Annotated in this window: 42 protein-coding genes and 1 pseudogene (1 of these 43 running past the window's edge); 13 read left to right on the top strand and 30 right to left on the bottom strand. The window is 62.2% G+C overall.

Annotation, left to right across the window (positions count from 1 at the left end; genetic code table 11):
• The 7 genes and pseudogenes from KPG66_RS06780 to ppsA form a co-directional block, all read right to left on the bottom strand.
• Positions 1 to 7,217, bottom strand: the 5' portion of a protein-coding gene (locus KPG66_RS06780; protein ID WP_237070352.1) for a non-ribosomal peptide synthetase. It extends 9,388 nt beyond the left edge of the window; only the first 7,217 of its 16,605 coding nucleotides appear in the window; its start codon is at positions 7,215 to 7,217; its stop codon lies off the left edge, out of view.
• A gap of 821 nt (positions 7,218 to 8,038) precedes the next feature.
• A pseudogene (locus KPG66_RS06775) lies at positions 8,039 to 8,137 on the bottom strand (transposase); the annotation flags it as partial.
• A gap of 174 nt (positions 8,138 to 8,311) precedes the next feature.
• The gene (locus KPG66_RS06770) at positions 8,312 to 8,638 is read right to left on the bottom strand and encodes a type II toxin-antitoxin system RelE/ParE family toxin (protein WP_013435275.1); all 327 of its coding nucleotides are present in this window, start codon (positions 8,636 to 8,638) and stop codon (positions 8,312 to 8,314) included.
• On the bottom strand, positions 8,635 to 8,907 hold the full coding sequence (locus KPG66_RS06765; RefSeq protein WP_013435274.1) for a type II toxin-antitoxin system Phd/YefM family antitoxin: 273 nt from the start codon (positions 8,905 to 8,907) through the stop codon (positions 8,635 to 8,637). The genes KPG66_RS06770 and KPG66_RS06765 overlap by 4 nt, the downstream gene beginning before the upstream one ends.
• 672 nt (positions 8,908 to 9,579) lie before the next feature.
• A complete protein-coding gene (locus KPG66_RS06760; RefSeq protein ID WP_237070351.1) occupies positions 9,580 to 10,500 on the bottom strand; it encodes an SPFH domain-containing protein in 921 nt (306 codons plus the stop codon).
• Between the two features lie 14 nt (positions 10,501 to 10,514).
• The gene (locus tag KPG66_RS06755) at positions 10,515 to 10,976 is read right to left on the bottom strand and encodes an NfeD family protein (RefSeq protein ID WP_237070350.1); all 462 of its coding nucleotides are present in this window, start codon (positions 10,974 to 10,976) and stop codon (positions 10,515 to 10,517) included.
• A gap of 145 nt (positions 10,977 to 11,121) precedes the next feature.
• On the bottom strand, positions 11,122 to 13,527 hold the full coding sequence (gene ppsA, locus KPG66_RS06750; protein WP_237070349.1) for a phosphoenolpyruvate synthase: 2,406 nt from the start codon (positions 13,525 to 13,527) through the stop codon (positions 11,122 to 11,124).
• A gap of 389 nt (positions 13,528 to 13,916) precedes the next feature.
• On the opposite strand from ppsA, the gene ppsR reads away from it, so the two are divergent.
• Positions 13,917 to 14,735, top strand: a complete 819-nt coding sequence (gene ppsR, locus KPG66_RS06745) for a posphoenolpyruvate synthetase regulatory kinase/phosphorylase PpsR (protein WP_013435268.1) — start codon at positions 13,917 to 13,919, stop codon at positions 14,733 to 14,735.
• A gap of 10 nt (positions 14,736 to 14,745) precedes the next feature.
• Here ppsR and KPG66_RS06740 read toward each other — a convergent pair whose 3' ends face one another.
• From KPG66_RS06740 to KPG66_RS06660, 17 genes are all read right to left on the bottom strand, one after another.
• The gene (locus KPG66_RS06740; protein WP_237070348.1) at positions 14,746 to 15,525 is read right to left on the bottom strand and encodes a TrmH family RNA methyltransferase; all 780 of its coding nucleotides are present in this window, start codon (positions 15,523 to 15,525) and stop codon (positions 14,746 to 14,748) included.
• A 30-nt stretch (positions 15,526 to 15,555) separates the two neighbouring features.
• Positions 15,556 to 16,254 (bottom strand): ribonuclease HII, encoded by a 699-nt coding sequence (gene rnhB / locus KPG66_RS06735; protein ID WP_237070347.1) that lies wholly within the window; start codon positions 16,252 to 16,254, stop codon positions 15,556 to 15,558.
• A complete protein-coding gene (gene lpxB, locus KPG66_RS06730) occupies positions 16,251 to 17,429 on the bottom strand; it encodes a lipid-A-disaccharide synthase (protein ID WP_237070346.1) in 1,179 nt (392 codons plus the stop codon). Before lpxB ends, rnhB begins: the two co-directional genes overlap by 4 nt.
• 10 nt (positions 17,430 to 17,439) lie before the next feature.
• Positions 17,440 to 18,228: an acyl-ACP--UDP-N-acetylglucosamine O-acyltransferase gene (gene lpxA, locus KPG66_RS06725; protein ID WP_013435263.1), complete on the bottom strand. Its 789-nt coding sequence runs from the start codon at positions 18,226 to 18,228 to the stop codon at positions 17,440 to 17,442.
• Positions 18,229 to 18,271: 43 nt separating this feature from the next.
• Complete coding sequence (fabZ, locus tag KPG66_RS06720; RefSeq protein WP_013435262.1) at positions 18,272 to 18,736, bottom strand: 3-hydroxyacyl-ACP dehydratase FabZ; 465 nt, start codon at positions 18,734 to 18,736, stop codon at positions 18,272 to 18,274.
• A 41-nt stretch (positions 18,737 to 18,777) separates the two neighbouring features.
• Positions 18,778 to 19,893: a UDP-3-O-(3-hydroxymyristoyl)glucosamine N-acyltransferase gene (lpxD, locus tag KPG66_RS06715; protein WP_237070382.1), complete on the bottom strand. Its 1,116-nt coding sequence runs from the start codon at positions 19,891 to 19,893 to the stop codon at positions 18,778 to 18,780.
• Positions 19,894 to 19,910: 17 nt separating this feature from the next.
• On the bottom strand, positions 19,911 to 20,438 hold the full coding sequence (locus tag KPG66_RS06710; RefSeq protein WP_237070345.1) for an OmpH family outer membrane protein: 528 nt from the start codon (positions 20,436 to 20,438) through the stop codon (positions 19,911 to 19,913).
• Positions 20,439 to 20,466: 28 nt separating this feature from the next.
• A complete protein-coding gene (bamA, locus tag KPG66_RS06705; protein ID WP_041754255.1) occupies positions 20,467 to 22,770 on the bottom strand; it encodes an outer membrane protein assembly factor BamA in 2,304 nt (767 codons plus the stop codon).
• 66 nt (positions 22,771 to 22,836) lie between these two features.
• The gene (gene rseP / locus KPG66_RS06700) at positions 22,837 to 24,201 is read right to left on the bottom strand and encodes an RIP metalloprotease RseP (RefSeq protein ID WP_237070344.1); all 1,365 of its coding nucleotides are present in this window, start codon (positions 24,199 to 24,201) and stop codon (positions 22,837 to 22,839) included.
• A gap of 54 nt (positions 24,202 to 24,255) precedes the next feature.
• Positions 24,256 to 25,482, bottom strand: coding sequence for a 1-deoxy-D-xylulose-5-phosphate reductoisomerase (locus KPG66_RS06695; RefSeq protein WP_237070343.1), 1,227 nt, complete (start codon positions 25,480 to 25,482; stop codon positions 24,256 to 24,258).
• Between the two features lie 8 nt (positions 25,483 to 25,490).
• Entirely contained in the window at positions 25,491 to 26,306 is an 816-nt protein-coding gene (locus KPG66_RS06690; protein ID WP_237070342.1) for a phosphatidate cytidylyltransferase, read from the bottom strand.
• Entirely contained in the window at positions 26,300 to 27,082 is a 783-nt protein-coding gene (locus KPG66_RS06685; protein ID WP_237070341.1) for an isoprenyl transferase, read from the bottom strand. Before KPG66_RS06685 ends, KPG66_RS06690 begins: the two co-directional genes overlap by 7 nt.
• 70 nt (positions 27,083 to 27,152) lie before the next feature.
• Complete coding sequence (gene frr, locus KPG66_RS06680; RefSeq protein ID WP_013435254.1) at positions 27,153 to 27,713, bottom strand: ribosome recycling factor; 561 nt, start codon at positions 27,711 to 27,713, stop codon at positions 27,153 to 27,155.
• Positions 27,714 to 27,791: 78 nt separating this feature from the next.
• Positions 27,792 to 28,505: a UMP kinase gene (pyrH, locus tag KPG66_RS06675; protein ID WP_013435253.1), complete on the bottom strand. Its 714-nt coding sequence runs from the start codon at positions 28,503 to 28,505 to the stop codon at positions 27,792 to 27,794.
• Between the two features lie 243 nt (positions 28,506 to 28,748).
• The gene (tsf, locus tag KPG66_RS06670; RefSeq protein ID WP_237070340.1) at positions 28,749 to 29,630 is read right to left on the bottom strand and encodes a translation elongation factor Ts; all 882 of its coding nucleotides are present in this window, start codon (positions 29,628 to 29,630) and stop codon (positions 28,749 to 28,751) included.
• Positions 29,631 to 29,826: 196 nt separating this feature from the next.
• Positions 29,827 to 30,573: a 30S ribosomal protein S2 gene (gene rpsB / locus KPG66_RS06665; RefSeq protein WP_041753484.1), complete on the bottom strand. Its 747-nt coding sequence runs from the start codon at positions 30,571 to 30,573 to the stop codon at positions 29,827 to 29,829.
• Between the two features lie 229 nt (positions 30,574 to 30,802).
• Entirely contained in the window at positions 30,803 to 32,035 is a 1,233-nt protein-coding gene (locus tag KPG66_RS06660) for an F-box domain-containing protein (protein WP_237070339.1), read from the bottom strand.
• 451 nt (positions 32,036 to 32,486) lie between these two features.
• Between KPG66_RS06660 and map the strand changes: the two genes are divergently transcribed.
• The 3 genes from map (at position 32,487) to KPG66_RS06645 (ending at position 37,580) form a co-directional block, all read left to right on the top strand.
• The gene (gene map, locus KPG66_RS06655; protein ID WP_237070338.1) at positions 32,487 to 33,293 is read left to right on the top strand and encodes a type I methionyl aminopeptidase; all 807 of its coding nucleotides are present in this window, start codon (positions 32,487 to 32,489) and stop codon (positions 33,291 to 33,293) included.
• Positions 33,294 to 33,432: 139 nt separating this feature from the next.
• On the top strand, positions 33,433 to 36,006 hold the full coding sequence (locus KPG66_RS06650) for a [protein-PII] uridylyltransferase (RefSeq protein WP_237070337.1): 2,574 nt from the start codon (positions 33,433 to 33,435) through the stop codon (positions 36,004 to 36,006).
• A gap of 62 nt (positions 36,007 to 36,068) precedes the next feature.
• Positions 36,069 to 37,580, top strand: coding sequence for a pseudouridine synthase (locus tag KPG66_RS06645; protein ID WP_332414908.1), 1,512 nt, complete (start codon positions 36,069 to 36,071; stop codon positions 37,578 to 37,580).
• Positions 37,581 to 37,614: 34 nt separating this feature from the next.
• Here KPG66_RS06645 and def read toward each other — a convergent pair whose 3' ends face one another.
• From def to smc, 4 genes are all read right to left on the bottom strand, one after another.
• Positions 37,615 to 38,148 (bottom strand): peptide deformylase, encoded by a 534-nt coding sequence (gene def / locus KPG66_RS06640; protein WP_013435246.1) that lies wholly within the window; start codon positions 38,146 to 38,148, stop codon positions 37,615 to 37,617.
• Complete coding sequence (gene ligA, locus KPG66_RS06635; RefSeq protein WP_237070336.1) at positions 38,145 to 40,190, bottom strand: NAD-dependent DNA ligase LigA; 2,046 nt, start codon at positions 40,188 to 40,190, stop codon at positions 38,145 to 38,147. Before ligA ends, def begins: the two co-directional genes overlap by 4 nt.
• Before the next feature lie 192 nt (positions 40,191 to 40,382).
• Positions 40,383 to 41,606, bottom strand: coding sequence for a cell division protein ZipA C-terminal FtsZ-binding domain-containing protein (locus KPG66_RS06630; protein ID WP_237070335.1), 1,224 nt, complete (start codon positions 41,604 to 41,606; stop codon positions 40,383 to 40,385).
• A gap of 39 nt (positions 41,607 to 41,645) precedes the next feature.
• Complete coding sequence (gene smc / locus KPG66_RS06625) at positions 41,646 to 45,164, bottom strand: chromosome segregation protein SMC (protein ID WP_041753478.1); 3,519 nt, start codon at positions 45,162 to 45,164, stop codon at positions 41,646 to 41,648.
• A gap of 248 nt (positions 45,165 to 45,412) precedes the next feature.
• On the opposite strand from smc, the gene dapC reads away from it, so the two are divergent.
• From dapC to KPG66_RS06590, 7 genes are all read left to right on the top strand, one after another.
• The gene (gene dapC / locus KPG66_RS06620) at positions 45,413 to 46,672 is read left to right on the top strand and encodes a succinyldiaminopimelate transaminase (protein WP_157864364.1); all 1,260 of its coding nucleotides are present in this window, start codon (positions 45,413 to 45,415) and stop codon (positions 46,670 to 46,672) included.
• Positions 46,673 to 46,740: 68 nt separating this feature from the next.
• Positions 46,741 to 47,568: a 2,3,4,5-tetrahydropyridine-2,6-dicarboxylate N-succinyltransferase gene (gene dapD / locus KPG66_RS06615; protein ID WP_041753475.1), complete on the top strand. Its 828-nt coding sequence runs from the start codon at positions 46,741 to 46,743 to the stop codon at positions 47,566 to 47,568.
• Positions 47,569 to 47,943, top strand: coding sequence for an ArsC family reductase (locus KPG66_RS06610; protein WP_013435240.1), 375 nt, complete (start codon positions 47,569 to 47,571; stop codon positions 47,941 to 47,943).
• Positions 47,944 to 47,955: 12 nt separating this feature from the next.
• Positions 47,956 to 49,095: a succinyl-diaminopimelate desuccinylase gene (gene dapE, locus KPG66_RS06605; RefSeq protein ID WP_237070334.1), complete on the top strand. Its 1,140-nt coding sequence runs from the start codon at positions 47,956 to 47,958 to the stop codon at positions 49,093 to 49,095.
• A 152-nt stretch (positions 49,096 to 49,247) separates the two neighbouring features.
• Complete coding sequence (gene prmB / locus KPG66_RS06600; RefSeq protein ID WP_237070333.1) at positions 49,248 to 50,141, top strand: 50S ribosomal protein L3 N(5)-glutamine methyltransferase; 894 nt, start codon at positions 49,248 to 49,250, stop codon at positions 50,139 to 50,141.
• A 191-nt stretch (positions 50,142 to 50,332) separates the two neighbouring features.
• Positions 50,333 to 51,778: a cardiolipin synthase gene (gene cls, locus KPG66_RS06595; protein WP_237070332.1), complete on the top strand. Its 1,446-nt coding sequence runs from the start codon at positions 50,333 to 50,335 to the stop codon at positions 51,776 to 51,778.
• A 513-nt stretch (positions 51,779 to 52,291) separates the two neighbouring features.
• Complete coding sequence (locus KPG66_RS06590) at positions 52,292 to 53,503, top strand: porin (protein ID WP_013435235.1); 1,212 nt, start codon at positions 52,292 to 52,294, stop codon at positions 53,501 to 53,503.
• 256 nt (positions 53,504 to 53,759) lie between these two features.
• Here the strand turns inward: KPG66_RS06590 and KPG66_RS06585 are convergent, their stop codons facing one another.
• Positions 53,760 to 54,239 (bottom strand): glutathione peroxidase, encoded by a 480-nt coding sequence (locus tag KPG66_RS06585; RefSeq protein ID WP_041753471.1) that lies wholly within the window; start codon positions 54,237 to 54,239, stop codon positions 53,760 to 53,762.
• A 144-nt stretch (positions 54,240 to 54,383) separates the two neighbouring features.
• On the opposite strand from KPG66_RS06585, the gene KPG66_RS06580 reads away from it, so the two are divergent.
• Positions 54,384 to 56,372 (top strand): ATP-binding cassette domain-containing protein, encoded by a 1,989-nt coding sequence (locus KPG66_RS06580; protein WP_237070331.1) that lies wholly within the window; start codon positions 54,384 to 54,386, stop codon positions 56,370 to 56,372.
• A 12-nt stretch (positions 56,373 to 56,384) separates the two neighbouring features.
• Here KPG66_RS06580 and rpiA read toward each other — a convergent pair whose 3' ends face one another.
• Complete coding sequence (rpiA, locus tag KPG66_RS06575; protein WP_041753469.1) at positions 56,385 to 57,083, bottom strand: ribose-5-phosphate isomerase RpiA; 699 nt, start codon at positions 57,081 to 57,083, stop codon at positions 56,385 to 56,387.
• A 383-nt stretch (positions 57,084 to 57,466) separates the two neighbouring features.
• Here rpiA and KPG66_RS06570 point away from each other — a divergent pair.
• On the top strand, positions 57,467 to 57,671 hold a 205-nt coding region (locus KPG66_RS06570; RefSeq protein ID WP_237070330.1), incomplete at its 3' end, for an Rpn family recombination-promoting nuclease/putative transposase.

The raw sequence follows: 57,671 nt of genomic DNA, 5'->3' as shown, positions 1-57,671 counted from the left end.
AACTGCGTTGTCGTCGGCGCACCGGACAGATCCACACGCAACGCCAGCGTATTGACAAAGAAGCCAATTAGCGGCTCGATCGCTGGGTGTCCGCGGTTCGCGCTGGGCGTACCAATGACCAAGTCGTCTTGACCCGACAGGCGCGCGAGCACCACACTCCACGCCGCGAGCACCGTCATGAACAGCGTCGTGCCCTGTTCTTGGCTCAAGCGCTTCAGCGCCTGCGTGGTCGATGCATCAATGCGCACCGGCACCTGCGCACCCGCAAACGATGGCTGCACCGGACGCGGCCGATCGGTCGGTAGCGCCAGCAGCACCGGTGCGTCGGCCAGCCTCGTGCACCAATAGTCGCTTTGCGCCTGCAGTCGCTCGCCCGACAGCCATTGCCGCTGCCACGCCGCATAATCCGGATACTGAACGTTCAGCGCCGGCAACGGATTAGCCGGCTCACCGCAGGCCGCGCGGTACAGCGCATTCAATTCCCGCACCAGCACCCCGATCGACCAGCCATCCGACACAATATGATGTTGCGTCAGTATCAATACATGCTCGTCATCGGCCAGCCGAATGCCACGCGCTCGCAGCAGCGGCCCGTGCGCCAGATCAAATGGTGCGTGCACTGCCTCGTCGCTTAAGCGCGCCAGTTGCGCATCAGCGTCAGGCATACCGCGCAGGTCATGCCAAGTCATCGGCACGCCCGTCTTGGCGGGCAGCAGCTGCACCTGCGGCTGGCCCTCGACGCTGACGAACACCGAGCGCAGCGTCTCATGACGCGCAAACAGCGCATCCAGTGCCTGCTGCCATGCGGACCGATTCAGCGGCCCGTGCACACGCCACGCGAGCGGCATATGATAGGTGCGACTCACACCATCGAGCTGCGCGAGAAACCATAGCCGTTGCTGCGCAAACGACGGCGGCAAAGGGCCTTCTCGCGACACCGGCGTAATCTCAGGCAGCATATCGGTGCCGTGATGACGTCGCGCATCGATTGCCGCCGCGAATGCAGCGAGCGTCGGCGACGCAAATAGCGTAGCCAATGGCACCTCGGCACCCAATTCAACGATACGATTCAACAGCCGCACCGCGAGCAGCGAATGACCGCCAAGCGCAAAGAAGCTATCGTGCCGACCCACGCGCTCGACGCCCAACAGCTCCGCCCAGATCGTCGCGAGTGCGCTCTCCAGCTCGCCTTGCGGCACTTCATACGCTTGGTGCACGAGCGCATCGATAGCGGGCGCGGGCAGCGCCCGCCGATCCAGTTTGCCGTTCGGTGTCAGCGGGAAGGCATCGAGCCGCACAAACGCGGCCGGCACCATATAGTCAGGCAAGCGAGCGGCCACATGCGTACGCAGCGTGTTAGCCAACGCGTCATCCGGCTCGGCCCGCACATAAGCGACCAGGCGCTTATCGTCGCCGTCGCCGCGTGCAAGCACAAGCGCATCATTCGCCTGCGGATGTGAATTTAGGCACGCTTCGATTTCGCCCGGCTCAATGCGAAAGCCGCGGATCTTGACTTGATGGTCATTGCGTCCCAGAAACTCCAAGTTACCGTCCGGTAAATACCGTGCCAAATCCCCCGTCTTGTACATCCGCGCATCGGGCTGGCTCGAGAACGGATCGCGCACAAAACGCTCGGCCGTGAGCTCCGGGCGATTCAGGTAGCCACGCGCGACGCCTGCTCCTCCAATATACAGTTCACCGACCGCACCGAGCGGCACCGGCTGACAGTATATGTCGAGCAGATAAATCCGCGTGTTCGCAATCGGCCGACCAATCGGAACAGCTTTGCCGCCAAAATGACGGGGGCCGCGCCATATCGTGGCGCAAACCGTTGCCTCCGTCGGGCCATATGCATTAAAGACGGTGCCTTGCTTGGCCAAAGCTTGAATCAATGTCGAACTGGACGCCTCGCCTGCTAGGATCACCGTTAGGGGTAGGCTTAGGCTCGATAAATCCTCGCCATGTTGAAGCAGTGCAGGAGGTAAGGTTGCATGCGTAATCGTATGTTTTGCTAAATAATCACACAGCCTACGCCGGTCATGACGGACTGTTTTAGGTGGCAAATACAAGGTCGCCCCACTGCCAAAGGCCATCACCATTTCCGAACTGCTTGCATCAAAACTGAACGACGCAAACTGCAAAATTCGGCTGGAAGCGTCTACGCCAAAGCAGGCAATTTGCGCCTGCGCAAGGTTCACCACACCACGATGCAGCACCATGACGCCCTTCGGGGTGCCGGTGGAGCCTGACGTATAAATCACATAAGCAAGATGACGGGACGTCAGTGCCTGCACCGACGGATTCGTCTGCGCTCGCTCCGGCAATGTGTTGGGATCCAGCACCGTACGAGCGGCCAAAGACGCCTCACCCAGTGAAGAGCGGCCCACTGCATCCGCGAGCACAATACTCGGCGCCGCATCCGCGAGAATATGCGCGAGCCGCTCGCCCGGATACGCCGGATCGAGTGGCACATAGGCGCCGCCGGCTTTTAGGATCGCCAGCAGCCCCACCACCATCGCTGGCGAGCGCTCGACACAAATGGCCACCCGTGCATCGGGCTTGACGCCCAATTCGATCAACTGATGCGCTAAGCGATTCGCCCGCACATTCAGCTCAGCGTAGCTCAGCGCCTGCTCTTCAAACATCAACGCCGTGGCCTCAGGTGTGCGCTCGACTTGCGCTTCGAATAGCTGGTGAATGCATTGGTGCGCCGGATAGTCTTGTGCTGTCGCATTCCACGTCTCGAGCAACAACGTGCGCTCGGCCGGTGCAAGCAACTCAACGCGCGTCACAGGGTGCGCTGCGTCGGCAGCCATCGCCTGCAACATCGTCTGGAAATATCCGACGTGCCGCTGAATCGTCGCTTGGTCAAACAACGTGCTCGCATAGCATAGTGCGCCAACGGTTTCGTCGCCTGACTCCTGTAGCTCCAATTCCAGGTCGAACTTGACCGTGTTGGCCTCAAGCCCGGTCGGTGTGACCGTGAGATTGGGCAGGCACCAATTTTCTGTCTGCGTGCCCTGCCATGCAAGCATCACCTGAAACAATGGCGTGTGATTGAGCCGGCGCGGCGGCTGCACAATCTCCACGACCTGCTCAAACGGCAGATCCTGGTGCGCTTGGGCCTCCAACGTCGTGCGCCGCACGCGTTCAAGCAGCTGCGCCGTCGTCGGCGCACCGGACAGATCCACACGCAACACCAGCGTATTGACAAAGAAGCCAATTAGCGGCTCGATCGCTGGGTGTCCGCGGTTCGCGCTGGGCGTACCAATGACCAAATCGTCTTGGCCCGACAGGCGCGCGAGCACCGCGCTCCACGCCGCAAGCACCGTCATGAACAAGGTCGTGCCGTGCTCCCGGCTCAAGCGCTTCAGTGCCTGCGTGGTCGATGCATCGATGCACACCGGCACCTGCGCACCAGCCAATGATGGCTGCGCCGGACGCGGCCGATCGGTCGGTAGCGCCAGCAGCACCGGTGCGTCGGCCAGCCTCGTGCGCCAATAGTCGCTTTGCGCCTGCAGCCGCTTGCCCGACAACCATTGTCGCTGCCACGCCGCATAATCCGGATATTGAATGCTCAGCGCCGGCAACGGATCCGGTTGGCTTCTACAGGCGGCCGTGTATAGCGCGTTCAATTCACGCACCAGCACGCCGATCGACCAGCCGTCCGACACGATATGATGTTGCGTCAGTACCAGCACGTGCTCGTCGTCGGCCAGTTGAATGCCGCATGCGCGCATCAGCGGTCCGTGTGCCAAATCGAACGGTGCTTGTGCAGCCTCGGCGCTCAGTTGCACCAGTTGAGTCTGCACGTCGGGCACATCACGTAAGTCATGCCAGCTCATCGGCACGCCCGTCGCGGCGGGCAGCAGCTGCACCTGCAGCTGGCCCTCGACGCTGACGAACACCGAGCGCAGCGCCTCATGACGCGCAAACAGCGCATCCAGTGCTTGCTGCCATGCGGACCGATTCAGCGGCCCGTGCACACGCCACGCGCGCGACATATGATAGGTGCGACTTACACCGTCGAGCTGCGCGAGAAACCATAGACGCTGCTGCGCAAACGACAGCGGCAAATGGCCTTCTCGCGACACCGGCGGGATCGTGGACAGCGTATCGGTGCCGCGATGTAATTGCGCATTCACCGCGGCAGCGAATGCCGCGAGCGTCGGCGACGCAAATAGCGTGGCCAATGGCACCTCGGCACCCAATTCAACGATACGATTCAACAGCCGCACCGCGAGCAGCGAATGACCGCCAAGCGCAAAGAAGCTATCGTGCCGACCCACGCGCTCAACGCCCAGCAGCTCAGCCCAGATCGTCGCGAGTTCAGTCTCCAGCTCGCCTTGCGGCGCTTCATACGCTTGACGGACCCATGCTTCGTCATCCGGCTCCGGCAACGCCCGCCGATCCAGTTTGCCGTTCGGTGTCAGCGGGAAGGCATCAAGCCGCACAAACGCGGCCGGCACCATATAGTCAGGCAAGCGAGCGGCCACATGCTCATACAGCGTGCTCGCGAGTGACGCATCGGATTCAGCAATGACATACGCGACTAGTCGCGTGTGCTCGCCGTCCCCGCGTGCGAGCACCACCGCATCACGTACCTGCGCATATGAGTTTAGGCACGCCTCAATCTCGCCCGGCTCAATTCGTTGGCCGCGCAGCTTAATCTGATTGTCGATGCGGCCAACATAGTCAAGTTGACCGTTTGCCCGCCATCTGGCCAAGTCGCCCGTTCGGTACAGCCGCTCGCCGTGCCCGAACGGGTTTGCGATAAAGCGCTCAGCACTTAACGCGGGCTGGTTGAAGTAACCGCGTGCCAAGCCCGCGCCGGCGATATACAGCTCGCCGGTCACGTCCGGGGGCAACGGCTTGAGCTGCCGATCCAATACATACACACGCACGTTCGACAACGGCTGGCCAATCGGCACCGTCCCCTGGGTGTCAGGTACGGCCGCAAACCAGGTCGATGTCATCGTGCATTCAGTCGGGCCGTACTGATTGAACACCTGCACCTGCGCGCCGAGCGTTTGATGCACGCGCGCAACAAGTGGCGCGTCCAGCGCTTCGCCACTCACCAAAATCATGCGTAGTGCGCCACCCACGCCCCGGCGTTCAGCTGCCTGACAGACGCTACGCAGCAAGCTAGGCGTAATACTGAGCAATGCCGTGACACGCTGCTCGTGGAGCGCACCTACATAGCGGTGCGGCTCCTTGGCGTGCGCGGTCGAAATCAGCACCACGCGTGCGCCTGCAATCAGCGGGCCGATTAGGTCACGCACCGACGCGTCAAAGGCCAGGCTCGCGACATTGAGCACTACATCCTTTTCGGTGACACAATAATGGCGAACCAAGAAGTTCAAGTAATTGGCTGCACCGCGATGCCGGGTCATCACCCCTTTAGGCTCACCCGTTGAGCCCGACGTATAGGTCACGTACGCGAGATGATCAGGCAACACGCCGCTGGCCGGACGCGTGTCGGGCTCAGCCGCGATCTGCGCCCAGTCGGTATCCAGGCGCACGCACTGTGCAGCCGGGCGCGGCAACGCCGGCTGCAAGCGCGACTGCGTGACTAGGACCGGCACGCGGGCCTGCTGCATGAGGGACGCGAGGCGCTCGCGCGGGTAGCTCGGATCCAGCGGTAAATACGCGCCCCCGGCCTTCAAGATGCCCAGTACGCCAACCACCATCTCGATTGAGCGCTCTACGCATAGCCCCACCACAGCGTCGGGTCCAACGCCCAGTGTGCGCAAATGCCACGCCAGTTGATTGGCCCGGCGCTCTAATTGAGCGTACGTGATGGACTGCGCGCCCAACACGACGGCCACCGCCTGCGGCGTGCGCTCGACCTGCGCTTCAAACAGCTGATGCACGCCCAGGTTATCGGGATACGCTTGCTGGGTCGCATTCCAGTCAAGCAGCAGCCGCTGCCGCTCGCTCGCCTCGAGCAGGTCGATGTCACCCATCGGCTGTGTCGGCGCCGCGGCCAGCGTTTGCAAGAACCGCACGAACCGGTGTTGATGCCCGGCCAGCTCATCTGCGGTGTAACAGGCCGGATTCGCGTCAAAGTCGATCCGTAACGGACCGTCGTCTGCCCGCGGATAGACCGTGACCCTCAAATCGTCAACTGGACCATTGCGTAGCGGATGCGTCGTCGAGGTCAACTCCCCAAAGGTTAGGGCGTCGTCAAGCGGCATGACATGGACAGCGGTTCTAAACAGCGACTGGCCGGACGCCCGTCCAAGTGAGCGCAGCAACGTGTCACTCGAGTCACGTAAGCTCTGCCGCCCGCGTTGGATCTCGTGCTCAGCCTGCTGCGTCAACGAAGCCAGGCTCATGTCCGATTGCACCATCAATCGAAGCGGCATCGTGGCGTCGCTACCGAGCGGATACGGCTCAGTCGCCCCCCAAGCCGAGCAGCCCAACGCCACGTCGTGTATGCTGCTCAACCGAGACAGATACGCAGCCATCGCGGCTGTCATCAACGAGGTCAATTGCGCGGTATCGCCCGCAGGATCGCCGAACGCGTGGGACGGCAACGCCATGGTATGACGCAGTGCCGGCTGCAGCGCCGGCGCACACCGGCTGGCCAGCGTGGCCGGCTCCGGCCAATGCACATCCCGCTTGAACCGATACGCGTCATCCCGGCTCTCTTGGGCTGAAGCGGGGTGCTGCGCGTCGCGCGTCCACGCTGGCGCCCATTGCTCGGAAGGAGGCGACATGCCCGCACACAGCGTGCGATACCCGTGTGCGACGCGCTGCGCGATCAGGTGAGCGCCGAGCTCATCGATCACGCGCGCGTGGTAGCGCTGATACCATAGCACCCGATCCGGTGCCGTGTGTAACAACGCATAACGAAAGAGCGGCTCTTGTAAAACATTGCCCGGCTGCTCATAATCGGCACGCATCCATGCATGGGCAGCGGCGTATGGATCTGCTTGTCCACTCACATCGATTCGTGACAATGACCACAGGGGTGAGCCGATAAATTGGCTAAGGCCGTGCTCACTTTCGATAAATTGCAACCGCAGACTATCTACTTCGTCTACCACCTGCCGTAAGGCGGTTTCAAACTGCGCGATGTCAATGGCACCTTCGATCACCGTGTAGCGCGCCACACAATACACCGGACTTGCCAAGGGCGGCCGTTGGTCAGGTCCTTGATCGGTTTGAGCCGCACTGAGCGGATCAGCCTCTGGCATCATGCAAGCAGACATCTGTATTCTCCTATTCAGACACAAGGCTGGTTCACTGTTGACGACGCAAACCCATGGAACGACGGCAATGGCTAACTTGCCAGACAGAAGATCAAGCCCTAAGTGGGCAAAACTGCTGGCATGACGCTAGGCGTCACACTGCTACTCGTGCAGCCCCTTGAGGGCCATTGCGTTGAAAAACGACGGAGGCGACTACTTCAATGCCTTTCAGCATTACAAAGGACGCATTCGCTCTACCTGTGCGTGGTTACGCCAATTTGTGAAGGCAGCGGAGCCTTCATTTTTATCACTCAAGTCTTTATACCTTTAGTATGAGCAGCAGATTTGCTCAGTCCGTTAATAATGACCACACCTACTTTTTCATGATTCACCAATCGTTTGAGGAAGCACGTAAATCGCTCAAACAATCTCACGTCACGTGGACTTGATAAGGCGACACACCGCCTAATAGGCGATGCCATGGCCAAGAGCGTCGCAACTCGCAAAGTGGACTTCAGGGAAGCGGAGCAAAGAAAATTGCATGCTTTGCATAAGAACAACACGGGTCGGTTTAGGCCAAGGGTACTTCATCATTGCACTCCCTCCAAACATCGCTTTTATGCATCAAAGAACACGGCTAGCATGCGCTCGCCCCGTTGATAAATCACTTTACTGTCTATTATTTGCTCCCACGCAATGGTATCCTAGTCACTATATACAGTTATCAAGAAGAGCCCAAGCAACTTATCCTGCTATAAACCGACAAATTTTGAATTAAAATTACATCAAGACGCGACTGACGAATTGTTTTGTAACGCTGACGCCGTCGGCATGTGCCAAATAATGCCCAGCTCTCGGCACAGAGCCGGTACCGCCAGCCCTGCCTCCACGCGCTTGAGCGCCTCCATGATCTGGCTGTCCGTGAATCTCGACTTCTTCATTGCGTAGAACTCCCTTAACGAGAAAATTCTACTTCTGTTCCCACCGGTTTTTTGGGGGGATTACCAGTGGACGTCGTCCCCTATGGAAGCTCGCGCTATGGCGCAGTCGGTACGCGGGCGCGCATTTACCCTGGAGCCGATTTTGGCATTGCCGTCTGATTCTTAACGGCGCCACTATTTGATCACGCGTAGCAGCCGGCGGGAAAGAAGTGTTCTCATGTCGCGGCGAATGTCACAAATGATGTGGATGTAAATAATTGTGTCCCCAATCTCATAGAGAATGCGATTCATGCCAGAAATAACTTGGCGGTACTGTTGAGGATTACAGTCAACAAGCTCTTCAGGGATAACACCGCTTTGGGGGAAAACTAAAATGTCTCGAACAGAATACTTGATTGGTTGATAAGTCTCTTGCCAAGTTGATCGGCCAAAGTTTTTAATGATGTAGCGACGAAGCTCCTTTAAGTCCTCTTCGGCACCTTCAAGGAAAACAACTTTCACCCGCGGTCTTCCTTGTCCAAGTCGGCAAAGACGTCATCCGCATCGCGGAAGCGGCCTTGAGAAATTTCCTGATTACCCATGGCAAGAATTTTTAGAAGGGCAAGGGTATCTTCCTGCTGCTCGTAAGAGCGAACGTCCATGACCACAAGCTTGGCTTCCCCATTTTGGGTGATCAGCATTGGCTCCCGGGACTCAGAAATATTCTTAATGATGTCGGCTGCGTGGCTCTTAAGGTAGCTGATAGGCTTAATTTGAGTTGAGAATTTCACGACGCATTCCTAGCTTGCTAACTGGCGACAAGACCAAATATAGATCAAATTCGGTCCTTCGTACAGTTCGTTTGGGCAGCTGCCCCACAAAACAGCGGCGCGGCAGGCGTACTATGCGCGCTGCCGCTGGCAGACAACGCTTTTCTACCTGCAAAACCTGCACATTGCCGAGGTCACCAGCGGGACCATGGATGACTTCTCGCGGCGCCTGAGGGCGCAGGGGCGGGACCAATGGTGGCTCGAAATCGTCGGCAACGAAAAAACGCGCGCGGATCGTGCCGGCGTCGCCGGTGTTGATCGTCGAGCTGGCCCGCTATCAACAAGCGTGTGGCCTGCCCTCGCTGGCCGGCCGAGCCAGCACCACGCCGCTGGTCATGCCCTTTAAAGGCCCGCACCGCTGTCTGTCACGCTCGGTTTTGCGTGACGCAATCAAAAACATATTCAGCCGTACCGCGACATGGCTGCGTGCGCGCGGTCCAGTTCATCGAGCGCGCCGATGAACTGGACCGCGCGTCGGCGCACTAACTGAGACTGGCTGAGGCATACCGCCGGGTCACATCAGGCCGATGGCGGCCTCGGTCTGCGCACGGTGCGCAACAATCTGGGTCACGTGTCGCTGACCACTACGAGCCGACACGTGCGCCTGGCCGCTTGGCCGACACCCTACTTCGGCTACACGTCACGCTTGGCGTGTGCGATGCTCAGCGCGGAGGCGATCATCGTACTCATGTCGGCCAAATTGGCCGGGACAATCAGTGTATTGCCTTGCTTGGCCAGGTTGCCAAAAGCACTGACATATTGTTCGGCAACCTTCAGATTCACCGCATCCATGCCGCCACGCGACTGAATGGCATCGGCGATTTTCTGGATCGCTTGCGCATTCGCGTCGGCCACAGCGAGAATGGCGGCAGCCTGCCCCTGGGCCTGGTTGATCGCGGCCTGTTTCTCCCCTTCGGATTGCTGAATCGCCGCCTCGCGCGCGCCGGACGCCAGGTTGATCTGTTCTTGCTTACGGCCCTCGGACGCAGCGATCAGCGCCCGCTTCTCTCGCTCGGCCGTAATCTGCGCCTGCATCGCACGCAAGATTTCGTTAGGCGGCGTCAGATCCTTGATTTCGTAGCGCAGCACCTTCACGCCCCAATTCGCTGCTGCATCGTCAAGTGCCGATACGATGCTGTGGTTGATCAGGTCGCGCTCCTCGAACGTCTTGTCCAGTTCCATCTTGCCAATGACCGAGCGTAACGTCGTCTGCGCAAGCTGCGTAATCGCCATCACGTAGTTCGCCGAGCCGTACGAGGCCTTCATCGGATCGGTGACCTGAAAGTACAGTACGCCATCGACCTGCAGTTGCGTGTTGTCGCGCGTGATGCAGACCTGCGACGGCACGTCGAGCGGGATCTCCTTCAGCGAATGCTTGTACGCGACGCGATCGACGAATGGCAGCACGATGTTCAGGCCCGGCGTCAGCGTCGCATGATAACGGCCAAGCCTCTCGAGCACCCAGGCATGCTGCTGAGGCGTAATCTTCACGCATTGTGTCGCGATCACCACTACGACGACGAACAAGACTAGTGCAATAATCAAAAGATCCATGGCGTAGTATCCCATCAGGCTGTAGAAGAAGAGCGAGCGGCCGGTCGGGCGGCAACGATGAGCCGGTTGTCGCGCACCTGGCGAATCAAATACCAGTGCGCATGCTCGCTCTCGCCGGGCTGAAGCTCGACATCCCATTGCGCACCACGATAGTTGATGCGTGCCCGGCCGTTATCCCAGCGTTCAACGCACACCGTCTGGCCGATGTCTAGTAGCACATCGGCGTCCCGCGTGACGTCCCGCACGTCGCGGCGCTGCCGATGACCGTAGCGGGAACGCCGCAGCACCGTCACGGCGGCCAGCGCGACCAGTGCGGCCAGCGCAAGCTGCGCGGCCACCGGCATGCCGATTCCGTGCGCAATACCGCCCGCCGCGCAGCCCAGCGCAATCATCAATAGATAGAACGTGCCGCTCGTCAGCTCGACTACCAACAGCGCACCGGTCGCGATCCACCAAATAAGTCCCGAACCCACCATCGCGATCCCCTAAATAAAAAAACACCTCGGTGCCGTCACCGAGGTGTCTTATAGCACGAAGCCAGCTCGCGCCGCGAACCGGCCGCGCGTCAGCGCCCGGTTTCTGGCGGCCGGCGTATCGTCCGACCCGCCAACGGACGCGGTGTCATGCCGCCTTCGCGTCGTCTGCCTGCGCGAGCGCCTGCCAAGTGTCGATCACGGTATCCGGATTCAGCGAGATCGAGGCAATACCTTCCTTCGTCAGCCACGCAGCAAAATCCGGATGGTCCGACGGGCCCTGGCCGCAAATGCCGACATACTTGCCCAACCGCAGGCAGGTTTCGATCGCGCGCGACAGCATGAAGCACACTGCCGGATCGCGCTCGTCGAAGTCGTGGGCAAGCAATTCCATGCCCGAGTCCCGGTCCAAGCCTAGCGTCAACTGCGTCAAATCGTTCGAGCCAATCGAGAAGCCGTCGAAATACGCCAGGAACTGCTCGGCCAGAATCGCGTTGGACGGCACTTCGCACATCATGATCAGTCGCAAGCCGTTGTCGCCGCGCTTGAGCCCGAATTGGGCGAGCAGCTCGACTACCCGCTTGGCCTGCCCCAGCGTACGCACGAATGGCACCATAATCTCGACGTTGGTCAGGCCCATCTCGTCACGCACGCGCTTGAGCGCACGGCACTCCATTTCGAACGCGGCCGCGAAATCGTCGGCGATGTAGCGTGACGCACCCCGGAAGCCGAGCATCGGGTTTTCTTCGTCCGGCTCGTAACGCGAACCGCCGATCAGCTTCTTGTACTCGTTCGACTTGAAGTCCGACAGCCGCACGATCACCGGCTTCGGATAGAACGCCGCGGCAATCGTCGCGACGCCCTCGGTCAGCTTGTCGACGTAGAACGCACGAGGCGACGCGTGACCACGCGCCACGCTCTCGACGGCTTTTTTCAAATCCTGGTCAACATTCGGATACTCGAGAATCGCCTTCGGATGCACGCCGATGTTGTTATTGATGATGAATTCGAGCCGCGCTAGCCCGACGCCGGCGTTCGGCAACTGCGCGAAATCAAACGCGAGTTGCGGATTGCCCACATTCATCATGATCTTGACCGGGATCTTCGGCAACTCGCCGCGCTGCACTTCGGTCACCTCGGTCTCAAGCAGGCCGTCGTAGATCTTACCCTCGTCGCCTTCCGCGCACGATACCGTCACCAGCGCACCGTCCTTCAGCACGTCAGTCGCGTCACCGCAGCCGACTACGGCCGGCACGCCAAGCTCGCGCGCGATGATCGCCGCGTGGCAGGTACGGCCGCCCCGGTTTGTGACAATCGCCGACGCGCGTTTCATCACCGGCTCCCAGTTCGGATCAGTCATGTCCGCCACCAGCACATCGCCCGGCTGCACGCGCTCCATCTCGGAAGGATCGTAAATCACACGCACCGGACCGGCGCCAATTTTCTGACCGATCGCCCGGCCGGTCGCAAGCACCTGCGACTGGCCCTTCAGCTTAAAGCGCTGTTCGATCTTGCCAGCCGCCTGACTCTTTACCGTCTCGGGGCGCGCCTGCAGGATGAACAACGTACCATCGCGGCCGTCCTTGCCCCACTCGATGTCCATCGGACGTTGGTAGTGATTCTCGATGATCACCGCGTACTTAGCAAGTTGGATCACATCCTCGTCGGTGATCGAATAGCGGTTGCGCTGCTCCGCCGGCACATCGACCGTCTTCACGCGGCCCGACTCGCCCGGCTGCGTGAACTCCATCTTGATCAGCTTGGAGCCAATCGAGCGGCGGATGATCGGATACCGCCCCTGCGCGAGCGTCGTCTTGAACACATAGAACTCGTCCGGGTTCACCGCGCCCTGCACCACGGTCTCGCCCAGTCCGTAGCTGGAGGTGATGAACACGGCGTCGCGAAAACCCGATTCGGTATCCAGCGTGAACATCACGCCAGCCGCGCCGACGTCCGAGCGCACCATCCGCTGCACGCCGGCGGACAACGCCACCTCGGCGTGCGTGAAGCCCTTGTGCACGCGATATGAAATCGCGCGGTCGTTATACAGCGAGGCGAACACATGCTTGATGCGATCCAGCACGTCGTCGATGCCCACGACGTTCAGATACGATTCCTGCTGGCCGGCAAACGACGCGTCTGGCAAGTCCTCGGCCGTGGCCGACGAGCGCACTGCAAACGACAGCTCCTGGGGCGAGGATGCCTGCAGCTTGTCGAACTGCTCGCGAATCTCCGCATCCAGGCGCGGTTGCAACGGCGCGTCGATGATCCACTGGCGGATGTCCTTGCCGGCCTCGGCCAGCGCCTTCACGTCATCGACATCGAGCGTCTCAAGGCGTTTAGCGATCCGCCCGGTTAAGTCATTGTGCGCGAGGAATTCGCGGAACGCGTGCGCGGTCGTCGCGAAACCGGTCGGCACGCGAACGCCTGCCGCAGCCAGTTGGCTGATCATCTCGCCCAGCGATGCATTTTTTCCGCCGACCGAGTCGACATCTGTCATTCGTAATGCTTCGAACGGTAGGACGTATGCTCCGTTATGTGCTGCGTTAGACATGAAAGCCCCTAAGTGGTAGAAAATTTCCGGCATGCGCGAGTGGGGCCCGTGCGCGCGGCTCCATTGGAAGCCGCAACGCACCTCGCACAACCTGTTTGACAAGCCATCGCGGGCGCCGCGAAGATCGCCTCGCCCCGTGTCGCGGGGGGCCATGGGCTCACCGTGCGACACCCCACCCATCCGCCGCTGACCTGCAAAGCTCGCTGACCTGCAAAGCCTTATGGGACAAAGCTTGCCGCCGGTTCACGGACATCGCCTGCAATTGCTTGTCAAACAAGTTGCCGCTATTCTACCGTGCTACTCTGCAAAAAATCCCAGAATCCCCGCTCAGGTCCTTTGACCGACGGAAATCCGAGTCTGCCCGCGCGGCGCTCTACTAAACAAGCATCATGCCTGCACCGACTGTATTCATCGTCTCCGATGGCACCGGCATCACTGCGGAAACATTCGCGCATTCGATCCTGTCCCAGTTCGACCAAAAATTCCGCCTCGTGCGCGTGCCATTCATCGACTCGTCGGAGAAGGCTTACGCCACGGTCCAGAAAATCAATGAAGCGGCCACGCTGGACGGGCGCCGCCCGGTCGTCTTTACGACGCTCGTCGATAGCCAATCAAACGAGATCGTCAAGCGCTCGAAAGCGCTGGTCATGGACATGTTCCAGACCTTTATCGAGCCGCTAGAGCAGGAATTGCAAACCCAATCGACCCACGCGATCGGCCGTGGCCACCAGGCCGCCGATACCGAGGAGTACAAGAACCGGATCGAGGCGATCAATTTCTCGCTCGCGCATGATGATGGCCAGAGCAACCGCAATTTGCAGGACGCAGACGTGATCCTGGTCGGCGTGTCGCGCAGCGGCAAGACGCCTACCAGCCTCTATCTGGCGATGCAGTACGGTGTGAAAGCGGCCAATTACCCGTTAATCCCGGAAGACTTCGAGCGCGGCAAACTACCGACGCCGCTGCGTGCCCATCGCAACAAGATCTTTGGGCTGTCGATCGATCCGCAGCGGCTCGCTGAGATCCGCAACGAACGCCGCCCAGGCAGCAAGTACGCTGCGCCAGAAAACTGCCGCTACGAGGTCAACGAGGCCGAGGCGCTGATGCGCCGCGAAGGCATCAAATGGCTGTCGTCGACGCACAAGTCAATCGAGGAGATCGCGACGACGATCTTGCAGGAAATCAAGCTCGAGCGGCAATCATACTGAGCGCGCGCCGCTACGCGACACGCCGTTGCCGACATTGCTCGAAAAAGCACACGGCGGCGGCAGCAGCGACGTTCAACGACTCCATGCCGCCGGGCTGCGGAATGGTCACGCGCCGGCTCACCGCGGCACGCCACTCGGCCGACACGCCGGCGCCCTCGTTGCCGAACACCCATGCAAGCGGCCCGCTCAGGTCGACATCGTACAGCGCCTGTGCGTCATGCGAATCGGTGACAAACACCGGCACTGCGAGCCGTGCCAACAAGTCGGCGGCCTCCACCTGCTCGTGCACGCGCAGCAGAAATTGCGCGCCCATGCCGGCACGCAATACCTTGGGCGACCACGCGTGCGCCGTGCCAGGCGAGCAGAACACGTCGCCGATCCCAGCCGCAGCGGCACTGCGCAGGATCGAGCCGACATTGCCGGCGTCCTGCACGCCGTCGAGCACCACGCAAGTGGCCTCGACGCGTTCGGGCAGTGGCCGTGGCCGCACGTCCACCACGAATGCAATGCCAATCCCATTGACGAGCGTCGACAACTGCGAGAACAGCGCATCGCTGAACCGCACGACCCGGGATGGATCGAGCCGCGCGACGATCTGCGCGGTCTGCACCTGCGCCAGTGCCGACTCGGTCAGCACGCAATGCGCCGGCTGGCCGACCGAATCGAGATAGGCTTCGGCCAAGTGCAGGCCCTCGAGCAGTGCCTGGCCACGCTTTCTCTGCTGTGCAGGGACTGTCAGCGCCTTGAGGTGCTTGAATAGCGGATTGTCCCGCGATGTGATGGTTTTCATCGGCTCAGCCGGCGGGCAGTGTTGCACGGCTCAGCATGGCGACGCGTCCACCCCGCTCACAGGTATCGCGTCCAGCCCGAAGCTCAAATAGGCTTTGCGCACCGGCGCAAACGAGCGCCGGTGGTGTACGCACGGCCCATGGATACGCAGCGCAGCCAAGTGCCGCGGCGTGCCATAGCCCACATGGGCGTCAAACCCATAATGCGGAAACTCATCATGCAACGCATGCATCATCCGGTCCCGCGTGACCTTCGCCAGAATCGACGCGGCGGAGATCGACGGCACCAGTGCATCGCCCCCAATCACCGCCTCGGATCGCACCGACAGCACCGGGCAGCGGTTACCATCGACCTTGACCAACGCAGGCGTGAGCGCAAGGCCCTGCACCGCGCGCTGCATCGCCAGCATCGTCGCGTGCAGGATATTGAGCGTATCGATTTCCTCGACGCTAGCCGACGCGACGCAATAGGCCAGCGAGCGCTCAACAATCCGATCGAACAGCTTTTCGCGCGTCGCCGGACTCAGCGCCTTGGAGTCATCGAGCCCACGAATGCGAGGTGCGGCGGGATCGAGAATCACCGCGGCGGCCACCACCGGACCCGCCAGCGGCCCGCGCCCCGCTTCATCGACGCCGCAAACGAGGTCAGCCGGATCGTCGAAGTCCAGCCCGCGCTGTACAACGGCAGGCGTGCCACCGCAGCCGGGCGTGCGCATACGGCGCCCGGTCATCGAAACCTCCTGCCCGACGGGCCCGAGTCGATGACATCGACCACCACTTCCGCGGCACGCTCGGCGGTGTTGCAGCGCAAACGTTCGTGCATCTCGGTGAACAGTTCGACTAACATGCGACGGTTCGCCTCATCGTTCAGTTGCAGCAGCGTCGCATCGGCAAGCGCCTGTGGCGTCGCGAAGTGCTGCAGGATCTCGGGCACGACGAACCGGCCGGCCAGGATGTTCGGCAAACCAACGTACGGCAAATAGCCTTGCCGCTGCATAATCTGCCCGGTCAACCATGGCACCTTGTAAGAGATCACCATTGGCTTTTTCAGCAACGCGGCTTCCAGCGTAACGGTGCCGCTCTTGACCAGCACCGCGTCGGCTGCCGTCATTGCCAACTGGGCATTGCCCTCGGTCAGCGTCAGCGGCAATGCCGGGTAGCGGTCCGCGAGCGGCTGCAGCAGTGCGCGGATGGCCGCGTTCGGCGCGGGCACAACAAAGCGCAACGATGGCTCGCGCTGGTGCATCAGGTCCATCGCCGCAAAGAACGTCGGGCCGATCAACTCAATTTCGGAACGGCGGCTGCCCGGCAGCACCGCGACAACGGGCCCCTCATCCGGCAAGCCACTTGCGCGCCGCGCGCTCAGGCTATCCGGCTGCATCGCAATCGCGTCAGCCAGCGGATGTCCGACATACGTAGACGCCACGCCGGCCTTGTCCAGGATCGCCGTTTCAAACGGAAACACGCACAGCATGTGGTCCACCGCCTTGACGATCTTCTTGATACGCCCGCCCCGCCACGCCCAGATCGATGGGCAAACGAAGTGGATCGTCGGGATACCCGCATGCCGCAGCGTCTCCTCGAGCGAGAAGTTGAAATCCGGCGCATCGACGCCGATGAACACGCTTGGCGGCTCAGCCAACAGCTGCCGTTTCAATTCACCGCGGATGCGCAGGATTTCCGGAATATGGCGCAGTGCCTCGACATACCCGCGCACCGACAACTTGTCCATCGGCCAGTGCGCGTCGAACCCGTGGGCGGCCATCCGCGCACCGCCAATGCCATAGTACTGCGTGCCAGCCGGAAGACGCGCGGCGAGCCCGTCGAGCAACGACGCCGCCAACAGGTCGCCGGATGGCTCACCCGCCACCATCGCGAGCTTGACAGGACTCGAATGTAACGTCATCGTCGATGCATCAGCGAATAATGCCGCGCTTGGCGGTCTCGATGAACCGCAGGAACGTTGTGACCGGCTCATCGCCATCACCGCCCTGCGCCGCCAACTCACGCAACTGCGCTTTCGCCTCGTCTAGCGATAAACCATTTTTATAGACGGCCCGGTACGCGGCCCGCAACGCGGAAATCGCATCGGCAGTGAAGCCGCGACGGCGCAGCCCCTCGATGTTGATGCCGTGCGGCTGGGCCTTTTCACCGGCCGCAATCACATACGGCGGCAAGTCCTGCACTAACGCCGACGCGCCACCGAGAAACGCGTGTTCGCCGATGCGCACGAATTGGTGTACACCGGACATGCCGCCAAGGATCGCCCAGTCGCCGACGTCGACGTGCCCGGCAATCTGCGCATTGCTCGAAAATACCGTATGGTTGCCGACCCGGCAGTCGTGAGCAATGTGCACGTACGCCATGATCCAGTTGTCGTCGCCGATATGGGTGACGCCGTTGTCTTGCGCAGTACCGGTGTGAATCGTCGTGAATTCGCGAATCGTGTTGCGATCGCCGATCTCGAGCCGCGTCGGCTCGCCGGCGTATTTCATGTCCTGCGGCGCACCGCCGAGCGCCGCAAAATGACCGATCTGGTTGTCCTCACCGATCGTCGTATGGCCTTCGATGACCGTGTGCGAACCAACCGTCGTGCGCGCGCCGATGCGTACGTGCGCACCAATAACCGCATACGGGCCAATCTGGACGGTGTCGTCCAGGCTCGCGCCCGCTTCGATAATCGCGGTGGGATGGATACGAGTCATACCTTCGCCCTTGCTTCGTTTTGCGTTGCGAAAACGTCCGCACTTAGGCGGCGGAATCCGTCTGCTTGACCGTGCACATCAAGTCAGCTTCGACCGCCAGCGACCCTTCGACCTCCGCGCGCCCCTTAAATTTCCAGATGCCACGCATGTAGCGCTCGAACGAAATATTCAGAATCAGCTGATCGCCTGGTTCAACGACACGCTTGAAACGCGCGTTATCGATGCCGACAAAGTAATACAGCGTCGTGTCCGGATCGTGTGGCTCCTCGGAAAACGTGAGCAACCCAGCGGTCTGCGCAAGCGCCTCCAGGATCAGCACGCCTGGCATCACCGGCCGCGTCGGGAAATGGCCGATGAAATACGGTTCGTTGATCGTCACGTTCTTCAGTGCCTTGATGCGCTTATGCGGTTCAAGCTCCAGCACGCGGTCAACGAGCAGAATCGGATAGCGATGCGGCAACAGCGTGAAAATCTTGTGGATGTCCAGGTTTATTGTTTCAGTGCTCATGGTGTTTCGGCGCGACTGGGTCGCGCATTGCGTGCAGTGTGTTACGGCCGCTCGCCGGCATCGCCGCGCGGCGTATGCCCCGCGTCAAGCGCGGCTTCGAGCGTCTTAATGCGCTCGCGCAGCTTATCAATGTTGCGCAGCAGCGCTGCGCTCCTGTTCCAGTCACCGTGGGGCACGGCGGGAAACGCGCTCGTATAGATGCCCGGCTTGAGTAGCGATTTGGAGACCCCGGACTTCGCGGTCACGATCACACGATCGGCGAGCGTAACGTGGCCGGCAACGCCGACTGCGCCACCGATCATGCAGTGCCGACCGATCGTCGTGCTGCCAGCGATACCCGCGCAACCGGCGATCACCGTGTAGGCGCCGATCCGGCAGTTGTGCCCGATCTGCACTAGGTTGTCGATTTTCACGCCCTGTTCGATGACCGTGTCAGCCATCGCGCCGCGATCAATTGTCGTGTTCGCACCGATCTCGACGTCCGAGCCAACCGTCACCGCGCCGACCTGCGGTATCTTCACCCATTCGCCGGTCTGCTCGTCCTCTTCGCCGACGAAGTCCGGCGCAAAGCCGAAGCCATCCGCGCCGATCACCGCACCTGAATGCACGACCACACGCTCGCCAAGCTGACAGCCATGGTACACGGTCACGTTCGGGTACAAGCGCGAATCGTCACCGATCACCGCGCCATGGCCGACGAAAGCATGCGCGTCGATGCGCACGCGCTCGCCGATTACCGCGCCCGCCTCGATCGTCACGTGGGGGCCGATCGTCGCGCTGGCCGCCACCTTCGCGGCGGGGTCCACCACCGCACCCGGATGAATGCCGGCCAGCGCAGTCGGCAGCGCCTGCGCTGCGAACTGTTGTGCAACGCGCGCAAAATACGCGTACGGGTTCGGCGTCACGACGAAGGCCGGCCCAGGCGCGGCGCCGGTCCCCTCGTGCTCGGCTTGCAGCTTGGTCAGATCCGGCTGGCTGATCAATACCGCCGCCGCACGCGTCGAGCTGGCCTGCGATAAATACTTCGGATTGGCGACAAAGGCAAGCTGGCCGGGGCCCGCGCTGTCCAGCGGCGCGAGACCCGCGATCGTGCAGCCCGCGTCACCCACGACTGTGCCGCCGTAGCGTTGCGTCAACTGGGCTAGCGTCATCAACATGCGCGGCGATACCCTGGTCAATTCGACGTGCCGTTGGCGAGCGCCTTCAGCACCTGATCTGTGATGTTGATGCGCGGGCTCACGTAGACCGCCTCCTGCACCACCAGATCATAGTGCTGCTGCTCGGCGATCTGCCGGATCACCTTGTTGGCCCGATCCAGCACGCCAGCCAGTTCCTCGTTGCGACGCTGGTTCAGGTCCTCGCGAAACTCGCGCTGCTTGCGTTGGAAGTCCGTATCGAGCTGCGCGAGGTCGCGCTGCCGCTGCTGCCGCTCGGACGTGGACATCGACGCACCATTCTTATCTAGGTTGTCGGACATCGCCTTGAGCTTTTGGGCCATCCCCTGCAGGTCGCGGTCGCGCTTGGAGAACTCCTGCTCGAGCTTGGACTGCGCGGACTTGGCCGGCGCCGACTCGCGCAGGATGCGGTCTGAGTCGACTGCCGCGATGCGTGCCTCTTGCGCATAGGCGGTCACTGCGGCGGCGCCCGCGGACATTGCGAGCACGCCCATTGCGATATAGCGGGAAAATTTTCTAGTCAGCAAAGTCACCTCTTAAGCCGATGAATGTTCGTCAGAATGCCGTACCGATCTGGAACTGGAATTTCTGGTATTGATCGCCGTTATGCTTGACCAGCGGGAAGCCCAGGCTCAGCTTCAACGGTCCAATCGGCGAGATCCACGCCAAGCCCAAGCCGTAGCCGTAGCGCAAGCCGTTCGCGCCGATACTGTTGCCTTCGGTCCCCCATACGTTACCGCCGTCGAGAAACGTGAACACGCGCAAAGTTCGATCGTAGCCCGTCCCGGGCAGTGGGAACGTCAACTCGATGTTGCCCACGATCATCTTCGAGCCCCCGATCGGATCGGTTGTCGCCTTGTCGCGCGGACCCAGCGAACTCGGCTCGTAGCCACGCACCGACCCGATACCGCCGGCAAAGTAGTTCTTGAAAATCGGATACGGCTTGCCGCCGAGCCCATTGCCATAGCCGCCTTGCAGGTTCAAGCCCAGCACGAAGCCGCGGGCGAACGAGTAATAGTATTGCGCCTGCAAATCGGCCTTGTAGTATTGCGCCTTGCCGATCGGCGTACCGTATTCAGCGTTCGCCTGCGTGTAGTAGCCGCGGCTGGGCACCAGCGCGCTGTCGCGCGCGTCGCGCGACCAACCGACGGTGACCGGCACGTTGTTCGACACGCGGCCGAACTGGTTCACGTAATCGATGTAGCTCTGCGGCGTTGCCGAGTCGATGTCCAGACGATTCTGCTCGACGCCGGCACCGAAATACACGGTGTCAGCTTCCGAGAATGGAATACCGAATTTTAGATCGCCGCCCGCGGTGATGATCCGGAAGCTCGAATTGGTCGAGTAATACAGCGGCTGGTACGTGCGATAGTAGACGTCGGTGATCCGCTTGATGCCGTCGATCGTGAAGTACGGATCAACCTGCGTGACGGCCAGCGTGCGGTACGTACGAGCGGTGTTCACGTTCACCGACAGGCTCGTGCCGGAGCCGAACACGTTGTCCTGCGACACGCCGGCCGACAGCACGACCTTGTCGGTCGACGAGAAGCCTGCGCCAAGTGTAATCGCGCCGGTTGGCTTTTCGGTCACCTTCACGTCGACATCAACCTGGTCGTTCGTGCCCTCCACCGGTGTTGTCGTCACGTCCACGTCAGTGAAGTAGCCTAGCCGGTTAACCCGATCCTTCGACAACGTGAGCCGGCGGCTGTCGAACCACGAACTCTCGAATTGCCGCATCTCGCGGCGGATCACCTCGTCGCGCGTCTTGTTGTTGCCCGTGATGTTCACTCGGCGCACGTAGACGCGCTGGCTCGGATCAACCTGCAGAATCAGGTTGACCGTATGGTGCGCCTGATCGATGTCCGGCTGCGCGTTCACACTGGCGAACGCGTAGCCATACTCACCCAGCTTATCGACGATCGCCTTGGTCGACGCCTGCAACTTCTCTGCGGAAAACCGGTCGCCCGGCTTCAACTGCACGAGCTTCGCGAGTTCGGCCTCCTTGTCGAGCACGTTGCCGGCGAGCTTGATGCTCGATATCTTGTACGGCTCGCCCTCATGCAGCGTGACCGTCAGGTACATATCTTTTTTGTCCGGCGAGATCGACACCTGCGTCGAGTCGATATTGAACTCGAGATAGCCGCGGTTCAAGTAGTACGAGCGGATATTCTCCAGGTCGCCTGTCAGCTTTTCCTTTGAATACAGGTCGGCCTTTGTGTACCACGAGAACCAGTTCGGCGTGGACAACTGCATCTCGTCGCGCAATGTGCTGGTCGAGAACGTCTTGTTGCCAATGAAATTGATCTGGCGAATTTTCGCACTTGGCCCCTCGACGACCGAGAACAGGATCGACACGCGATTGCGGTCGATCGGCGTGACCGTCGTCTTTACCTGCGCTGCGTAGTAGCCGCGCGTCAGGTATTGCCGCTTCAGTTCCTGCTCAGCCTTGTCGACCAGCGCCTTGTCGTAATAGCGCCCATTGGACAGGCCGACCGCGCGCAGCGCCTTGGTCAGATTGTCCTTGTCGAACTCGTGGATGCCGGCGAAGTCGATCGAGCCAATGGCCGGACGCTCCTGCACGTTAACGACTACGACGTCGTTTTGCGCCAGGATCTTGACGTCACTAAAGAAGCCGGTCGCATACAATGCACGGATGGCTTCCGATCCCTTGTCGTCGATAAACGTATCGCCTTGCTTGATCGGCAAGTAGGCAAACACGGTGCCCGGCTCCACCCGCTGCAGTCCTTCGAGGCGGATGTCCTTGACGACAAACGGCACCGTAGCATGCGCAACTATCCCGTGTGCCGCGAGCATCGCAGCCGCAACCGTCTTAGGAACAAAGCGGTGATGTTTGAACAACTTGCTTCCCCAATGTTTTTGCTGTTGCGATGCATGCCGCGCCACCCGCGCGCACATGGCATCGACTTAGAAATGAATCAGACGTGACAAGTCGTTGAACAGCGCGATCGCGGACAATGCAACGATGCACACGAGACCTGCCCTTTGTAAAATCAGTTGCCAGCGTTCCGAAACAGCCTTGCCCGTCGCGGCTTCAACCAGATAATATAACAGATGCCCCCCGTCCAATACCGGAATCGGCAACAGATTCAGCACGCCGAGACTGATACTCACCAGCGCCAGAAACGACGCAAACGACGCAACGCCCAGTTGCGCGCTCTTGCCCGCGTAGTCGGCGATCGTGACCGGCCCGGACAGGTTCTTCAGCGAAGCCTGGCCGCTGAGCATCCGCCAGAACATGCGTACTGAATAGGTCGAAATATCCCACGTGCGCCGCGCCCCTAGCTGCAGGCTTTCCGTTAAACCGTATTTCACGTCCACAGTCTGCACCTGCGTGGCCATCGCCGCACCGATGCGGCCGACCGCCTGGCCGCCGGCCACATCAAGCCGTTCGTCGGGCACTACCTCGATGTTGCGACGCGCGCCGTCGCGCTCGACCGTGATCGTTAAATGCTTGAGCGCATGCGCCTGGATCGTCGCAATGAACGCCTGTGCGCCCTGCACTGCCTTGCCGTCGAGCGCGACGACCACATCGCCCGCAGCCAGCCCCGCGCGCTGCGCCGCGCTGTCCGGCTCCACACTGGCCACCCGCAACTTGCCGCCCGGCTCGAAACCCAGGCGCTCGATGACATCCTCGTCCTGTTCCGCGCGCGTTGCCCGCGACAAATCGACTGGGTAATCGAGCGTATCGTTACCCATCTTGGCCAGCAGCACGATGTTGCGCTGGTCGAACTGCGCATCGAGCAGCTTCCAGCGCAAATCGCTCCAGGAGCGCACCGACTCGGTGGTCCCATCCGGCGCCCGCACTGCCACCACGGTCTCGCCGCCGACGAAGCCGGCGCGCTGCGCGACCGAATCGACGGCAGGTACCGCCAGCGTGGCCACCGGCTCCTCGACACCGCCCGCGTAGACGCCCGCCAGCAGCATGATCGCCAGCAGGAAATTGGCGAGCGGTCCGCCGGCGACGATGGCAAAGCGCCAGCCGACGGGCTTGCGGTTGAATGCGTGCGGTAGATCCTGCGCAGCGATGCGCGTATCGGTATCGCGCTCGTCGAGCATCTTCACGTAGCCGCCCAGTGGCAGCGCGCAGAGTGTCCACTCGGTGCCGGTGATCGGGCTGGTCCGGCGCAGCAGCGGCCGGCCAAAGCCGACGGAAAAGCGCAACACCTTGACGCCAGCGGCGCGTGCGATCAGATAATGGCCGAATTCATGCACGACGACCAGGATGCCGATCGCGACAATGAACGAAACCAGTTGAATCAACAAACTCATGCGACCCTCGCTGCAATATGCCGCACGTGACGGCCCGCCGAATGAACGCGCGTCTCAGCCAAGCTGGCTAGCCGCCGCACCGCCACGCACGCTAGACCGGTCACGCGTACGGTGACGGGTCAGCGCCTCTTGTGCCGCACGGCGCGCCTGCGTATCGACGTCGAGCACCGCATCCAGCGTCGTGGCAACATCAGCCTGGACTTGCTCGAGCACGTCACTGACGACTGCCGCGATCGCGGTAAATCCGATGTGTCGCGCAAGAAACGCTTCGACCGCGACTTCGTTCGCTGCGTTCAATACCGTGCTCGCCGAGCCGCCGTCGCGCAATGCCTGCAGCGCGAGCGCCAGACACGGAAAGCGCTCGTAGTCGGGCGGCTCGAAGGTCAACGTCGCCACCTGCGCCAGATCCAGCGGCTCGACGCCCGACACGATCCGCGTCGGAAACGCCAGTGCATGAGCGATCGGCGTGCGCATATCGGGATGGCCCAGTTGCGCGAGTGTCGAGCCATCCGCATACGACACCAGCGAATGGATCACACTTTGCGGATGGATCAACACATCGATCTGCTCGGGCCGCAGATCGAACAGCCAGCGCGCCTCGATCACCTCAAGGCCCTTGTTCATCATCGTGGCCGAATCGACCGAGATCTTGCGCCCCATGACCCAGTTCGGATGCTTGCACGCCTGCTCCGGCGTCACGTGAACCAGCGTAGCCGGTTCACGCAGCCGGAATGGACCGCCGGACGCGGTCAGCTGGATCCGGGTCACGGCGCCGCGCAAACCAGGCTCGCGCGGAAAGCACTGGAAAATGGCGTTGTGCTCACTGTCAACGGGCAGCAGCGCGGCGCCACTGGCATAGACCGCGTCCATGAACAATGCGCCGGACATCACCAGCGCCTCCTTGTTCGCGAGCAAGATCCGCTTGCCGGCACGCGCCGCTGCCAGCGTCGGCTCCAGCCCGGCCGCACCCACAATAGCGGCGACCACCGTATTGCAAGCGACGTCCGACGCGGCGGCGGCCAGTGCGTCGCGGCCGTAGTCAACGCGCGTCGCACAGCCCGCCTCGCGCAGCCGCGCCTGCAACTGCATGGCCGTTCGCGCATCGCCGACCACCGCGACGTGTGGCGCGAAGCGCACGCATTGCTCAGCGAGTTTTTCCCAGTTGCGGTGTGCGGTCAACGCGTGGATCGAGAATCGATCCGGATGCCGGGCGATCACGTCCAGCGTGCTATCGCCGATCGAGCCCGTCGAGCCCAGCAGGGTCACACAATGTTGCGTCATCAATGATTTCAGCTCAAAAGCAGCATTGCCAGCGGCAGCACGGGCAGCAGCGCGTCGATCCGGTCCAGCACGCCGCCATGGCCGGGCAGCAACTGGCTCGAATCCTTCACGCCGGCCTGGCGCTTCAACAGCGACTCGAACAGGTCGCCGACAACGCTGCAGGCGACCAGCATGCTCAGCGCGAGCGCCGCACCCACCATGCCGAGGCGCCCAACCAGCACGCCAGCCACGGTTGGCTCGCCTAGATGCGCGGCAAGCGCAAGCGCCGCGACCACGATGACCGATAGCCATCCGCCGATCGCTCCTTCCCATGTCTTACCCGGACTGATCGCCGGCGCCAGCTTGTGCCGGCCAAAGCGCCTGCCCACGAAATATGCGCCGATATCGGCAAGCCAGACGATCAGCAGCAGCGACAGTACGAATACGACGCCGGTCGAGCGCGCGACTACCAACGCATGCCAGCACGCGACGAACAGCACTAGGCCGGCCGCCAGCAGGAAACCGCGCCACGCGCCACTGGCCAGCGCTGGTTTGCGCAGCAGCGCGAACGGCGCAGCGGCAACCCAGAACACCGCGGCCGCCCGCGATACCGCGTCACCGCGCGGCGCACCCGCGAACACATAGGCGAGCAGCACCACGCCGGCCAGCGCCGCATAGGCGAACGGCCAGACGCCCGGCAGCTTCAATAGCCTGGCCCATTCCCATGCGGCAAACACCAGCACAAAGCCGATCAGTGCGCCGAAAACGCCCAACGGCGCAAACAGCGTAATGGGCAGTAAAACGGCCAGCAGGACGATCGCCGTAACGACACGGGTTCTTAGCATGAAAGCGAATCGACGTTTTGCGACTGCCGGCTGAGTTGCGCGCTGGTGCGCCCGAAGCGCCGTTCGCGCTCGCGGTACGAAGCGATCGCCTTACTCAATTCCGCGTCATTAAAGTCCGGCCAGAACACGTCAGTGAAATATAATTCGGTATAAGCTAGTTGCCACAGTAGAAAATTGCTGACGCGCTGCTCCCCGCCGGTGCGAATGAACAAGTCCGGCTCCGGCGCATACGCCATCGCCAAATGTTGCGCGAAGCTCGCCTCGTCCACATTCTGCATCGCACCCGCATCCACGCATTGCTGCGCAATCTTGCGCGTGGCCTGTAAGATGTCCCACCGGCCGCCATAATTGGCGGCGATGGTCAGCGTCAAACCGGTATTGGCTGCCGTCTTGGCTTGCGCGCGACGCACGAGTTCCTGAATCCGGGGCTCGAACATCGACAAGTCACCAACCACATGCAGCCGGATGCCATTCGTATGCAAGCGTGCGATTTCACGCTCGAGCGCGCTGATGAACAGGCGCATCAGAAACGATACCTCGTCGACCGGCCGCCGCCAGTTCTCGGAACTGAACGCAAACAGCGTCAGGAACTTGACGCCACGCGCCGCGCACGCCTCGACGATCGTGCGCACCGCATCGAGCCCCTTCGTATGACCCGCAACGCGCGGCAGCCGCCTGCGCTGCGCCCAGCGGCCATTGCCATCCATGATGATCGCGATGTGCCGCGGCACGTCCGTGACGCTCGGGGTGCACACAGTGGAACTGGTATAGGTCATTGTCTCGTCGTTGCGCCTTGGCCAGCGACGATGCAAAGCAAGCGGCGGCGCCCAAGGCACCGCCGTCGCGTCACACCGTCATGATTTCCGTTTCTTTGGTCTGAACCAACTTCTCGATCTCAGCGACGAACTTGTCGGTCAGCTTCTGAACTTCGTCTTGCGCCCGACGTTCATCATCCTCGGAGATGTCCTTGTCCTTCAGCAGCTTTTTCAACTGATCGTTCGCGTCGCGGCGCAGGTTACGCACTGCCACCTTCGCGCTTTCGCCTTCCGACTTCACGACCTTGGTCAGCTCGCGGCGACGCTCTTCGGTCAGCGCCGGCATCGGCACACGGATCAAGTCGCCTTGCGTCGCCGGGTTCAGACCAAGATCCGACTCGCGAATCGCCTTCTCGACGACCGCGACCATCTTCTTCTCCCACGGCTGCACGCCAATCGTACGGGCATCGACCAGTGTCAGGTTTGCGACCTGCGAGATCGGTACATTCGAGCCGTAGTAGTCGACCTGGATATGGTCAAGCAAGCCGGTATGGGCGCGCCCCGTGCGGATCTTCGCCAGATCGCTCTTAAACGCCTCTAACGAGCGCTGCATCTTCTGCTCCGCGCCCTTCTTGATGTCTGCGACAGTCATTCAAACCTCCGAAACGATGTGGTCGGATGCCGGCCGTGTGCGAATTGGCCACGCCGGGCATTCGCCCACCCTGCAAGTTTACACGTGCACCAGCGTGCCCTCGTCATCGCCTTGCACGATGCGCTTCAGGGCGCCGGGCTTATTGATCGAGAACACCCGGATCGGCAACTTCTGGTCGCGGCACAGCGCGAACGCCGTCGCATCCATCACCTGCAGATTGCGGCTGATCGCCTCATCGAAGCTGATCATCGCATAACGCGTGGCCGTCGGGTCCTTCTTCGGGTCGGCGGAGTAGACGCCATCAACCTTGGTGGCCTTGAGCACGACTTCCGCGCCGATCTCCGCGCCGCGCAGCGCGGCGGCGGTGTCCGTGGTGAAAAATGGATTGCCAGTGCCAGCCGCAAAAATGACGACGCGTCCTTCCTCCAGCTGCCGAATCGCACGCGGCCGAATATAGGGCTCGACCACTTGATCCATCCGCAACGCGGACTGCACGCGCGCCTCGATGCCTGCATGGCGCATCGCATCCTGCAACGCTAATGCATTCATCATCGTCGCGAGCATCCCCATGTAGTCCGCCGTCGCGCGGTCCATGCCTGCCGCGCCACCCGCTACGCCCCGAAAGATATTGCCGCCGCCGATCACGACGGCGAGCTGGGCACCCAGATTCACCACGTCGACGATATCCGCGACGATTCGCTCGATCGTCATGCGATTGATGCCAAACGCATCATCGCCCATCAGGGCTTCGCCGGAGAGTTTGAGCAGCAGGCGTTTGTAGACAGTTGACATGAAAGGTATCCGTTCGCGCCGAAAAGGACTTCAGAACTGTATGAGGGAAATGCGTTGCGGATCAAGCACTGCAAAAACGCATCGCGCCGTCCGACGCTCACCCGGACGCATGCGATGCGCCGGCACGGCAGCGGATCGTCTCGCCGGCCGAAGGACACCCGCGTGGGCGGGGCCTCGGCAACACGGCCTCGCTGCGAGCACGGCGCCACGCCTGGATGGGCGCGCTACCGTTGCCGCAACGGCTTACTGCTTCTGCGCGGCGGCGACCTGCGCGGCCACTTCGGCCGCGAAGTCATCCTGGCGCTTTTCGATGCCTTCGCCGACGACGAACAGCGCGAAGCGCTGCACCGTCGTATTCGCGGCCTTGAGCATCTGCTCGACGGTCTGCTTATCGTTCTTCACGAACGGCTGGTTCAACAGCGACACCTCCTTCAGGTACTTTTGCACGCTGCCTTCGACCATCTTCGCGACGATCTCGGCCGGCTTGCCCGACTCGGCCGCCTTCTGTTCAGCGATGCTGCGCTCTTTCGCGATCAGCTCGGCTGGCACGTCGGCCGACGACAGCGACACCGGCTTCATCGCGGCGATGTGCATCGCAACGTCCTTGCCGACCTGCTCATCGGCGCCGTCGTATTCGACCAGCACACCGATGCGCGTGCCGTGTAGGTACGACGCCAGTTTACGCGCGGTCTCAAAGCGCGAAAAGCGGCGGATCGTCATGTTTTCGCCGATTTTGCCGACCAGTGCAGTCCGCACCGCATCCACCGTCGAGCCGTCCAGCGACAGCGCGGACAGCGCAGCGACGTCGGCCGGATTCTGCGTGGCGACTAGTTCCGCGACCTTTCTTGAGAAAGCGATAAAATCTTCGTTCTTTGCGACGAAGTCCGTTTCGCAGTTCAACTCGACCAACGCGCCGGCGCCATTGCCAATGAACGACACGATCACGCCTTCCGCGGTCACGCGCGCCGCAGCCTTGCTCGCCTTATTGCCGAGCTTTACACGCAGCAACTCCTCGGCGCGGGCCATGTCGCCGTCGGCCTCGGTCAACGCCTTCTTGCATTCCATCATCGGCGCATCGGTCTTCGCGCGCAGTTCTGCAACCATACTTGCGGTAATTGCCGCCATTGTTCGCTCCTGTCAATCTGTCGGACTATTCCGGTTGTCTACACGCCGCGCGGACACCGCGCGCGGCCACGATCCGTTGTCCCACTACGCCGCTCGCGCAAGCCGCGCGCCGCGGCGGCACCTGGGCCGGGAACCGCGCCAGCTAAAAAAAAGGGGCTCAGTGAAGCCCCTTGTCTGGCTGGTCGCTGATGCAGGGTTAGGCCTGCTCGTTGACCTCGACGAACTCGTCGTCGCCACGGGTCGACTGCACAACATCGTTCAACGCATTCGCGCGACCTTCGAGAATCGCATCGGCGACCCCCTGCGCGTACAACACGACCGCCTTGCTCGCGTCGTCGTTACCCGGAATCACATAGTCAACGCCATCTGGCGAGTGGTTTGTGTCGACGACCGCAATAACCGGCACGCCGAGCTTTTTCGCCTCAGTAACGGCGATCTTGTGGTAGCCGACGTCGATCACGAAGATCGCGTCCGGAATGCCGCCCATGTCCTTCACGCCACCAATCGACTTTTGCAGCTTTGCCATTTCGCGCTCGAACATCAGCGCTTCCTTCTTGCTCATCTTCTCGACTTCGCCGGATTCGATCGCCGCTTCCATGTCCTTGAGCTTCTTGATCGACGTCTTCAGCGTCTTGAAGTTCGTCAACATCCCGCCGAGCCAGCGGTTGTTCACGTACGGCATGCCAGCGCGTGCCGCTTCCTCTGCGATCGTGTCACGCGACTGACGCTTCGTGCCAACGAACAGGATCGTGCCCCGATTCGCCGCCAACTGACGCACGTACTTCAGCGCGTCGTTGTACATCGGCAACGTCTTTTCGAGGTTGATGATGTGGATCTTGTTGCGGTGACCGAAGATGAACGGTGCCATCTTCGGGTTCCAGAAGCGGGTCTGGTGACCGAAGTGCACACCCGCTTCCAACATCTGACGCATCGTAACTGCCATGAAATTCTCCACGAAGGGTTGAGTCTGAAACTGGTTGCCGCATCCGCGCCTATATCGCGCGAACACCCTTGGACGCACCGGTTTGTGATTTAGCCGATTACAAGCCGACTAGCCCGATATTGTAGCACGCGTACATGGCGCCCCTCAAGCACACTGGTTGCACGAGCACGGTAATCAGCGCATTCGGATCATGTGCGCGCTTTGCCGTAGCCCGCTACGCATGCCGATGTTATTCCTCCAGGTATTCCAGCAATTCGGCGCGAGCGTCCTCGCTGAGCGGATTGCGTTCAACGAATGCCAGGATCTCGTTTTTTGCGTTTTCCCATTGCTGCGCGGGCAAGAACGGGATAAACCGATCGTCCATTTCCTCGAGTACAAGCAGCACATCCGTTTCATCACCGCCGTCAAGCAGACGCAGTCCCCGCTGCCATAACTGGCTTGACAGCGCTTCATTCAACTTCGTCGTGCTCTCGAGCAGCCCGAGTGCCACCCATATGCGATGCTCGGGTAACGCGCGTTGAATGGCCGGCTCGAGTAGCGATAACTCATGCGCTTGTTGTTCTGTCGGCAATACCGCGAGCGCGGACGGCAGGTAGTGTAGTGCCTCGCCCAATTGGTGATCGGGCAGCGATAGCGTCAAGTGCCGCAGATCGGCATAGTGCACGGCTCTGTGCTCGGCGGGCAACGCCCATATCATGTTAGCTAGCATGCCGATCACTGCACCTCGGTGTGACGCGGGTAGGCGTTGCACCCATTGCTGCAATATTCGGTAATACTCGATGGTTTTCGTCTGCGCATGCGCATCGCGGCGGAGGCCAGGCAGTAGTTTCGTCAATTCCACGAGCAGCTCGGCCTGGCCAGCTGCGTCCAACGCGGGAAGCCGGCCCAGAAAAGCTTGATATTCGTTTTCGTACCGCGCCCCACCAATTGACCCGCATCTAAGCAACGATGCCACAGCGGCCCAAGTGCTTCCTTGTTCACGGCTGCGTCGTTCGGCGTCTGCATACGCAAATTCATATAAAGGACGCTGCAGCCGGTCGGAAAAATTGAGTATGGACCGGATCATGTCTTTTTGTATTGGTAAGCCTTGCCGCGGCACACGGCCTGCGGCCTCGAAAAATCGTTGAAACGCACCTAGCTGCTGCTCTTCCGGCAGATCCGATAACCGCGGCCACAATGCGTCAAGCGGCTCGGCGCGCAACATCGGCTCGGCGTGAATACGCTCGATTTCAGCGAGCAGTTGTTGCATCGACGCCAGATCCATTTCACGGGCATAGTGTGCCCGCCGACAGCAAAGCCAACTCAGCCGCCTTTCTTGCAATCCGCGGTATGTCCGCCTGTCCACCGTCGCCAAGTTGCCAATATCGTTGAAAGGCAGGTGGGCGGCCAACTGCTGAATGATCTCGGGCGGCAGGTCGTGGTACGTCGTCGGACGGCTTGTCCGGTTCGTCGCCCAATGCATCGTCGGACGGCTTGCCGAGCCAGCCGCCGCACCGGTCGTCGAGCTTGGCTGCCCACCTGCGCTCGCAGGTACCGTCAGGCCAGGCGGATGAGGCGGTGCGGCTGTGGTAGGACGACCGGCTTGCCGACTTTCCGTGGCATATAAAGCGGTTTGAACGCTGTTAATCGTGGAGTTCGAATCGTAATCCATTGGCAAGCTCACTCGGTTATGCATTGAGGACGGGCATGGAAAGGACTACCCAGGCGCTTCAGACCCACGTCATAGCCATCGCCCAAACATCACGCATACGCTAGCACATCCCTTGGCCGATCTTAGCGCTGCAGCATTTCTCGACATCCTGCCCCACTTTGCCGATGACGACGCTGCGCCGTGCGTGCGAGCCCCTGTGGGCGCGCAGCGAAAATGCGATAATGTGGCGCAACTTCATGCCATTTACCCAGCGTGGTCCCCTATGACCGTCACGATTAAAACCGAACACGACATCGCAAAGATGCGCGTCGCCTGCCGCCTTGCGAGTGAGGTACTTGATTACATCACGCCTTTCATCCAGCCCGGCATCACCACCGGCGAGCTCGACCGGCTCTGCCACGAGTACATGCTCAATGAGCAGCACACCGTGCCCGCGCCGCTGAACTACCAGCCGCCCGGCTATCCGCCGTATCCGAAAGCAACCTGCATCTCCGTGAACGATGTGATTTGCCACGGTATCCCCGGCGACAAGTCATTAAAGAGCGGCGACACGTTGAACATCGACATCACGGTGATCAAGGACGGTTACTTTGGTGACACGAGCCGTATGTTCATCGTCGGCGAAGGATCGATCTTGGCCAAGCGGCTTGTGCAGGTCACGTATGAATGCATGTGGCTCGGCATTGAACAGGTGCAGCCCGGCGTGCATCTGGGCGACATCGGGCACGCAATTCAGCGTCACGCCGAAGCGCATGGCTACAGCGTCGTGCGCGAATATTGCGGCCATGGCATCGGCACTGCGTTCCACGAGGATCCGCAGATCCTGCACTACGGTCGCCCCGGCACAGGCGTGCAAATCCAGCCGGGCATGATCTTTACGGTCGAGCCGATGATTAATGCGGGGCGCCGCGACGTCCGCACGATGCCGGACAAGTGGACCGTCAAGACGCGCGATCGCAGTTTGTCCGCTCAATGGGAGCACACGGTGCTGGTTACGCAAACCGGCTACGAAGTGCTAACCGTATCGGCCGGCACGCCAGCCAAGCCGACGATTGCCGTCACCGCGTGAGTTTAGCGTACCGACCCACACCGGCTGCCACACCGATGTGCCGTCACACGCTGCCTGCCTCGCGTCATCATACGGCGTCGGCATGCCGGCCACGCGCAGCGTCACCCGCCGCGCCCGATTTGATGAAACAGGCCTGCCCATGAGTGCCTACGCTATGGTCACCGAGCCCCCCTCGTCGCTGAAAAACGAATTTAAGGCAGCCAAGGCCCAATTGCTTAAACGGTTTGCGCATGCCGGCAACGTCGACACGCTGATGCGCTCGCTCGCGCGGCGGGTCGACGGCGTGCTCGTCGAGGCGTGGCAGGCGTGTGCGATGCCGCCAGCATTGACGCTGCTTGCTGTGGGCGGCTACGGGCGCGACGAGCTTGCGCCGCATTCCGACATCGACATCCTGGTACTGCTCAACGACGAGCCCGACGCAAACCTGCGGGCCAGTATTGAGCGCTTTATTCGGCTGGCGTGGGACCTGGGGCTTGAACTAGGCAGTAGCGTGCGCACCGTCGAGCAGTGCATCGACGAGGCGCGTCAGGACGTCACCGTGCAAACGTCGCTGCTCGAAGCTCGCTGGATCGTTGGCAACATCACGCTGCAGCAGGCGTTCCTCGCACGCTTTTACGAAACGCTCGATCCGCGCGCATTCTTTACTGCAAAAATGCTCGAGATGCGCCAGCGGCACGCGAAATTCCAAGATTCGCCATACAGTCTCGAGCCGAACTGCAAGGAAAGTCCCGGGGGGCTGCGTGACTTGCAGTTGATCCTATGGATCACGCGCGCCGCCGGCTTCGGTCACAGCTGGCAGGCGCTCGAGGCGCGCGGGCTGATCACCGTGCGCGAAAGCCGCGAGCTGCGGCGCAACGAACAATTTCTGAAAACGTTGCGCGCCCGGCTACACGTGCTCGCCGGACGACGCCAGGACGTTCTCGCGTTTGACCTGCAGACCGCGCTGGCCGAGGCATTCGGCTACCGGTGCACGCGCGAGAAGCGCGCCAGCGAGCAATTGATGCGGCGCTACTACTGGGCCGCCAAGGCAGTCACGCAACTGGCCACGATCCTGATTCAGAACATCGAGGCACAACTGTTCCCGCGGACCAGCGGTGTCACACGCCAATTGTCCGAGCACTTCGTCGAGAAACAGGGCATGCTGGAAATCGTCGATGACGACGTGTTCCAGCGCGCACCCAACGCGATCCTAGAGGCATTCCTACTGTACGAGCAGGTGCGAGGGGTCAAAGGTCTGTCCGCCCGGACACTGCGCGCGCTGTACCACGCGCGGGAGGTCATGGACCGGAACTGGCGCCGCGACCCGCAAAACCGCCGCTTGTTCATGGAGATTCTGAAACAGCCGGAAGGTATCACGCACGCACTACGGCTGATGAACCAGACGAGCGTGCTCGGGCGCTACCTGCTCAATTTCCGCCGCATCGTCGGCCAAATGCAGCATGATCTGTATCACGTGTACACGGTCGACCAGCACATCCTGATGGTGCTGCGCAATATCCGGCGCTTCTCAATTGCAGAGCATGCGCACGAGTACCCGTTCTGTAGCCAGCTGTTCGCCAACTTCGAGCGACCGTGGGTGCTGTATATCGCCGCGCTATTTCACGACATCGCGAAAGGCCGCGGCGGCGATCATTCGAAGCTGGGCATGGCCGACGCCCAACGCTTTTGCCGCGAGCACAGCGTTGACCCGCAAGATACCGCGCTGGTCGTATGGCTCGTCGAACATCATCTGACGATGAGCCAGGTTGCCCAGAAGCAAGACACGTCCGACCCGGCCGTAATCGGCCGTTTCGCCGCCCTCGTGCGTAACGAGCGCCGGCTCACCGCACTGTACCTGCTGACCGTGGCGGACATCCGCGGCACCAGCCCAAAGGTCTGGAACGCGTGGAAAGGCAAACTGCTCGAAGACCTGTACCGGGTCACGCTAAACGTGCTAGGGGGCGCCCGGCCGGACCAGCACGCCGAGCTGCGCACGCGCAAAGACGAAGCGCTCGCGCTGCTGAGGCTGCAAACGGTGCCGGACGGCGTGCATCAAGCGCTGTGGGACCAACTCGACGTCGGCTACTTTCTGCGTCATGATGCGGCCGACATCGCATGGCAGACCCGCGTGCTTTACCGGCACGTCCACTGCGCTACCCCGATTGTGCGGGCGCGCCCATCGCCGATCGGCGACGGATTACAGGTGCTCGTCTACTTGCAGGACCGGCCCGACCTGTTCGCCGGCATTTGCGCGTATTTCGAACGCAGCGGCCTGTCCGTGCTCGATGCGCGGGTGAACACCACGCGGCATGGCTACGCGCTAGACAACTTCCTGGTGGTCAGCACTAACGAAGGCGTGCACTACCGCGACATCGTCAACCTCGTCGAGCAACAACTCGCCGCATGGCTCACCTCGCCCGACTTGTTGCCGAAGCCCGCCAAGGGCCGCCTGTCACGCCTGTCGCGTACCTTCCCGATCACGCCGCGCGTCGATCTTCGCGCCGACGAACGGGGGCAGTACTATTTGTTATCGATCTCCGCCAACGACCGGCTTGGGCTGCTGTATGGGATCGCGCGCGTGCTAGCCGACCATCGCGTCGGTGTGCGGGCCGCCCGGATCAACACGCTCGGCGAGCGAGTCGAGGACGTTTTCCTGCTTGATGGCAATGGCTTGGCTGACAGCCGCAAGCAGATCCAACTTGAAACCGAACTACTGCGCGCGATCGCAGTTTAAATCTTATGCGCGTAAAGCTTACCGCGAAACATCCTCGACCAGACTCGCCGTCGCGACAGCCGGTGCGACCCGGCGCGAAGCGCGACGCAACCCGGCGCAGCGCCGCGCAGGCACCGCGGGAAGGCCGCGACGCCGACCAGCGTGCGCCGGCTGGACGTCGCCCCACCCCCCACCCGGCCACGCCCGCCGGCGGTAACACCACTACAGCCAGCAAGCGCCATGGGAGCGTGCGCGCCGACACGCCAGGCAACGCCGTCGTGCCGCGCCGAACGGCGGCCGGGGCGCCTGCCCGCGCGGACTCGGGCGACCGATCTGACGCGCGCGACGCAAGGCGCGCGCCTCGCCTGCCGGGCGCTGCGTCGATGCCCACGCCAACCTCCACGTCATCATCGACCTCGCCCTCACCGGATCGACGACGCACGTCAGCGCGCCGTCTCGCCACCGCACCGACGCAAGCGCGTCGCACCAAGCGGCAAGACGAGGTAGCCGCCGGTGAGCCGTTCCAAGGCACGGATCGCGGCGGTCGCGAGCGCGGCGCGAGTGCCGGCAAGCGTACGCAGGCACAAGCGCCGGCACGTCGCGACAAGCCCGACCATGCCGGTCGCAAGCCGCGCCAATCGCCGGCACAGGCCCTGGCCGAGCGCATCGGTGCGCGAAGCACTGCCGAGCGGAGTCCGGCACGCAGTCCCCGCGAGCGTGGCGGCGGCACACAACAGGTCAAGCGCGCGCCAATGGACTGGACGCGTGCGTCGCGTCCGCGCGCTGATGCGGGCCTGCCGCGCCACGACATCCACCGCGGGATCGAGGCCGATGTGCCCGGCCAGATGCGGTTGTCGAAGCGAATGTCCGAACTCGGCCTGTGCTCGCGCCGCGAAGCCGACGAATGGATTGAGAAGGGCTGGGTCCGCGTCGACGGGCAGATTGTCGACACGCTCGGCGCGAAGGTCACCGCCGCGCAGCACATCGACGTGCTACCCAACGCACGCGCAGCCCAAGCACGGCAAGTGACGATCGTGCTGAACAAGCCGGTCGGATACGTCTCCGGCCAGCCGGAAGGCGACTATCCTCCCGCCGTCGCGCTCATCACGCCGGCCAATCGCTGGAGCGACGATCCCGCGCCTACGCGCTTTTCCGCTACCCATCTGCGCTCACTAGCGCCTGCTGGCCGGCTCGACATCGATTCGACCGGCTTACTCGTGCTCACGCAGGACGGCCGTATCGCCAAGCAGTTGATTGGCGAACAGTCCGAGGTGGAAAAGGAATACTTGGTGCGCGTGCGCTACGGCACGCACACGCAGCAGGTGGAACGCTATTTCCCCATCGATAAGCTAGCGCAACTGCGCGAAGGATTGTCGCTGGACGGCGTGCGGCTCAAGCCGGCGCAGGTCGATTGGCAAAACGGCGAGCAGTTACGCTTTGTGCTGCGCGAGGGCCGCAAACGCCAGATCCGCCGCATGTGCGAATTAGTCGGCCTGGAGGTCGTCGGCCTGAAACGCGTCAGAATAGGCCAACTCGTGCTTGGCGCGCTGCCGTCCGGTAAATGGCGCTATTTGCGCGCGGACGAACACTTCTGAGGCAGCCGGTACCCGCCGGCGACGCGGGCCTGTGTCAATCGTCGGACAAAGGATCCAGGTCCGGGAACAGCACTTTGGTGAAACCGAAGTTCGAAAAATCGGTAATGCGCATCGGATACAGCCTGCCGATCAAATGATCGCACTCATGCTGCACTACCCGCGCATGAAACCCCTCGGCGATACGGTCGATCGGCTGGCCGTACTGGTCATGACCTTCATAGCGGATCATCGACAGGCGGCTGACAATGCCCCGCAGTCCCGGCACCGACAGGCAGCCCTCCCATCCTTCTTCCATGTCCAGCGAAACGGGGGTGATCATCGGGTTGATCAGCACGGTCTCCGGTACGGCCGGCGCATCCGGATAGCGCGCGTTCTGCCCGAAGCCAAAGATCACGACTTGCAGATCCACGCCGATCTGCGGCGCGGCCAATCCCGCGCCGTTGGCTGCGCGCATCGTCTCGAACATATCTTGGATCAGTTGATGCAATTCCGGCGTATTGAACCTGTCCACCGGTTTCGCCATGCGCAACAGACGCGGGTCGCCCATTTTGAGAATTTCGTGAATCATTGCTGTTCACCCTCTAAAAGCCTACGCATCCCTTCTTCGTCAACAATCGGAATGCCCAACTCCTCGGCCTTCGTCAGCTTGCTGCCCGCGTCGGCTCCGGCCACCACGTAATTCGTCTTCTTCGACACCGATCCCGCGACCTTCGCGCCAGCGGCCTCCAGCCTCTCCTTCGCTGCCTCGCGAGATAGGGTCGGCAACGTGCCGGTCAGCACCACCGTCATGCCGGCAAGCGGCCCGGCCGGTTTCCGGGGCGCCGGCGGCCCTTCGGGCCACTGCACGCCGGCTGCACGCAGTTGCTCGATCACCATCCGGTTATGCGGCTCCGAGAAGAAATGGCGGATCGCCTCCGCGACCACGGGGCCAACGTCGTTGACCTCGAGCAGCGCCTCCTCGCTGGCGTCCATCAACGCATTGAGCGAGCCGAAATGCCGGGCCAGGTCCCTTGCGGTCGCCTCGCCTACGTGTCGAATGCCCAGCGCATAGATGAACCGCGGCAACGTCGTATGGCGCGCGCGCTCCAACGAGTCGATCAGGTTCTGCGCAGACTTGTCCGCGAAACGGTCCAGTTGCGCCACCGTCGCAAAGCCGAGGCTGAACAGGTCGGCGGGCGTACGAATCAGGCTCTGCTCGACTAATTGATCGATGATCTTCTCGCCGAGCCCATCGATGTCGAGTGCGCGCCGCTGCGCGAAATGCCACAACGCCTGCTTGCGCTGCGCGGCGCAGACCAATCCGCCCGTGCATCGCGCGATCGCCTCGTCCGGCAGCCGTTCGATCGCGGAGCCACAGACCGGACAGTGGGTCGGCATCGTGAAAGGCCGCGCATCGACCGGCCGGCGCTCCTTGATAGCACCGACCACTTCCGGAATCACGTCGCCGGCGCGGCGCACGATAACGGTGTCCCCGATCAGGATATCTTTGCGACGTACCTCGTCCTCATTGTGCAGCGTTGCATTGGTCACCGTGGCGCCACCGACGAAGATCGGCTCGAGCCGCGCAACGGGCGTGATCGCGCCGGTACGGCCGACCTGCACCTCGATCGCCAGCAGCCGGGTCAGCGCTTCCTCGGCCGGAAACTTGTGCGCCAGCGCAAAGCGCGGCGCACGAGACACGAAACCGAGCCGGTCCTGCTCGTCACGCCGGTTGACTTTGTAGACGACGCCGTCGATGTCATATGGCAGCGACGCGCGGCGCGCGCCCACGCCGCGGAAGAACACGAGCAGGCCTGCTGCACCGCGGACCACCGCCCGTTCCTTGTTCACCGGCAAGCCCATGTTGACGTACCAGTCGAGCAGCGCCGAATGCGTGTCCGGCATCGGCACGCCGTCGAGTACGCCGATGCCGTACGCGAAAAACGACAATGGACGCTTCGCGGTGATTCTCGAATCAAGCTGCCGAAGACTGCCGGCTGCCGCGTTGCGTGGGTTCGCGAATTCACGCTGGCCCGCCTCGCGCTGCCGCGCGTTGAGTCGCTCAAAATCGCGCTTGAACATCAGCACTTCGCCGCGCACATCGATGACTTTCGGCACCGCGTTGCCGTTGAGTGTCAATGGCAGTGACCGAATGGTGCGCACGTTCGCGGTCACATCCTCGCCAGTCGTGCCGTCGCCACGCGTGGAAGCCTGCACGAAGCGGCCGTTCTCATACCGCAGCGAGATTGCCAGGCCATCGAACTTTAGCTCGCATGCGTATTCGACGTCACCGTGCTGCAGCACATCACTGACGCGCTTGTCGAACGCGTCGACGTCGCTGTCCTCGAACCCATTGTTCAGCGACAGCATCGGCACGTCGTGAACGATGGGCGCAAAGCCTTCGGCGACCGCACCACCGACACGTTGCGTGGGCGAGTCGGGCGTGATCAGATCTGGATGGTCCGCCTCGATCTGCTCGAGTTCCTTGAACAGCTTGTCATACTCGGCATCCGGGATCTCCGGTCGATCGAGCACGTAATACGCGTGATTGGCGCGATCAAGCTCCGTGCGCAGCCAGGCGGCACGCTCGGCCGGGCGGTCTGCGGATGGCGGAAACATCATGCGTGACATGCAAATCGGTTGTTCATGGTGAAATTATCGCAGGAAGCCGCATGCGGCGGCATCCGCCGGAAGCGCTATGACAGGACGGACAGCACAAAAAAACCCGGCGCCATGCACCGGGCTCGCGCAGGTGCCGCACCGAGCACCCCATCATCGACTGGCGGCCGCCAACGGCCAACGGCCGCCGGCGCGCCGGGTCGGTCAATTGCTAAACAGCCGTCGGGTCGCCGGCGAGCCGGCGGGAATACCCGCCTGCTCCAGCTTCGCGTACAGCGTCATCAGTTGCGTATCGATCGCCGCCAGTGCCGTCTCGGGCAGTGGCCGGCGCTGGTCGTCGACGACCCGAGCGCCGATGCGCTGCGCGAGCGATTTCGCGTAGTCGCACATCAGCCGGAACGGCAAGATGTCTTCGTCGGCCACCGGCACGTCTAACAGCAGCGTGATCATCGTGCCGCCCTTGTATGTCAGGTCGTCACGCAAGAAATTGGTGTCGCCGAACTGCAACATGAACACCGGATTTTGCTTGGCGTCGAGCTTGACGAACCGCGTGCCGTCGCGCGACAGCAACAATCCGTCCTGCGATGCGACGGCCTGCACATAATTGGCCGACCACGGCGCGCCGTCAGACAACACGTTGACCGACAATTGGGCATCGCATTGCGCGGCGAACCCGTCCAGTTCGCGCGCCATCGACACCGTTTCCATCATGTCCGGAAACTCGGGCGCGCCATCCAGCGCATCGGCGAAAGCCTGCACGCCGGACACGAACTCCGAAAATTCCAACTCGTTCAGCGGCCCATTGCGGTTGGCCAGTTGCACCGCTGCACGCAACTCGTGGTACCGCCCGCCCGCCTGCAGCCACTCCCAGTGCTCGCCGCCTTCGGCCTTGCCCTCGATGAACACCGGCTTGCCACCAGCACGCCGCAACCGTTGCGCGAGCGGCAGCACCTTCTCAGCGGCGACCGGCGCTGCGATGCGGATCGGCACGACGCAGTCGATACGCCGATCCACGAGCGCCGGTGGTGCGGCGTTGATCGTCGTCGCAGCCGGCATGATCGGCTCCTGCTGCCCATCATGCGCGGGGCACGGCTCGGCCTGCGCGACGCCGACCCCATCGCCGGCGCCTTCCGCCTGCAAATCGACCGGCGTATCGGGCGCCGCCGACGGTCCGAAACTCGGTTCGCGGCGTGCCCCGGCCTGGTTCGCGCCAAAACCGGACTCATGGCGTGAACCCGGGGCCACGGGCTCGATGAACGGCCGTTCCTCGTTCGCATCGGGTGCGCGCGCCAGCTCCGCCGCCGCATCGGCCGGCATCGGCCGGGGCATTCTGCGCCGTACCTTGGCTGCCTGCCACGCGTTGTACGCGACCACGCCGGTCACCACCACTGCGCCCGCACCTATCAATCCGAGCGTCAATTCATCCATGCAGACTCCATCAGCAATGCTTGTTCGTGTTGCTGTCCATTACCCGGCGTTCTGCGCGAAACCCGCGGCCGTTTCCATATCGACCGCGACGATTCGCGACACGCCTTGTTCCTGCATCGTCACGCCGATCAACTGCTGGGCCATTTCCATTGCGATCTTATTGTGCGAGATGAACAGGAACTGCGTCTTGTCCGACATCGCCCGTACCAGGTTCGCGAAGCGTTCGGTATTGGCGTCGTCCAGCGGCGCATCGACCTCATCCAGCAAGCAAAATGGCGCCGGATTGAGCTGGAACATCGCAAACACCAACGCCGTCGCGGTCAGCGCCTTCTCGCCGCCGGACAGCAGGTGGATAGTCGAATTCTTTTTGCCCGGCGGCTGCGCCATCACCTGTACGCCGGCATCGAGGATCTCCGCGCCCGTCATGATTAGTTTGGCCTGTCCACCGCCGAACAACCGTGGGAACAGTTCGCCGAAATGCCGGTTGACTTCATCGAAGGTGCCTTGCAACAGCGCCCGCGTCTCCTCGTCGATCTTGCGGATAGCGTCCTCGAGCGTCTCGATCGCGTGCTGCAGGTCGGCCGACTGCGCATCCAGGAACTGCTTGCGTTCGCGGGCCGCGCTCAATTCGTCCAACGCCGCCATGTTCACCGGGCCCAGCGCGGTGATGGCGTTATTGATTCGCGTCACCTCACCCTGCAGGTACGATGGCTTCATGTCCGCGCCGAGCTTGGCTTGCAGCGCCGTCTCATCGACGCCGGCTGCCTCCAGTTGCTCGACGAACTGCTCGCGATTGAGCCGTGCCGCCTGCTCCTTGAGCTGCAACTCGGTAATCTTGTCACGCAGCGGCTGCAGCGAGCGCTCCGCGGCCAGGCGCTGCTCGTCGGCCTGCCGCAATTGGCCGGTCAGCGCATCGAGTTCGGCACGCGCGGCCTGCAGCGCGTTCTCACGCTCGCTACGCCATGCCAGCGCTTGCTGCAGCCCGGTATGGGCCGTTTGCTCGTTGATCGTTTCCAGTTCCGCGCGCGCCTCTTGCAGCGCGCCGGCGACGCGCGCGTCCTGCTCCAGCGCGACCTGGATACTGCGCGTGAGCGCCTCGATGCGGGCCGCGACATCGCGCTGCGCATAGACCGCATCTTGAGCCGCGCGCTCCAGTTCCCGCGCCTTCTGGCGTGCGTCGGCCAGGGTTTCGTCGAGCGCCTCGAACGCCAGCTGCTCTTCTTCGAAGCGTGCCTGCAGTTCAGCCAGCTCGGTGTCGAAACGCTCGAAATTGCTCTCGGACTCGCTGCGCAGGGCCCGCTGCTCGTCGATCTGCGCGGCGATCTCATCGAGTTCCTCGCCGATCTGCACGCTGCGTTGCGTGTAACGCTCGTGCGCCTGGGTCAGCTTGAGCACGTCCAGTTGCAATGCATGGACCCGCTGCGTCGCGCGTTCGACCTGTGCCCGCGCGTCGGCCAACGCCTGCGTCGCCTGCGTATGCGCGGCCTCGGCGCGCACCGCGGCGCCGCGCGCTTCATCCGCCAATAGCGCCTGGGCGCGGACCTCGCGCCCGAGATTGTCGATTTCCTGTTGCCGTGCAAGCATGCCGGCCTGCTCGGAATCGGCTGCATACAGTTGCACGCCGACGCGGGTGACCAGATGGCCGGCCTGGACAACAAAGCATCCGCCATCTGGCAGCTGGGCACGCGCGGCCAGTGCCTGGCCGAGATCGTCGGCTACGAACGCATTGGCGAGCCAGTCGCCGAGCACCGCGCGCAGTCCCGGGTCATCGATGCGCAGTAGCGCCAGCAACGGCCGCAGTCCAGCCGGCGTCTGCAGCGGCTTGCCGGCCGGCGGGGGCGCATAGAACGCGAGTTTGGCCGGCGGCGCGTCGGTGGCAAACGCGTTGACCCAATCCAGATTCGAGACCTCGAGCGCGGCCAGTCGCTCGCGCAAGACCGATTCCAGCGCCATTTCCCAGCCGGGCTCAATGTGCAGCTTCTTCCACAGGCGCGGCAGCGCAGCCAGTTCGTGCTTGTCCAGCCACGGCTGAAGCTTGCCCTGCGTCTGCACATTTTGCTGCAACTGCTTGAGCGCGGCCAAGCGCGCATCAAGCTGGTGGATCCGTGCGTTTTCCTGTTGCACGCGCTCCTGCGCGGCGCGGCGCGCCTCGTCTAGCTGCGGCGCCTGCTGTTGCGCGTCGGCGAGCCGTTGCTGCGCATCGTCCAGCATCTGCTCATGCTCAGCCAACTGCATGCGCAGTTCTTCAAGTTGCGCCTCGTCCGGCGCATCCAGCCCCTGCCGCTCACTCCTCAGGCGCTCCAGCCGCACCTGCAACTGCTGCAACTGCTGGTCAGCGTTGCGCTGATGCGCCGCCTCCAGCTTCAACGCTTGTTCCGTTTGCGCGATCGCGCTCCGCTCGTCATTGAGCTTGGCCTGCGCATCGCGCCACCGCGCTTCCAACGCCGGCAGCGCATCGTTTTGCGCAGCCGCGTCGTCCTGCGTGCGCGCCGCCCGCTCCTCGGCCTCGGCCAGCAACGCGTGCGCGTCGGCCAGTTCGTCGCGTGCCTGCTCGGCCTGCCTCTGCCACTGATCCCGCTGCGCGGTGAGCGCCGCAATCTGGTTCTGCGCACGATTGCGCGACTCGACGATGAATTTGATCTCCGCTTCCAGCCGGCTGACCTCGGCATTGGCCTCGTACAGCGTCCCTTGCGCGCCCTGCATCGCATCGCTGGCCGCGTAGTGCGCGACGCGCATCGTCTCCAGTTGCGCCTCGACTTCGCGCAGCCTCGCCATCTGCGCCTCAAGCTCGACCTGCGCGGCACCGATCGCCCGCTGTTGGCGCTCCTGCTCGGCCTGCGCCTCGTTCTTGCGCAGCAGCCACAGCAGGCGCTGCTTTTCCTCGCCCTCGGCCTGCAACGCCTTGAACTGCTGCGCGATCATGGCCTGCCCCTCGAGCTTGTCCAGGTTCGTGCCAAGTTCGCGCACGATATCCTCGACGCGAGTCAGGTTGTCGCGCGTGTCATTCAGGCGGTTCGCCGTCTCCCGGCGCCGCTCCTTATACTTGGACACACCGGCCGCCTCCTCCAGGAAGACGCGCAACTCCTCGGGCTTGGCCTCGATGATCCGCGCGATCATCCCTTGGCCAATGATCGCGTACGCGCGCGGGCCCAGGCCTGTGCCCAGAAAGATGTCCTGGATGTCGCGCCGACGCGCCGGCAGGTTGTTGATATAGTAGCTGGACGTGCCGTCACGCGTGAGCACGCGCTTGACCGCGATTTCTGCGTATTGGCTCCATTGGCCCGCCGCCCGCCCGTCGCCATTGTCGAACACCAACTCGACGCTGGCGCGACTGGCCGGCTTGCGCGCGGTCGAGCCGTTGAAGATCACGTCCTGCATCGATTCGCCGCGCAACTCGGACGCGCGTGATTCGCCGAGCACCCAGCGCACCGCGTCGATGATGTTCGACTTGCCACAGCCATTGGGGCCGACGACGCCAACGAGCTGGCCCGGCACCTGGAAATGAGTCAGATCGACGAAGGACTTGAAGCCAGCGAGCTTGATCGAGGTCAGACGCACGGCGATATTCGCTGTTTTAAAGAGATTGCATGGAGTCCGCGCGGCACCCATGCGGCGCCCGGACGTTCGGGCCCAATCATACCATTGCCGATTGGCGGCCCAAACCGGCTCGGGCCGTTCGTCACGCAGCGTGTCGTGCCGGCGGCACGCCCGCGCAGGCACGCTATAATTATAGCTTTGCGAATCAACCCGCTTTCAATGCGGCGGCCGCGTGCATCGACGCGGCGGCGCCTGTCCTCGCTGCCGATATGGCAGCCCGACGCCGTGCCCGACGCCGCCACAAAGGCCTGCTAGTGAATCCGCGTCTTAACCTGTTGCAACCGTATCCATTTGAAAAGCTGCGCGCGCTATTCGACGGCGTGCCCCCTTCGCCAGCCCATGCGCCGATCAGTTTTGGTATCGGTGAGCCGAAGCATCCGACGCCGGCGCTGGTTCACGAGGCCGTCCGCGCGTCGCTCGAGGGATTGGCGTCGTACCCTGCGACCGCCGGCACGCCGCCGTTGCGGCACGCGATCGCAGCGTGGCTGCAACGCCGCTATGGATTGCCGGCGGTGGACCCGGCCACCGACGTGCTGCCAGTGGTCGGCTCACGCGAGGCGCTGTTCGCGTTCGCCCAAACGGTCATCGATCCCAGTCGCACAAGCGATGCGAGTCAGCCGCCGGTCGTGCTGTGCCCGAATCCGTTTTATCAAATCTACGAAGGGGCGGCGCTGCTCGCCGGTGCGCAGCCGTACTATGTAAACAGCGATCCGGCCCGCCACTACGCATGCGATTACGGCACGGTGCCGCATGATGTCTGGGCACGCACGCAGCTGCTGTACGTGTGCTCCCCGGGCAATCCGACCGGGGCCGTGTTGGGCCTGGACGATTGGCGGGAGATTTTCGCCCTATCCGAGCGCTTCGGTTTCACTATCGCGTCCGACGAGTGCTACTCTGAGATCTACTTCGACGAGCGCAACCCGCCGCTTGGTGCACTGCAGGCCGCCCACGCACTGGGTCGTGGCTTCGAGCGCATCGTGATGTTCTCCAGCCTGTCCAAGCGCTCGAACGTGCCGGGAATGCGCTCCGGATTCGTGGCAGGCGACGCATCGATCCTGAAACGCTTCCTATTGTTCCGCACTTATCACGGTTCGGCGTTGAGCCCCGTCTACCAGGCCGCGAGCATCGCCGCGTGGGGCGACGAGCAGCACGTGCGCGACAACCGCCGGGAGTACGTTGAGAAATTCGGCATCGTCACCCCGATGCTGGCCGACGTGCTGGATGTCACGATGCCCGACGCGGGGTTCTACCTGTGGGCGCAGGTGTCGCGCACCGGCTTGGACGATTGCGCATTCGCGCGGCGCTTGTACGCCGACTATAATGTCACCGTCCTACCGGGCTCCTATCTCGCGCGTACCGCGCACGGCGCCAACCCGGGACGCAACTACGTGCGCATCGCGCTGGTCGCAGACACCGCCGAATGCGTCGAAGGCGCGCGACGCATCGTCCAATTCTGTCACAGCCTGTAGCGCACCGACGCCTGCCGCGCGGCGCGCACGCATTGCATCGATATCAACCACACTCGAGTCATCAAGCCATGTCGCAACCCTTGCAGCAGATCATCGACACCGCGTGGGAAAACCGCGCCGAGCTGTCACCGAAGTCCGCCCCCGCCGACATCCGCGAGGCTGTCGCACACGTGATCGGCGAGCTGGACCGCGGCACGCTTCGCGTGGCCGAAAAGAAGGACGGCGACTGGGTCGTCAACCAATGGCTGAAAAAGGCAGTACTGCTGTCGTTCCGGCTTGAGGACAACGTGCCGATGGCTGCCGGCGGCTACTCGCAGTTCTACGACAAGGTGCCGTCCAAGTTCGCGAACTACACGCCAGAGGACTTCGCCGCCGGCGGCTTTCGTGTCGTGCCGCCGGCGATCGCGCGCCGCGGCTCGTATATCGCGAAGAACGTCGTGCTGATGCCGTCGTACACCAACATCGGCGCATACGTCGACGAAGGCACGATGGTCGATACGTGGGCCACCGTTGGCTCATGCGCGCAGATTGGCAAAAACGTTCACCTGTCCGGAGGGGTCGGCATCGGCGGCGTGCTCGAGCCGCTGCAGGCCAATCCGGTGATCATCGAAGACAACTGCTTTATCGGCGCGCGCTCTGAAGTCGTCGAAGGTGTGATCGTCGGGGAGAACTCGGTGATCTCGATGGGCGTCTATCTCGGCCAGAGCACGAAGATCTATGATCGCGAGACCGGCGAAGTCATGTACGGCCGCGTGCCGCCGGGTTCCGTCGTCGTGGCCGGCAACCTGCCGTCGGCCGACGGCAAATACAGCCTGTACTGCGCGGTGATCGTCAAGAAAGTCGATGCCAAGACCCGTTCGAAGGTCGGCATCAACGAACTGCTGCGGGGCGACTGAATGGCCACCAGCAAGTCGCGCGGCAACGCGCTGACCATCTACGGGATCCCGAACTGCGACACCGTGAAAAAGGCGCGCGACTGGCTTGACGCGCACGGTGTCGCGTACGCATTCCACGACGTCAAGAAGGCCGGCGTCAACGCCGCATTGCTGCGCGACTGGCTCGCCCAGGTGCCGCTGGACACGCTCGTGAACCGGCGCGGCACCACGTGGCGCGCGCTCAGCGACGAGCAAAAGGCGGCAGCCGGCACAACCGACGGCGCCATCGCATTAATGATCGACAAGCCGTCGGTGATCAAGCGTCCCGTGCTCGTGGCCGACGACGGCATCAAGGCGGTCGGCTTCTCAGCCGACCAGTATCAAACGCTGTTCTGACCTTTTCTGCCCATGAGCCGCACGCTTGCCCTGACCGAGGCCCTAATCGGCCGAGCGTCCGTCACGCCCGAGGACGCCGGCTGCCAGGCATTGATGGCTGAGCGCCTCGTGGCGCTCGGCTTCACCTGCGAAACCATTGCCGAGGGCGGTGTCACCAACCTGTGGGCGCTCAAGCGCGGCGCTGACGGCCCGGCGGGCAAGCTGCTGGCGTTCGCCGGCCACACCGACGTGGTGCCGACCGGGCCGCTCGAGCAATGGCGCAGCGATCCATTCGTCCCGGTGCGACGCGACGGCCGACTATACGGACGCGGCGCGGCTGACATGAAGGCGTCGCTGGCCGCCTTTGTCGTCGCAGCCGAGGAATTCGTCGCCGCCCATCCGCAGCACCGCGGCTCGATCGGCCTGCTGATCACCAGCGATGAGGAGGGACCGGCGCGCTATGGCACGGTCAAGGTAGTCGAGCGGCTTGAAGCGCGCGGCGAACGCCTGGACTACTGCGTGGTCGGCGAGCCGACCTCCAGCGAGCGCTTCGGCGACACGGTGAAGAACGGGCGACGCGGCTCGCTGTCTGGCACGTTAACCGTGCGTGGCATACAGGGTCATATCGCGTACCCGCACTTAGCCAAGAATCCGGTGCACCTGCTCGCGCCCGCGCTGGCTGAGCTCGTGCGCGTAGCATGGGACCAGGGCAACGAATACTTCCCACCGACCACGTGGCAGATATCGAACCTGCATGCCGGAACTGGCGCGACCAATATCATCCCGGGCAGCGCGAGTATCGACTTCAACTTCCGCTTCTCGACCGCGACGACGCCCGACGAGTTGAAAGCGCGCGTGCACGCGATCCTCGACGCCCACGGGCTGGACTACACATTGACGTGGAACCTGAACGGCATGCCGTTCCTCACACCGCGCGGCGAGCTGTCCAACGCGATCGAGCAGGCGATCGAGGCCGAGACCGGCATACGCCCCGTGCTCTCGACCACCGGCGGCACCTCCGATGGCCGCTTTATTGCGCGAATCTGCAAGCAAGTCATCGAGTTTGGCCCGTGTAACGCGTCGATCCACAAGGTCGATGAACATATCGAGTTGGCCCACATTGAGCCACTGAAAAACGTTTATCGGGGCGTACTGGAGCGTCTCGTCGTGTGACGTACGGAACGGTTGGCGCCGCCGTGGCGATGCCAGACGCAGCCTGGCCCGGCCGCCGGCGACGTCAAGCTCAATACGTCGCTGGTGCCTCATGCCGCCGTGCCCCTTCCTACCCACCAACGCTCAACCCGGCCCTCATGCCGTCGCTTACCATGAATCATCCGTTTTCGACCGTCCGCGACTTGCTGCGCTACGCGGTCACCCGCTTCAACCAAGCTCAATTGGCATTCGGCCACGGCAGTGCAAACGCTTATGACGAAGCCGCGTATCTGGTGCTCCATACGCTGCACCTACCGCTCGACACGCTGGACCCTTTCCTCGATGCCCGTCTGCTGGACGAGGAAGTCGGCGCGGTACTCGACATCATTGAACGGCGCGTCACGCAGCGGTTGCCGGCCGCCTATCTGACCCACGAAGCTTGGTTACACGGCTATCGCTTCCATGTCGATGAGCGCGTGATCGTGCCACGTTCGCTCATCGGCGAGTTGCTGCTCGAGCGGCTGTCGCCATGGATTGACGCACCCGACGAACTGGGCGCGGTGCTCGAGTTGTGCACCGGCTCCGGCTGCCTTGCGATCATGGCGGCCGACGCGTTCCCAGGCGCCGAGATCGACGCGGTCGACCTGTCGGCGCACGCGCTGCAGGTGGCGCAGCGCAACGTCGACGACTATGACTTGAATGAGCGGGTCACACTGTTCGAAGGCGATCTGTTCGAGCCGCTGCCGCAGCGCCAGTACGATTTGATTCTGGCCAATCCGCCTTACGTCAACGAGGCGTCGATGCAGGCATTGCCCGCCGAGTATCGCCACGAACCGGCCATGGCACTGGCGGGAGGCTCAGACGGCATGGATATCGTGCGCCGGATCATCGGCGCCGCACGCGACTGGTTGACCGATGACGGGGTGCTCGTCATTGAAATCGGCAACGAACGGCCCCACGTCGAGGCTGCATTCGGGGGCCTGCCGTTGACGTGGCTGCCAACCCACGCCGGCGACGACAGCGTATTTCTACTGCGCGCGTCGGACCTGCCACGTCGCCAATCATGATGCACGGCAGCCCTGTCGTGGTATAGCATCGCTGAACAAGAAGACACAACCGCACGCTGCGGCGCCACATCGCCCCAGTGTATGCGCCGTTGCGGCATGCACGCCACATCGGCGCTGCCGAAAAAGCGCCACGACGGGTAAGATGCAAGACATGCCGCACCGCGCGAGCTGTCATTGGCCCGCTTTCCCGCATGCAACTGGATTGGCTCCATCTCGGTACATTGGTCGCTTGTGCGCATGGGCTCGGCGTCATCGCCGCCTGCCATGCGATTCTCCACACGCGTACGTCGCAAGGGGCGATCGCGTGGGCGGTTTCGCTCGTCGCGATGCCCTACTTGACGCTGGTTCCGTACCTTTTCCTGGGGCGTAGCCGTTTCGAGGGTTATGTCGACGCGCGACGCGTCGAGTACGAGGCGATCCGGGAGCGGCGTTTGGATCTGGTCGGCGACATCGGCACGCAATCCGACGCGCTGGACAGCGCGCCAGTTAATCGGCTGGGCGTACAGACGATCACCGCACTGTCGTCACTCGCGCACATGCCGTTTTTGGCCGGCAACCACGTGCGCACGCTGGTCAACGGCGAGGCAACGTTTGCGGCGATCTTCGACGCAATCGACACCGCACGTCACTACGTGCTCATCCAGTTCTTCATCATTCGGGCCGACACAGTCGGCGACATGCTGCGCGATGCACTGCTGGCCAAGGCGGCACAAGGGGTGCAAGTGCATTTGCTGTATGACAGCATCGGCAGTATTGACCTGCCAGCGGCCTACGTCAGCGCGCTGCGTGCCGGCGGCGTGCAGGTGCATGCGTTCGCCACCAACCGCCGCTTCGTCAACCGCTTCCAACTTAATTTCCGCAATCACCGCAAAATCATCGTCGTCGATGGCGAACGCGCATTCATCGGCGGCCACAACGTCGGTATTGAATATTTGGGTGGCAAACCACCATTATCGCCGTGGCGTGATACGCACATAGAAGTGCGCGGGCCCGTGGTGAAGCAAATCGAATTCGTGTTCGTCGAGGATTGGTTCTGGGCCACGCAGCGGCTGCCCCGTACCACGCCGCCCATCCGCCCGTGCGGTGGCAACATGCATTGCCAGGTCATCGCCAGCGGTCCGGCCGACCGCCAGGAAACCTGCTCGTTGTTCTTCGTTGCAGCGATTCATGCGGCACGCGAGCGCATCTGGATCACCAGCCCTTACTTGATACCCGATGAGGCCGTATTCGCCGCCCTCAGGCTCGCCGTGATGCGCGGCGTCGACGTGCGCGTGCTGATTCCGTCGCGTCGCGATCATATCGTCGTTTTTGAAGCCTCCCGACTGTACGCCCATGACATGGCACATGCGGGCGTCCAAGTCTTCCGCTATCGGCCCGGCTTCCTTCACCAGAAGGTCGTGCTAATCGATTGTGTCGCCGCCGCAATCGGCAGTGCGAACCTCGATAATCGGTCATTTCGTCTGAACTTCGAGATCATGCTATTGACTGTCGATTCCACGTTTGCCGCAGAGGTCGCGGCCATGCTCGAGGCCGATTTCGCGTTGTCTGATCCGGTCCAAGCCAGCGAATACGCGCGCACACCGGCGTGGCGGCGCATGGCGATGCACGTCGCGCGGCTGTTCGCGCCGATTCTATAGCGGCGCGGGCTCAATGCGATAAGCGGGTGCCGCCTGCGTCAACAGTAGAAGCGTGGCGGCCAATGACAATTTCAATGCAGCTTCATCATGCCCTCTTCTCTAAAATTCATAGCAATGCCTACGCGTTTGATTGCATTGCTAATACAAATCGACCCATCGGATCGATCTTCGAAATGCCGACGTTACCGTCCTTTGACGGCGTGGTCCCGGATGACTTTAGTGTCACGCCGCAAAGTGTTCGTCGAACCGCAATCTTTTCCTGATAGCTATGCGTTGGCCGCCAGATTCCGCTCTAAACAAGCCATCCGCGCGAAACGCCGTACTTTTTGCCACTTACCATTAAGATTGTACGGTCCGTCGGATGGCCGGACACAAAGTAGCGTGCAGTCCTGCCGGGGGATAGGTCCGAGACAGGCTGCCGCCGAGCTTGCGTTTTGACGGCTTCAATCCGTCCAAACCGAACCGCCACACGCAGCGCGCGACCAGCGTCAGCTGCACAGGAAAGGAGAACCAATGAAGAAGCGAGCGATGACCATTGTGGCCTTTAGTGGCCTTGCCGCGAATGCCGCTTGGGCACAGAGCAACGTCACGTTATATGGAGCCGTGGACAACGGGATTGGCTATCAAACTAGCCAGACAACGCCGGGCTCGGTCAATGGCGGACGCTCGGCCATCAAGATGGCTCACGGCGTCTGGTTAGGTAACCGCATCGGCTTCAAGGGCGACGAAGATCTTGGCGGCGGGCTGAAGGCCCTATTCACGCTGGAAGCCGGTTTCAACGGCGCAAATGGCGAAGCCCTATTCGAGAAAAACGCTCAGTTTGGTCGGCAGGCATTCGTGGGTATGGCGCATCCTGAGTTCGGGACCGTGACGGCGGGCCGCCAATATACAGCCTATTACACATTGCTCGCGCCATATAGTCCGACAACGTGGCTCACGGCGTACGGCTCGCACCCAGGCGACATCAGCTCCCTTAATCTGGCGTACCGTACGAACAGTTCGATTGTCTATATGTCCCCCAACCTCAATGGACTGAAGTTCGGAGGATCATATGCATTCGCGGGCGTGCCCGGCAGTGCGTACCGTGGTTCGACGTGGAGTGCGGGCGTGCAATATATCAACGGACCACTCGGTATCGCTGCGGGATTTCAACGCATCAATAACGCCGCCGTCGGTGGCGGCGAATGGGATGTGCAATCGGCGACCACCTCCAACGGCAAGCCCCCTGTGTCGGCGATCAACTATGGGTACCAAACCGCGCAGGCACAACAACGCGTCGGCGTGACAGGCGGGTGGCAATTCGCGCCCGAATTTGATATTTCGCTCTCTTATACGAACACACAGTACGTGCCAGGCATGCTGTCGCGCTTTCGTAATCAGGCCGTGTTCAATGCGGCGGGTGTCGTGCTGCACTGGAAACCGAGCCCAGTGTGGGACCTCGCTGCCGGCTACAACCATGCGCGCGCAAGTAAGGCCAACGGAATCGAGCACGCAGCACGGTATAATCAGTTCAATCTGTCGCAGTACTATAGCCTGTCCAAGCGTACCGGCATCTACATGGTGCAGGCTTACCAGCGCGCAAGCGGCAATACGTTTACTGTGGCACCGGACGGCACCACGGGCGTGGTCAAGGCCACTGCGTCGATCGGCGATGTGATGAACAGTGCGCCCTCGTCATCGCAGAGTCAATTTGCCGCCGCTGCAGGGATCGTGCACCGGTTCTAAGTTGTCGCGGTCTTGATCGAAGCGCTAACAGCTGCTCGTTCATGGCAGCAGCAGCGCACACCTGGCTGCGTGTCCGCGTGGACACGCAGCCACACAGAAAGCTGCACTAAGAAGCTGCGTTCATGGTCCACCGATGGTCTCGCCATCCGCTAGTCGATGGGCAAGGGCCCTGCGTCGAGGACACGCTCCCATCACGTGCGTCGGCCAACCAATACAAGAAGACGCACCAGCACGTATGCCGACAAGTTCAGCCGCTTCAAAGCAACTTTTCGATATCCGGCTCGATCGCGTCGGGCTTGGTGACAGGCGCATAGCGCTTGACCGGCCTGCCTTCCCGATCGATCAAAAACTTGGTGAAGTTCCACTTGATCGCCTCGGTCCCGAGCACGCCGGGCGCTTCCCCGGTCAAATAGCGATACAGCGGGTGCGCATGGGCGCCGTTGACATCGATCTTGTCAAACATCGGGAACGTGACCTGGTAGTTTTTCGCGCAAAATGCGCCGATCTGCTGCGCGTCGCCCGGTTCCTGTTTGCCAAACTGGTTGCACGGAAAGCCCAATATCTCCAGGCCGCGCGCCGCATATCGCTCATACAAAGCCTGCAACCCCGCATATTGCGGCGTGAACCCGCATTCACTGGCGGTATTGACGATTAGCAGGACCTTGCCGCGGTAACGCTCCAGCGAAATGTCGTCGCCCTGCAGCGAGCGCGCAGAGAATGAATAAAGCTGGCTCATCTGGACTCCTTGTACGAACACGAGGTAATACGTGCAGTGTAGAGCAACTCCGGGCTGCTCGGCATCGGCCGGACGCACCACTGTCCGATGCCGGGCCGATCTACAATAATGTCTTTCCACGCATCTCCATGATGGTCCTCTGCCGTGATCCGCTTCAACCAACTTAGTCTGTCGCGCGGCACGAAGTCGCTTTTCGAAGGAGCCACCTTCACGCTGAACCCGGGCGAAAAAGCCGGCCTGATCGGCGCGAATGGCGCTGGCAAGTCGACGCTGTTCGCCCTTTTACGAGGTCAACTGCAGCCGGATGCCGGCGAACTCGCGCTGCCGCCATCATGGCGCATCGCGCATGTGGCACAGGAAACGCCCGCGGTCGAGCGCAGCGCGCTCGACTACACGCTGGACGGTGACACGGAATTGCGCAACATCGAGGCACGTATCGCCGCGGCGTGCGCCGCCGACGACGGCGCCGAGCAAGCGCTCGCGCATGCAGCACTGGCGGATGTCGACGGCTATTCGGCCCCAGCGCGCGCGCAAGCGCTGTTGCTCGGCCTAGGCTTCACGCTCGAGCAAACGCTGGCGCCGGTCGCCAGTTTTTCCGGTGGTTGGCGCATGCGGCTAAACCTCGCGCAGGCGCTGATGTCGCGCTCCGACCTGCTCTTGCTAGACGAGCCCACGAACCACCTAGATTTGGACGCCATCGTGTGGCTTGAAGACTGGCTGCATCGCTACGCGGGTACACTGATCGTCATTTCGCATGACCGGGAATTTCTCGACTCAGTATGCAATGTCACGCTGCACCTAGAACAACGCCAGATCAAGCGTTACGGTGGTAACTATAGCCAATTCGAGGTCCAGCGGGCGCAACAGCTCGCGTTACAACAAAGCGCATACGAAAAGCAGCAGCGCACGATCGCACACCTACACAGTTTCATCGACCGATTCAAGGCCAAGGCCACGAAAGCGCGACAAGCGCAAAGCCGGATGAAGGCACTCGAAAAAATGGAACGCATCGCGCCGGCGCACGCGTCGTCACCGCTCACCTTCGAGTTTCGTGAACCCGCATGTGCCCCGAACCCGATGCTCGTGATGGAGCAGGTTCGCTGCGGTTATCCGTCGGACAGCGGCGGCGCGCCGGCCGTGATCGTCGACGACGTCAACGTATCGATTCAGAGTGGCCAGCGCATTGGTTTGCTCGGTGCGAACGGCCAAGGCAAGTCGACGTTGATCAAGACGCTGGCTGGCACCTTAGCGCCGATTGGGGGTGTCGTACGCAACGCAAAAGGATTGACGATCGGATATTTCGCGCAGCACCAACTCGAGACGTTGCGAGAAGACGACACGCCCCTGCAACATCTGGCTCGGCTTGCCCCGGACACGCGCGAGCAGGAATTGCGCGACTTCCTGGGTAGCTTCAACTTCAGCGGCGAAATGGCCACCACGCCGATCCGCCCGTTCTCGGGCGGCGAAAAAGCCCGCCTCGCCCTTGCATTGATTGTCTGGCAACGCCCCAATTTATTGCTGCTCGACGAGCCGACCAATCACCTCGATCTCGAAACGCGCCATGCGTTGACGATGGCACTGGCCCAGTTCGAAGGAACGCTGATTCTCGTGTCTCACGACCGGCATTTGCTGCGCGCGACGACCGATCAGTTTATGCTGGTCGCGAAGCACCGAATCGCGCCATTTGACGGCGACCTGGACGACTACCGCGACTGGCTGCTGCAACATGCAGCCGAGCAGCGCGAAGCGGCAAAACGGACCGGCCCGCAGGCTGACGCGCCAGCACCGGGTGCCGGCACGGCAAGTCACGGCGATGCTTCAGACATGACCCGTGCCGACCCGGCGATCAACCGCAAGGCACAACGCCGCGCCGATGCACAGGCCCGGCAAAAGACCGCGCAGTTGCGCAAGCCTTTACAGAACCAGATCGGTAAGATCGAGCAGCAGATGGACGCATTGAACACCGAAAAAGCCTCGCTGGAAGCGTTCATCGCGGCGCCGTCGAGCCATGAGCCAGCGCACAAGACGAGTCTGACCGACGCACTGAGGCGTCAGGCCGAAGTCTGCGATAAGATCGCCGCGCTCGAAGCCGAGTGGCTGGAACTAAGCGAAGCACTCGAGCAAATCGGCTGAAGGCGAGAGGGATTAGCGCCGCGCGTAATCGATGCGCTGCACGCCGTGCTCGGTGCCGACCAGGCACAGGTCGGCACCGCGCGCAGCGAACAGCCCGACGGTCACCACGCCCGGCCATTGATTCATGTCGCGCTCCAGCGCAACGGGATCGTCGATGGCCAGTGCCTTGACGTCGAGAATTTCATTGCCGTTGTCGGTCATGAATGGTGCACCGTCGTGCGTGAGCCTCAACACCGGCGTGCCAGCGGTCAACTGGGCGATGCGACGTGCCACCGCCACGCGTGCCATTGGCACGACTTCGACCGGTAACGGGAATGTGCCGAGCGTTGGCACTAGCTTGCTGCCATCCGCGATACACACGAATACGTCGGCGACCGATGCGACGATCTTCTCGCGCGTCAATGCCCCACCACCGCCCTTGATCATCGCGCCATGCGGATCGATCTCGTCCGCACCGTCCACGTAGACGGGCAACGATTCGACATCGCCTAACTCGAATACGCGAAACCCATGCGACAGCAGCCGGTTCGTCGTCGCAACGGAACTCGATACTGCCCCGCGATACCGGTCCCGGCTGCTAGCAAGCGCATCGATGAAGCAATTCGCGGTTGAGCCGGTCCCGACACCGATTACCGCCCCTTCTGGTACGTGAGTGTTCACATAATCGGCCGCCGCGTGGCCAACGAGTTGCTTGAGTTCTGCTTGAGTCATCTGGAGAGTACTGCAGAAAAATGTGGGATGGTGATAGTTTACCTGACCGGCTGCCACGTCACTCAATGCAGAGCGTTTGCCGGTGTCCGTCGGTGCTGTACCGGGAGCCTAGCACGATGCTCGTGGAGCATCATGCTGATTCTTGTTTGCCAGCTCATACTGAGCACCGCGCCGCTTTTACCCAGCAGGCAAACGGCAGCACCAGCGGCGCTTCGCCTCGACCTCGCGCAGGCTCAAATCCATCCGGCGCACGCAAGGACAGAGAAAATGCGCACCAAAAATCGGTTCGAGAGATCCGTTTTTGTCATCGCGACGGAGGACTACCGTGGAGGCATTGCGAACGGGCGGTGGTAAAGTAAGCGCCCCCATGATCCACGCTCGCCATGAAACGCTCCTCGACGATGACGCCGCACGATGCACTCTTCAAGCAGTTCCTCACGCATCCGGAAACCGCACGGGACTTTTTAAGCCTGCATTTGCCCACGCAGTGGTTGGCGCAGTGCGACCTGGACACGTTGCGTCTGGAGTCGGGCAGCTTTGTGGAAGAGGATCTACGCGCCTACTATTCGGACGTGCTGTGGTCGCTGC

Origin of the sequence: Mycetohabitans sp. B2, from assembly GCF_021733735.1 — a bacterium.
In the GTDB taxonomy this organism is placed as follows: Bacteria; Pseudomonadota; Gammaproteobacteria; order Burkholderiales; family Burkholderiaceae; genus Mycetohabitans; species Mycetohabitans rhizoxinica.
This window is presented reverse-complemented; position numbering and strand designations above follow the sequence as displayed.

Excerpts from the sequence above, each read along its gene's own strand:
- frr (WP_013435254.1), bottom strand. The coding sequence starts at position 27,713 with ATGACTGTCGCAGACATCAAGAAGGGCGCGGAGCAGAAGATGCAGCGC.
- KPG66_RS06685 (WP_237070341.1), bottom strand. The coding sequence starts at position 27,082 with ATGACCTATACCAGTTCCACTGTGTGCACCCCGAGCGTCACGGACGTG.
- KPG66_RS06590 (WP_013435235.1), top strand. The coding sequence starts at position 52,292 with ATGAAGAAGCGAGCGATGACCATTGTGGCCTTTAGTGGCCTTGCCGCG.
- KPG66_RS06650 (WP_237070337.1), top strand. The coding sequence starts at position 33,433 with ATGAGTGCCTACGCTATGGTCACCGAGCCCCCCTCGTCGCTGAAAAAC.
- rnhB (WP_237070347.1), bottom strand. The coding sequence starts at position 16,254 with ATGACCGGGCGCCGTATGCGCACGCCCGGCTGCGGTGGCACGCCTGCC.
- def (WP_013435246.1), bottom strand. The coding sequence starts at position 38,148 with ATGATTCACGAAATTCTCAAAATGGGCGACCCGCGTCTGTTGCGCATG.
- KPG66_RS06585 (WP_041753471.1), bottom strand. The coding sequence starts at position 54,239 with ATGAGCCAGCTTTATTCATTCTCTGCGCGCTCGCTGCAGGGCGACGAC.
- dapC (WP_157864364.1), top strand. The coding sequence starts at position 45,413 with ATGGCAGCCCGACGCCGTGCCCGACGCCGCCACAAAGGCCTGCTAGTG.
- KPG66_RS06695 (WP_237070343.1), bottom strand. The coding sequence starts at position 25,482 with ATGACGCAACATTGTGTGACCCTGCTGGGCTCGACGGGCTCGATCGGC.
- fabZ (WP_013435262.1), bottom strand. The coding sequence starts at position 18,736 with ATGAGCACTGAAACAATAAACCTGGACATCCACAAGATTTTCACGCTG.
- KPG66_RS06755 (WP_237070350.1), bottom strand. The coding sequence starts at position 10,976 with ATGGTGGGTTCGGGACTTATTTGGTGGATCGCGACCGGTGCGCTGTTG.
- lpxD (WP_237070382.1), bottom strand. The coding sequence starts at position 19,893 with ATGTTGATGACGCTAGCCCAGTTGACGCAACGCTACGGCGGCACAGTC.
- KPG66_RS06740 (WP_237070348.1), bottom strand. The coding sequence starts at position 15,525 with ATGAAAACCATCACATCGCGGGACAATCCGCTATTCAAGCACCTCAAG.
- pyrH (WP_013435253.1), bottom strand. The coding sequence starts at position 28,505 with ATGTCAACTGTCTACAAACGCCTGCTGCTCAAACTCTCCGGCGAAGCC.
- map (WP_237070338.1), top strand. The coding sequence starts at position 32,487 with ATGACCGTCACGATTAAAACCGAACACGACATCGCAAAGATGCGCGTC.
- tsf (WP_237070340.1), bottom strand. The coding sequence starts at position 29,630 with ATGGCGGCAATTACCGCAAGTATGGTTGCAGAACTGCGCGCGAAGACC.
- lpxB (WP_237070346.1), bottom strand. The coding sequence starts at position 17,429 with ATGACGTTACATTCGAGTCCTGTCAAGCTCGCGATGGTGGCGGGTGAG.
- KPG66_RS06610 (WP_013435240.1), top strand. The coding sequence starts at position 47,569 with ATGGCCACCAGCAAGTCGCGCGGCAACGCGCTGACCATCTACGGGATC.
- rseP (WP_237070344.1), bottom strand. The coding sequence starts at position 24,201 with ATGAGTTTGTTGATTCAACTGGTTTCGTTCATTGTCGCGATCGGCATC.
- cls (WP_237070332.1), top strand. The coding sequence starts at position 50,333 with ATGCAACTGGATTGGCTCCATCTCGGTACATTGGTCGCTTGTGCGCAT.
- KPG66_RS06660 (WP_237070339.1), bottom strand. The coding sequence starts at position 32,035 with ATGCATTGGGCGACGAACCGGACAAGCCGTCCGACGACGTACCACGAC.
- prmB (WP_237070333.1), top strand. The coding sequence starts at position 49,248 with ATGAATCATCCGTTTTCGACCGTCCGCGACTTGCTGCGCTACGCGGTC.
- rpiA (WP_041753469.1), bottom strand. The coding sequence starts at position 57,083 with ATGACTCAAGCAGAACTCAAGCAACTCGTTGGCCACGCGGCGGCCGAT.
- ligA (WP_237070336.1), bottom strand. The coding sequence starts at position 40,190 with ATGTCACGCATGATGTTTCCGCCATCCGCAGACCGCCCGGCCGAGCGT.
- ppsA (WP_237070349.1), bottom strand. The coding sequence starts at position 13,527 with ATGTCTAACGCAGCACATAACGGAGCATACGTCCTACCGTTCGAAGCA.
- rpsB (WP_041753484.1), bottom strand. The coding sequence starts at position 30,573 with ATGGCAGTTACGATGCGTCAGATGTTGGAAGCGGGTGTGCACTTCGGT.
- ppsR (WP_013435268.1), top strand. The coding sequence starts at position 13,917 with ATGCCTGCACCGACTGTATTCATCGTCTCCGATGGCACCGGCATCACT.
- dapE (WP_237070334.1), top strand. The coding sequence starts at position 47,956 with ATGAGCCGCACGCTTGCCCTGACCGAGGCCCTAATCGGCCGAGCGTCC.
- dapD (WP_041753475.1), top strand. The coding sequence starts at position 46,741 with ATGTCGCAACCCTTGCAGCAGATCATCGACACCGCGTGGGAAAACCGC.
- KPG66_RS06690 (WP_237070342.1), bottom strand. The coding sequence starts at position 26,306 with ATGCTAAGAACCCGTGTCGTTACGGCGATCGTCCTGCTGGCCGTTTTA.
- KPG66_RS06630 (WP_237070335.1), bottom strand. The coding sequence starts at position 41,606 with ATGGATGAATTGACGCTCGGATTGATAGGTGCGGGCGCAGTGGTGGTG.
- lpxA (WP_013435263.1), bottom strand. The coding sequence starts at position 18,228 with ATGACTCGTATCCATCCCACCGCGATTATCGAAGCGGGCGCGAGCCTG.
- KPG66_RS06760 (WP_237070351.1), bottom strand. The coding sequence starts at position 10,500 with ATGGATCTTTTGATTATTGCACTAGTCTTGTTCGTCGTCGTAGTGGTG.